The organism is Chitinimonas lacunae (genome assembly GCF_042650885.1).
GTDB classification, from domain to species: domain Bacteria; phylum Pseudomonadota; class Gammaproteobacteria; order Burkholderiales; family Chitinimonadaceae; genus Chitinimonas_A; species Chitinimonas_A lacunae.
On sequence record NZ_JBHSBU010000001.1, the window covers coordinates 574,148 to 626,165 of the forward strand.

At 60.0% G+C, this 52,018-nt stretch carries 69 protein-coding genes and 1 other RNA gene (1 of these 70 only partly in view); 32 read left to right on the forward strand and 38 right to left on the reverse strand.

From position 1 onward, the window contains the following. Positions 1–276 precede the first annotated feature (276 nt). Positions 277–600: a hypothetical protein gene (locus tag ACFOW7_RS02445; protein ID WP_378160640.1), complete on the reverse strand. Its 324-nt coding sequence runs from the start codon at positions 598–600 to the stop codon at positions 277–279. Between the two features lie 154 nt (positions 601–754). Here ACFOW7_RS02445 and ACFOW7_RS02450 point away from each other — a divergent pair, with 154 nt between their 5' ends. Further along, positions 755–1,114, forward strand: coding sequence for a hypothetical protein (locus ACFOW7_RS02450; protein WP_378160642.1), 360 nt, complete (start codon positions 755–757; stop codon positions 1,112–1,114). 285 nt (positions 1,115–1,399) lie between these two features. Here the strand turns inward: ACFOW7_RS02450 and trxC are convergent, their stop codons facing one another. Both trxC and ACFOW7_RS02460 read right to left on the reverse strand, forming a co-directional pair. Beyond that, positions 1,400–1,840, reverse strand: a complete 441-nt coding sequence (gene trxC / locus ACFOW7_RS02455; RefSeq protein ID WP_378160644.1) for a thioredoxin TrxC — start codon at positions 1,838–1,840, stop codon at positions 1,400–1,402. A 24-nt stretch (positions 1,841–1,864) separates the two neighbouring features. Beyond that, complete coding sequence (locus ACFOW7_RS02460) at positions 1,865–2,728, reverse strand: MBL fold metallo-hydrolase (RefSeq protein WP_378160646.1); 864 nt, start codon at positions 2,726–2,728, stop codon at positions 1,865–1,867. A 349-nt stretch (positions 2,729–3,077) separates the two neighbouring features. Here ACFOW7_RS02460 and ACFOW7_RS02465 point away from each other — a divergent pair, with 349 nt between their 5' ends. After that, on the forward strand, positions 3,078–4,802 hold the full coding sequence (locus ACFOW7_RS02465) for a SulP family inorganic anion transporter (protein WP_378160648.1): 1,725 nt from the start codon (positions 3,078–3,080) through the stop codon (positions 4,800–4,802). 685 nt (positions 4,803–5,487) lie between these two features. Here ACFOW7_RS02465 and efp read toward each other — a convergent pair. The 4 genes from efp to ACFOW7_RS02485 are packed head-to-tail and all read right to left on the reverse strand — an operon-like array spanning position 5,488 to position 8,828. Beyond that, positions 5,488–6,051, reverse strand: a complete 564-nt coding sequence (efp, locus tag ACFOW7_RS02470; RefSeq protein ID WP_378160650.1) for an elongation factor P — start codon at positions 6,049–6,051, stop codon at positions 5,488–5,490. 48 nt (positions 6,052–6,099) lie between these two features. Next, entirely contained in the window at positions 6,100–7,230 is a 1,131-nt protein-coding gene (earP, locus tag ACFOW7_RS02475) for an elongation factor P maturation arginine rhamnosyltransferase EarP (protein ID WP_378160652.1), read from the reverse strand. A gap of 52 nt (positions 7,231–7,282) precedes the next feature. After that, positions 7,283–7,657 carry a hypothetical protein gene (locus ACFOW7_RS02480; protein ID WP_378160654.1) on the reverse strand — a complete coding sequence of 125 codons (375 nt, stop codon included), beginning with the start codon at positions 7,655–7,657 and terminating at the stop codon, positions 7,283–7,285. Next, a complete protein-coding gene (locus ACFOW7_RS02485) occupies positions 7,650–8,828 on the reverse strand; it encodes a vWA domain-containing protein (RefSeq protein ID WP_378160656.1) in 1,179 nt (392 codons plus the stop codon). Before ACFOW7_RS02485 ends, ACFOW7_RS02480 begins: the two co-directional genes overlap by 8 nt. Before the next feature lie 178 nt (positions 8,829–9,006). On the opposite strand from ACFOW7_RS02485, the gene ACFOW7_RS02490 reads away from it, so the two are divergent. The 4 genes from ACFOW7_RS02490 to ACFOW7_RS02505 all read left to right on the forward strand — a co-directional run bounded on the left by ACFOW7_RS02490 (position 9,007) and on the right by ACFOW7_RS02505 (position 14,153). Next, the gene (locus tag ACFOW7_RS02490) at positions 9,007–10,434 is read left to right on the forward strand and encodes a coniferyl aldehyde dehydrogenase (RefSeq protein WP_378160658.1); all 1,428 of its coding nucleotides are present in this window, start codon (positions 9,007–9,009) and stop codon (positions 10,432–10,434) included. Between the two features lie 16 nt (positions 10,435–10,450). Continuing rightward, positions 10,451–11,005 carry a hypothetical protein gene (locus ACFOW7_RS02495; RefSeq protein WP_378160660.1) on the forward strand — a complete coding sequence of 185 codons (555 nt, stop codon included), beginning with the start codon at positions 10,451–10,453 and terminating at the stop codon, positions 11,003–11,005. After that, positions 10,998–12,614, forward strand: a complete 1,617-nt coding sequence (locus tag ACFOW7_RS02500; RefSeq protein WP_378160662.1) for a GMC family oxidoreductase — start codon at positions 10,998–11,000, stop codon at positions 12,612–12,614. The genes ACFOW7_RS02495 and ACFOW7_RS02500 overlap by 8 nt, the downstream gene beginning before the upstream one ends. Positions 12,615–12,920: 306 nt before the next feature. Next, a complete protein-coding gene (locus ACFOW7_RS02505) occupies positions 12,921–14,153 on the forward strand; it encodes a hypothetical protein (protein ID WP_378160664.1) in 1,233 nt (410 codons plus the stop codon). Positions 14,154–14,255: 102 nt separating this feature from the next. On the opposite strand, the gene ACFOW7_RS02510 is transcribed toward ACFOW7_RS02505, so the two are convergent. The 4 genes from ACFOW7_RS02510 to ACFOW7_RS02525 all read right to left on the reverse strand — a co-directional run bounded on the left by ACFOW7_RS02510 (position 14,256) and on the right by ACFOW7_RS02525 (position 17,569). After that, entirely contained in the window at positions 14,256–14,897 is a 642-nt protein-coding gene (locus tag ACFOW7_RS02510; protein ID WP_378160666.1) for a TetR/AcrR family transcriptional regulator, read from the reverse strand. Between the two features lie 140 nt (positions 14,898–15,037). Continuing rightward, an RNA gene (ffs, locus tag ACFOW7_RS02515) (signal recognition particle sRNA small type) lies at positions 15,038–15,136 on the reverse strand. Between the two features lie 39 nt (positions 15,137–15,175). Continuing rightward, positions 15,176–16,480, reverse strand: a complete 1,305-nt coding sequence (locus tag ACFOW7_RS02520; protein WP_378160668.1) for a sensor domain-containing phosphodiesterase — start codon at positions 16,478–16,480, stop codon at positions 15,176–15,178. A 75-nt stretch (positions 16,481–16,555) separates the two neighbouring features. Further along, positions 16,556–17,569 carry an asparaginase domain-containing protein gene (locus ACFOW7_RS02525; RefSeq protein WP_378160670.1) on the reverse strand — a complete coding sequence of 338 codons (1,014 nt, stop codon included), beginning with the start codon at positions 17,567–17,569 and terminating at the stop codon, positions 16,556–16,558. Between the two features lie 93 nt (positions 17,570–17,662). On the opposite strand from ACFOW7_RS02525, the gene smpB reads away from it, so the two are divergent. From smpB to ACFOW7_RS02545, 4 genes are all read left to right on the forward strand, one after another. After that, complete coding sequence (gene smpB, locus ACFOW7_RS02530) at positions 17,663–18,112, forward strand: SsrA-binding protein SmpB (protein WP_378160673.1); 450 nt, start codon at positions 17,663–17,665, stop codon at positions 18,110–18,112. Positions 18,113–18,208: 96 nt separating this feature from the next. Continuing rightward, positions 18,209–18,574, forward strand: a complete 366-nt coding sequence (locus ACFOW7_RS02535) for a hypothetical protein (RefSeq protein WP_378160675.1) — start codon at positions 18,209–18,211, stop codon at positions 18,572–18,574. 32 nt (positions 18,575–18,606) lie between these two features. Continuing rightward, complete coding sequence (gene guaA / locus ACFOW7_RS02540) at positions 18,607–20,187, forward strand: glutamine-hydrolyzing GMP synthase (protein ID WP_378160677.1); 1,581 nt, start codon at positions 18,607–18,609, stop codon at positions 20,185–20,187. Between the two features lie 306 nt (positions 20,188–20,493). Beyond that, the gene (locus ACFOW7_RS02545; RefSeq protein WP_378160679.1) at positions 20,494–21,696 is read left to right on the forward strand and encodes a tyrosine-type recombinase/integrase; all 1,203 of its coding nucleotides are present in this window, start codon (positions 20,494–20,496) and stop codon (positions 21,694–21,696) included. Here ACFOW7_RS02545 and ACFOW7_RS02550 read toward each other — a convergent pair. From ACFOW7_RS02550 to ACFOW7_RS02645, 20 genes are all read right to left on the reverse strand, one after another. Further along, positions 21,677–21,907: a helix-turn-helix transcriptional regulator gene (locus ACFOW7_RS02550; protein ID WP_378160681.1), complete on the reverse strand. Its 231-nt coding sequence runs from the start codon at positions 21,905–21,907 to the stop codon at positions 21,677–21,679. The genes ACFOW7_RS02545 and ACFOW7_RS02550 overlap by 20 nt on opposite strands. Beyond that, entirely contained in the window at positions 21,904–22,158 is a 255-nt protein-coding gene (locus ACFOW7_RS02555; RefSeq protein ID WP_378160683.1) for a hypothetical protein, read from the reverse strand. Before ACFOW7_RS02555 ends, ACFOW7_RS02550 begins: the two co-directional genes overlap by 4 nt. Continuing rightward, positions 22,155–22,313 carry a hypothetical protein gene (locus ACFOW7_RS02560; RefSeq protein WP_378160685.1) on the reverse strand — a complete coding sequence of 53 codons (159 nt, stop codon included), beginning with the start codon at positions 22,311–22,313 and terminating at the stop codon, positions 22,155–22,157. Before ACFOW7_RS02560 ends, ACFOW7_RS02555 begins: the two co-directional genes overlap by 4 nt. Next, a complete protein-coding gene (locus ACFOW7_RS02565; protein WP_378160687.1) occupies positions 22,310–22,729 on the reverse strand; it encodes a helix-turn-helix domain-containing protein in 420 nt (139 codons plus the stop codon). Before ACFOW7_RS02565 ends, ACFOW7_RS02560 begins: the two co-directional genes overlap by 4 nt. Positions 22,730–22,804: 75 nt before the next feature. Further along, positions 22,805–23,089: a hypothetical protein gene (locus ACFOW7_RS02570; protein WP_378160689.1), complete on the reverse strand. Its 285-nt coding sequence runs from the start codon at positions 23,087–23,089 to the stop codon at positions 22,805–22,807. Positions 23,090–23,158: 69 nt separating this feature from the next. Further along, positions 23,159–23,599, reverse strand: coding sequence for a hypothetical protein (locus ACFOW7_RS02575; protein WP_378160691.1), 441 nt, complete (start codon positions 23,597–23,599; stop codon positions 23,159–23,161). 45 nt (positions 23,600–23,644) lie between these two features. Continuing rightward, on the reverse strand, positions 23,645–24,604 hold the full coding sequence (locus ACFOW7_RS02580) for a hypothetical protein (RefSeq protein WP_378160693.1): 960 nt from the start codon (positions 24,602–24,604) through the stop codon (positions 23,645–23,647). A 4-nt stretch (positions 24,605–24,608) separates the two neighbouring features. Further along, positions 24,609–25,424: a RecB family exonuclease gene (locus ACFOW7_RS02585; protein ID WP_378160695.1), complete on the reverse strand. Its 816-nt coding sequence runs from the start codon at positions 25,422–25,424 to the stop codon at positions 24,609–24,611. Further along, on the reverse strand, positions 25,421–25,555 hold the full coding sequence (locus ACFOW7_RS02590; protein ID WP_378160697.1) for a hypothetical protein: 135 nt from the start codon (positions 25,553–25,555) through the stop codon (positions 25,421–25,423). Before ACFOW7_RS02590 ends, ACFOW7_RS02585 begins: the two co-directional genes overlap by 4 nt. A 136-nt stretch (positions 25,556–25,691) precedes the next feature. Then, complete coding sequence (locus tag ACFOW7_RS02595; protein WP_378160699.1) at positions 25,692–25,856, reverse strand: hypothetical protein; 165 nt, start codon at positions 25,854–25,856, stop codon at positions 25,692–25,694. A gap of 217 nt (positions 25,857–26,073) precedes the next feature. Then, positions 26,074–27,207 (reverse strand): helix-turn-helix domain-containing protein, encoded by a 1,134-nt coding sequence (locus ACFOW7_RS02600; protein ID WP_378160701.1) that lies wholly within the window; start codon positions 27,205–27,207, stop codon positions 26,074–26,076. Between the two features lie 20 nt (positions 27,208–27,227). Continuing rightward, positions 27,228–27,905 (reverse strand): hypothetical protein, encoded by a 678-nt coding sequence (locus ACFOW7_RS02605; protein WP_378160703.1) that lies wholly within the window; start codon positions 27,903–27,905, stop codon positions 27,228–27,230. 298 nt (positions 27,906–28,203) lie between these two features. Then, the gene (locus ACFOW7_RS02610) at positions 28,204–28,413 is read right to left on the reverse strand and encodes a hypothetical protein (protein WP_378160705.1); all 210 of its coding nucleotides are present in this window, start codon (positions 28,411–28,413) and stop codon (positions 28,204–28,206) included. Next, complete coding sequence (locus tag ACFOW7_RS02615; RefSeq protein WP_378160707.1) at positions 28,394–28,666, reverse strand: hypothetical protein; 273 nt, start codon at positions 28,664–28,666, stop codon at positions 28,394–28,396. Before ACFOW7_RS02615 ends, ACFOW7_RS02610 begins: the two co-directional genes overlap by 20 nt. Before the next feature lie 2 nt (positions 28,667–28,668). Further along, a complete protein-coding gene (locus tag ACFOW7_RS02620; RefSeq protein WP_378160709.1) occupies positions 28,669–29,007 on the reverse strand; it encodes a hypothetical protein in 339 nt (112 codons plus the stop codon). Between the two features lie 307 nt (positions 29,008–29,314). After that, entirely contained in the window at positions 29,315–29,626 is a 312-nt protein-coding gene (locus ACFOW7_RS02625) for a hypothetical protein (RefSeq protein WP_378160711.1), read from the reverse strand. A gap of 140 nt (positions 29,627–29,766) precedes the next feature. Further along, positions 29,767–30,039: a hypothetical protein gene (locus ACFOW7_RS02630; protein WP_378160713.1), complete on the reverse strand. Its 273-nt coding sequence runs from the start codon at positions 30,037–30,039 to the stop codon at positions 29,767–29,769. A gap of 108 nt (positions 30,040–30,147) precedes the next feature. Further along, on the reverse strand, positions 30,148–30,819 hold the full coding sequence (locus ACFOW7_RS02635) for a helix-turn-helix transcriptional regulator (RefSeq protein ID WP_378160715.1): 672 nt from the start codon (positions 30,817–30,819) through the stop codon (positions 30,148–30,150). A gap of 67 nt (positions 30,820–30,886) precedes the next feature. Then, complete coding sequence (locus ACFOW7_RS02640; RefSeq protein WP_378160716.1) at positions 30,887–31,069, reverse strand: hypothetical protein; 183 nt, start codon at positions 31,067–31,069, stop codon at positions 30,887–30,889. A gap of 11 nt (positions 31,070–31,080) precedes the next feature. After that, entirely contained in the window at positions 31,081–31,752 is a 672-nt protein-coding gene (locus ACFOW7_RS02645; protein ID WP_378160718.1) for a hypothetical protein, read from the reverse strand. Between the two features lie 606 nt (positions 31,753–32,358). Here ACFOW7_RS02645 and ACFOW7_RS02650 point away from each other — a divergent pair. Together ACFOW7_RS02650 and ACFOW7_RS02655 are read left to right on the forward strand one after the other, a co-directional pair. Next, a complete protein-coding gene (locus ACFOW7_RS02650) occupies positions 32,359–32,628 on the forward strand; it encodes a CopG family ribbon-helix-helix protein (RefSeq protein ID WP_378160720.1) in 270 nt (89 codons plus the stop codon). Then, entirely contained in the window at positions 32,628–32,906 is a 279-nt protein-coding gene (locus ACFOW7_RS02655; protein ID WP_378160722.1) for a type II toxin-antitoxin system RelE/ParE family toxin, read from the forward strand. The genes ACFOW7_RS02650 and ACFOW7_RS02655 overlap by 1 nt, the downstream gene beginning before the upstream one ends. A 48-nt stretch (positions 32,907–32,954) precedes the next feature. Here the strand turns inward: ACFOW7_RS02655 and ACFOW7_RS02660 are convergent, their stop codons facing one another. The 7 genes from ACFOW7_RS02660 to ACFOW7_RS02690 form a co-directional block, all read right to left on the reverse strand. Next, entirely contained in the window at positions 32,955–33,584 is a 630-nt protein-coding gene (locus ACFOW7_RS02660; RefSeq protein WP_378160724.1) for a hypothetical protein, read from the reverse strand. Further along, on the reverse strand, positions 33,581–34,015 hold the full coding sequence (locus tag ACFOW7_RS02665; protein ID WP_378160726.1) for a hypothetical protein: 435 nt from the start codon (positions 34,013–34,015) through the stop codon (positions 33,581–33,583). Before ACFOW7_RS02665 ends, ACFOW7_RS02660 begins: the two co-directional genes overlap by 4 nt. Further along, a complete protein-coding gene (locus ACFOW7_RS02670; protein WP_378160728.1) occupies positions 34,012–35,073 on the reverse strand; it encodes a hypothetical protein in 1,062 nt (353 codons plus the stop codon). Before ACFOW7_RS02670 ends, ACFOW7_RS02665 begins: the two co-directional genes overlap by 4 nt. 220 nt (positions 35,074–35,293) lie before the next feature. Next, the gene (locus ACFOW7_RS02675; RefSeq protein ID WP_378160730.1) at positions 35,294–35,716 is read right to left on the reverse strand and encodes a type II toxin-antitoxin system VapC family toxin; all 423 of its coding nucleotides are present in this window, start codon (positions 35,714–35,716) and stop codon (positions 35,294–35,296) included. Further along, complete coding sequence (locus ACFOW7_RS02680) at positions 35,716–36,066, reverse strand: hypothetical protein (protein ID WP_378160732.1); 351 nt, start codon at positions 36,064–36,066, stop codon at positions 35,716–35,718. The genes ACFOW7_RS02675 and ACFOW7_RS02680 overlap by 1 nt, the downstream gene beginning before the upstream one ends. Before the next feature lie 235 nt (positions 36,067–36,301). After that, positions 36,302–36,898, reverse strand: a complete 597-nt coding sequence (locus tag ACFOW7_RS02685) for a helix-turn-helix domain-containing protein (protein WP_378160734.1) — start codon at positions 36,896–36,898, stop codon at positions 36,302–36,304. 2 nt (positions 36,899–36,900) lie between these two features. Further along, positions 36,901–37,443, reverse strand: coding sequence for a helix-turn-helix domain-containing protein (locus ACFOW7_RS02690; protein WP_378160736.1), 543 nt, complete (start codon positions 37,441–37,443; stop codon positions 36,901–36,903). A gap of 243 nt (positions 37,444–37,686) precedes the next feature. On the opposite strand from ACFOW7_RS02690, the gene ACFOW7_RS02695 reads away from it, so the two are divergent. The 20 genes from ACFOW7_RS02695 to ACFOW7_RS02790 all read left to right on the forward strand — a co-directional run. Next, positions 37,687–38,154: a phage regulatory CII family protein gene (locus tag ACFOW7_RS02695; RefSeq protein WP_378160738.1), complete on the forward strand. Its 468-nt coding sequence runs from the start codon at positions 37,687–37,689 to the stop codon at positions 38,152–38,154. Then, positions 38,151–39,383: a phosphoadenosine phosphosulfate reductase domain-containing protein gene (locus ACFOW7_RS02700; RefSeq protein WP_378160740.1), complete on the forward strand. Its 1,233-nt coding sequence runs from the start codon at positions 38,151–38,153 to the stop codon at positions 39,381–39,383. The genes ACFOW7_RS02695 and ACFOW7_RS02700 overlap by 4 nt, the downstream gene beginning before the upstream one ends. Positions 39,384–39,385: 2 nt before the next feature. Continuing rightward, complete coding sequence (locus ACFOW7_RS02705) at positions 39,386–39,592, forward strand: hypothetical protein (protein ID WP_378160742.1); 207 nt, start codon at positions 39,386–39,388, stop codon at positions 39,590–39,592. Continuing rightward, on the forward strand, positions 39,589–40,755 hold the full coding sequence (locus tag ACFOW7_RS02710) for a replication protein (RefSeq protein ID WP_378160744.1): 1,167 nt from the start codon (positions 39,589–39,591) through the stop codon (positions 40,753–40,755). Before ACFOW7_RS02705 ends, ACFOW7_RS02710 begins: the two co-directional genes overlap by 4 nt. Beyond that, on the forward strand, positions 40,755–42,185 hold the full coding sequence (gene dnaB / locus ACFOW7_RS02715; protein WP_378160747.1) for a replicative DNA helicase: 1,431 nt from the start codon (positions 40,755–40,757) through the stop codon (positions 42,183–42,185). Before ACFOW7_RS02710 ends, dnaB begins: the two co-directional genes overlap by 1 nt. Next, positions 42,182–42,604: a DUF1064 domain-containing protein gene (locus ACFOW7_RS02720; protein WP_378160750.1), complete on the forward strand. Its 423-nt coding sequence runs from the start codon at positions 42,182–42,184 to the stop codon at positions 42,602–42,604. Before dnaB ends, ACFOW7_RS02720 begins: the two co-directional genes overlap by 4 nt. A 53-nt stretch (positions 42,605–42,657) precedes the next feature. Next, the gene (locus ACFOW7_RS02725; protein WP_378160752.1) at positions 42,658–43,101 is read left to right on the forward strand and encodes a hypothetical protein; all 444 of its coding nucleotides are present in this window, start codon (positions 42,658–42,660) and stop codon (positions 43,099–43,101) included. A 49-nt stretch (positions 43,102–43,150) separates the two neighbouring features. Further along, positions 43,151–43,510 carry a hypothetical protein gene (locus ACFOW7_RS02730; RefSeq protein ID WP_378160754.1) on the forward strand — a complete coding sequence of 120 codons (360 nt, stop codon included), beginning with the start codon at positions 43,151–43,153 and terminating at the stop codon, positions 43,508–43,510. Beyond that, positions 43,455–43,967: a hypothetical protein gene (locus tag ACFOW7_RS02735; RefSeq protein ID WP_378160756.1), complete on the forward strand. Its 513-nt coding sequence runs from the start codon at positions 43,455–43,457 to the stop codon at positions 43,965–43,967. Before ACFOW7_RS02730 ends, ACFOW7_RS02735 begins: the two co-directional genes overlap by 56 nt. 204 nt (positions 43,968–44,171) lie before the next feature. Then, the gene (locus tag ACFOW7_RS02740) at positions 44,172–44,375 is read left to right on the forward strand and encodes a hypothetical protein (RefSeq protein WP_378160758.1); all 204 of its coding nucleotides are present in this window, start codon (positions 44,172–44,174) and stop codon (positions 44,373–44,375) included. After that, on the forward strand, positions 44,363–44,869 hold the full coding sequence (locus ACFOW7_RS02745) for a hypothetical protein (protein WP_378160760.1): 507 nt from the start codon (positions 44,363–44,365) through the stop codon (positions 44,867–44,869). The genes ACFOW7_RS02740 and ACFOW7_RS02745 overlap by 13 nt, the downstream gene beginning before the upstream one ends. A 143-nt stretch (positions 44,870–45,012) precedes the next feature. Further along, positions 45,013–45,357 carry a hypothetical protein gene (locus ACFOW7_RS02750; RefSeq protein WP_378160762.1) on the forward strand — a complete coding sequence of 115 codons (345 nt, stop codon included), beginning with the start codon at positions 45,013–45,015 and terminating at the stop codon, positions 45,355–45,357. Positions 45,358–45,434: 77 nt separating this feature from the next. Continuing rightward, positions 45,435–45,557: a hypothetical protein gene (locus ACFOW7_RS02755; RefSeq protein ID WP_378160764.1), complete on the forward strand. Its 123-nt coding sequence runs from the start codon at positions 45,435–45,437 to the stop codon at positions 45,555–45,557. Between the two features lie 68 nt (positions 45,558–45,625). After that, the gene (locus ACFOW7_RS02760) at positions 45,626–46,126 is read left to right on the forward strand and encodes a hypothetical protein (RefSeq protein ID WP_378160766.1); all 501 of its coding nucleotides are present in this window, start codon (positions 45,626–45,628) and stop codon (positions 46,124–46,126) included. Between the two features lie 255 nt (positions 46,127–46,381). After that, the gene (locus ACFOW7_RS02765; RefSeq protein ID WP_378160768.1) at positions 46,382–46,822 is read left to right on the forward strand and encodes a hypothetical protein; all 441 of its coding nucleotides are present in this window, start codon (positions 46,382–46,384) and stop codon (positions 46,820–46,822) included. Between the two features lie 187 nt (positions 46,823–47,009). Beyond that, the gene (locus ACFOW7_RS02770; protein ID WP_378160770.1) at positions 47,010–47,534 is read left to right on the forward strand and encodes a hypothetical protein; all 525 of its coding nucleotides are present in this window, start codon (positions 47,010–47,012) and stop codon (positions 47,532–47,534) included. Next, positions 47,461–49,362 (forward strand): phage terminase large subunit family protein, encoded by a 1,902-nt coding sequence (locus tag ACFOW7_RS02775; RefSeq protein WP_378160772.1) that lies wholly within the window; start codon positions 47,461–47,463, stop codon positions 49,360–49,362. The genes ACFOW7_RS02770 and ACFOW7_RS02775 overlap by 74 nt, the downstream gene beginning before the upstream one ends. Positions 49,363–49,374: 12 nt before the next feature. After that, complete coding sequence (locus ACFOW7_RS02780; RefSeq protein ID WP_378160775.1) at positions 49,375–49,605, forward strand: hypothetical protein; 231 nt, start codon at positions 49,375–49,377, stop codon at positions 49,603–49,605. Then, positions 49,605–51,056: a phage portal protein gene (locus ACFOW7_RS02785; RefSeq protein ID WP_378160777.1), complete on the forward strand. Its 1,452-nt coding sequence runs from the start codon at positions 49,605–49,607 to the stop codon at positions 51,054–51,056. The genes ACFOW7_RS02780 and ACFOW7_RS02785 overlap by 1 nt, the downstream gene beginning before the upstream one ends. Beyond that, positions 51,053–52,018, forward strand: partial view of a head maturation protease, ClpP-related gene (locus ACFOW7_RS02790; RefSeq protein WP_378160779.1) — the 5' portion only. Its footprint extends 186 nt past the window's final position; only the first 966 of its 1,152 coding nucleotides appear in the window; its start codon is at positions 51,053–51,055; the stop codon falls past the right edge of the window. Before ACFOW7_RS02785 ends, ACFOW7_RS02790 begins: the two co-directional genes overlap by 4 nt.

Consider the following 52,018-nt stretch of genomic DNA (forward strand, 5'->3'; position numbering starts at 1 on the left):
CGCCGGCACTCCCAAGCGACGATAGGGACTTTGTGACGCCACCTTGATCGGACAGGCGCTGACTCCAGCCAGTCCGATCAGGCATGGTCGCAGCATGATGGGGCAATCGATTTCGATTGCCCCGCCATTTTTTGCTGCTGGAGTAGCGGGTTTTGAAACAGGGTCCTGGCGGTCAGGCCGGACAGTGAGGGGGCAGGTATTGGGCTTGGAACGCCGAAATATCCATGAAAAACGGCGCACCGTCTGGACGATGCGCCGTTTTGTATTGCGGGCCGATTACTTGGCCGAGGCTTCCTTGGACTGCTTGACCGCTTCGTTATATTCGTTGATGGCGGTGTTGGCGGCTTCCATGGCGCCGGTCGATACCTTGTTTTGCTCGTCGACGAATTTCTTGATGCACTCGCCGTATTCCTTGAAACGCTTAGTGTAGGTCTTGACCTGGGTTTCCGAGGCCAGACGGCCCGGGTGGTCGACCTTGGTGCAGCTATGCTTGGCCGGGGAGGCGGCTGCCGGGGCTGCATCGGCAGCAGGGGCCGGGGTGTCGGCGGCAAAGGCCGTGGCGCTCAGGGCAAGCAGGCTGACAAGCAGAGTCTTGGTCATGGTCGGAGATATTGGCTGTTGGGAAAAAGACCGGGCATTGTAGTCCGCACCATGCTATTTCAGGAAGCGGGAGCGAGGCTGTCGCAACGGCGCATTTTTTGCACGTCTGTTGGTCGAAGCCGAACGATGTTCATCATTGCCCAGGGGAAACACCATGCCCACCATCCTGCCTCGCGGCGCTTGTGCCGCTCTGCTGGCGGCGCTGTTGGCCGGTTGCGCCACCATGTCGGTCCCGCCTTTGACCGTCGATGAAGCGCTTGCCATGTCCAAAGCCGGCGCCAGTCCCGATGCCATCATTGCCAAAATGCGCGACACCCGCGCCCGTTATGACCTCACCGCCAGCGATATGGTCCGTCTGCATGAGCAAGGCATGCCACCGCCCGTGCTCGACTATATGCAAAGAACCCAGCTCGAACAGGTCCGCAGCGAAGAACGCCAGAACCGCTTTATCTTCAGCTTCGGCTGGTCGCACGGTATGGTCAGATGCCGGCCACATTGGCGGCATTGCTGGTAAATGAATGTTTTGTGAAAAATGTCTGCTAATACAGGGACGGTATTCAGCCAATAAGGATGGAAATAGGAATAGACCTTTGGGTCGATGTGCTGCGCTGTTTCCTTTCTCCCGCAAGGCATCCGCCGCCTGTCGATAAATGCCTTCCGCGTCGGAGACTCCCAGCGAACCAGTAGTCCACCATCAATAAGTCGCTGACCACAGAAAGAGACCAGGCCGCCAACATCGATGATGGGCGGCCTGGTTTTTTATGGGTAGGGCAGACCGGTAAATCAGGTGTTGAACCGATCAGCTATTGGATGCCGTATCGATCCAGCGTCCCAGTTCCGAAGCCGGCAGGGCGCCACTGATCCGGGCCAGTTCCTGGCCGCGTTTGAACAGCGCCAGGGTCGGAATGCTGCGGATGCCGAATTGCTGGCCCAGAAATGATTCAGCTTCGGTATCGACCTTGGCGAACACCACATCGTTACGCTGCTGGGCCACCTGGCTGTAAGTCGGGGCAAAGCTGCGGCACGGTGCGCACCAGGGTGCCCAGAAATCGACCAGCAGCGGTTTGTCGAGCGAACGGGCCAGCGGCATGAAGTTGGCCTGGGTCAGCGAGAGCGGCGCGCCGCTCAGTATCGGTGCCTTGCAGGCGCCGCAGCGCGGGCCGTCATTGACGCGGGCTTCGGGGATGCGGTTGGTGGTATGGCAGTGCGGACAATCGAGTTGCAGGGTGGAAGTGCTCATTGTGGTTTTCCTTTCCGATCCGGTTCAGAGGGCGTTCACCGGTATTTTCAGATAGACCCGGCCATTGGCTTCAGGTTTAGGGAGGGCGCCGGCGCGGATATTGACCTGTACCGCCGGCAGCATCAACTGAGGCATGGCCAGCGTGCGGTCGCGGCTTTCGCGCATCGTGACGAATTCCTGTTCGCTGACGCCGTCATGGACATGAATATTGCCCAGCCGCTGTGCAGAAACGGTGCATTCCCAGCTAGGCTGCCGACCAGGTGGAGGATAGTCATGGCACATAAATAAGCGAGTGGTCTCGGGCAAACTCAGCAGGCGACGGATCGAGCGGTAGAGCGTGGCCGCGTCGCCGCCGGGGAAGTCGCAGCGGGCGGTGCCGACATCGGGCATGAACAGGGTATCGCCGACAAAGATGGCGTCGCCGATCCGGTAGGCCATATCGGCCGGGGTATGGCCCGGTACAAACAGCGCCTGCGCTTGCAGATCGCCAATGCGAAAGGTTTCGTCGGCCTGGAACAGATGATCGAACTGGCGGCCGTCGGCGGGCAGATCGTCGAGGTTATACAGGGCGGCGAAGATCTTCTGTACTTCACGGATCGATTCGCCAATCGCAATCTGCCCGCCCAGGCGCGATTTGAGATGGATGGCGGCCGACAGATGGTCGGCGTGGGCATGGGTTTCCAGAATCCAGTCGAGGCGCAGACCGTGCTCGACGATAAAGCTGCTGAGCTGGTCGGCGTTGTCGGTCCGGGTGCGGCCCGACTTGGGATCGTAATCAAGCACCGTATCGACCACGGCGGCGTGGCCGCCGACCCGGTCGTACACCACATAACTGATGGTGCCGGTGGTCGGATCGTAGAAGCCTTTGACATGCGGGACTTGGGTCATGGTGGCAATCCTGGTTCGACGCTGCGCCATACTTGGCGAATCATAAAGATAGTGTAAGCAGTACGGTTCTGTTGGCGCCGATATCGGCCTCAGTGCCGATTGAGGCGTTCGTATCGTGCCTGCCTCCACGCCAACCAAGGCGGTCAGGCCATGCCGCCATGTCTGGCGCGTAGTGGGTAAACCGGTACAGCGTGGAAAATCCGACTATTTTATGGATAGCCCAAGCCGGCCGTGTACGATTTCGTGCATGCCTGCGTGAGAATTTCGATAAGGCAGACGGACCAGTCGCGGTGACGCCGTGCCGTTGTCCCATTAATCTGCCGGTCCTTGTCCTGTAAGGAAGCCTAACTTGTCCCATCCCCCCGATCGCGAGGGCACGCCTTTGTCTGACGTACAGGCGCTGCGCTGGTGGCGCCATTATCGGTCGGCCGACCTGCCGGCCGATCTGATTGCCAGCATTACCCTGACCGCGCTGTTGATTCCGCAGTCGCTGGCCTATGCCCAGTTGGCGGGCTTGCCGCCTGAGGCCGGGCTTTACGCCAGCATGTTGCCGCCACTGATCTATGCCTTGTTCGGCACCAGCCGCCTATTGGCCGTCGGGCCGGTAGCCCTGGCTTCGCTGATGACGGCGACCTCGCTGGCGGGCGTCGCACCGGGCAGCTATGCCTTGCTGGCGGCATGGCTGGCCTTGTTGTCGGGATTGATCCGGGTGGTGCTGGCACTGCTGCGCTTCGGCTTTATCGCCAATCTGCTGTCCCATTCGGTGATCGGCGGCTTTATCGCCGGTTCCGCGCTGCTGATCGTACTGGGACAGGTACCGGCAATGCTGGGCCTGTCGGCCGGGCAGGCCGGGGGGTGGGACTGGCTGGGTCAACTGGCCCGCACTGAGCCCGCCACGCTGGTGTTGTCACTGGTGGCGCTGCTGGGCCTGCTGGCCGCGCGCCACGGTCTGCCGCGATTGGCCCTGCGCCAGGGCTGGTCGGCGCGTACCGCCACCTTGGTCAATGGCACGGCACCTGTGCTGGTGATCATCGGCGCCGGGCTGGCCGCCTGGGCCTGGGGCGACGGGCGGATTGCCACGGTAGGGGCTGTCCCGGCGGGATTGCCGCCGCTGGGCATCGAGCCGGTATCGTGGCAGACCCTGCTTGGCCTGCTGCCGGCGGCGCTGGCGATCAGTCTGGTCGGATTCGTGGACAGTATGTCGGTGGCGCAGCAACTGGCGCTCAAGCGACGGGAGAAGATCGAGCCTGATCGGGAATTGCTGGCGCTGGGACTGGCCAATGTCGCGGCCGGCTTGAGCGGCGGCTATCCGGTATCGGGCAGTTTCGGCCGTTCGGCCGCCAATGGACTGGCCGGGGCGCGCAGTCAGATTGCCAATATCCTGTCGGCAGGCTGGATGGTGCTGGTGGCGCTGGGTCTGGGCAGCCTGTTCGTCCATCTGCCACGGGCCGTGCTCGCGGCTACCATCGTGGCGGCGGTAGCGAGCATGTTCGACTGGAGCGTGCTGCGGCTGGCCTGGCGCTATGACCGGCGCGATGCGGCCGTGTTTGTGGCCACGGCCGTGGCGGTGCCCCTGCTTGGGGTGCTCGATGCCATCGGGGCGGGCGTGCTGTTGAGTCTGACGCTGTTCTTCTGGCGCACCGGCCGGCCGCATATGGCGGTGGTGGGTCGGGTGCCGGGGACGGAGCACTACCGCAATGTGCGACGCCATCAGGTCGAGACCGTGCCCGGGGCGCTGGCAGTGCGGATCGACGAGAGCCTCTACTTCGGCAATATCCGCAATGTCGAGCATCGACTGGCGGTGCTGCTTGCCGATGCGGGGGAGGTCCATCATCTGGTACTGATCCTGTCGGCGGTCAACGCGATCGACGTGTCGGCACTGCAAGCCTTGGATGAACTGAACCGCAGCCTCGGCGCGCAGGGCGTGGCATTGCATCTGGCGGAAGTGAAGGGGCCGGTGATGGATAAGCTGATCGCCAGCGGCTTTATCGAACGTTTGCAGGGCAGGGTGCATCTGTCGACCCATGCGGCTTTGCAGGTGTGTCGCGGGGTGGTCGAGGACTATGTGATCTGATGCGGCAAATGGATAGGAGCTGGTCGCACAAGGGCGGTCTTCAAGCAATTCACTCGGGTCAGACAGGTAGGGCCGGGTGACCGCTCACCGGATCAACCTGACGCGCGACAAGCTCGAAGATGTGATGGACGGCGATCTGTTCGAGCTGATTTGGTAGTAATGGTTCATTTCTAAATAAAACCGGCTACTGATATGGCGCCGGTTTTGCATATTATTTTACTTTTATGTCAATCGCCCCGGTTGATGCGTCCCTCCGCCTCTCCTGAGGTTCTCCTGCTCCTAATCCTTCCACCCTCCGCAGCCCATAGGCTGGTTTGGCAGATGGCCGGTTAAACCGGGCTCGCTCGCAATATGGGCTGAGCGGATGCTCTGTGTCCGGACACGCTGACGCCGGATTTGCTGGAAAGGCGCTGGCCTGACGCCGAGAGGTAGGGCCAGAAGCGGATCGATCGTCACTGGTCGTTTTTTCCCTATCGCACCGATGAGTGACCGTCGCACAACTCGCGACGAAATTCCGCAATTGCTGCACTGTCTCCTGTTGGGACTTGTCCAGCTGATGATGGAGCGTGTCGTGGGTTGCCTGCGATGGAGAGCGGTTTTGCCATTCGTCTGAAAGAAATGGCTTGGGGAAAACAAAAAGAGCAGCCCGAAGGCTGCTCTTTCTTCACGAACCGGAAACGGCTGATTAAGCGCGCTTCTTGAATTCGTTGGTGCGGGTATCGATTTCGATCTTGTCACCGATTTCGATAAAGGCCGCGACCGGGAGTTCATAGCCGCTGCCGGCCAGACGGGCGGGCTTCATGACCTTGCCCGAGGTGTCGCCGCGCACGGCGGGTTCGGTGTACTCGACTTCGCGCACGATGGTGGTCGGCAGTTCAACCGAGATGGCGCGGCCGTCGTAGAAGGTCACTTCGCACTGGTCTTCCATGCCGTCGACCAGGAAGTTCAGCACGTCGCCCATATTGTCCTTTTCGACTTCGTACTGGTTGTACTCGGTGTCCATGAACACATACATCGGGTCGGCGAAGTAGGAGTAGGTGCAGGTCTTGCGCTCCAGCACCACCACATCGAATTTTTCGTCGGCCTTGTAGACGGATTCGGTACCAGCGCCCGTCAGCAGGTTCTTCAGTTTCATCTTCACGACGGCGGCGTTGCGGCCGGACTTGTTGTACTCGGCCCGTTGCAGCACCAGCGGTTGGCCATCAACCATTACTACGTTGCCGGCACGGAGTTCCTGTGCGATTTTCATGCGTCTGTTTTCCTGCTGAGGAAGGTAAGCGGTTGAAAAAACGCAGCATTATACCCGTGATTCGATAAATAGTACCAGCGCCGTCGCAAGATCTTTGCTTTGCGCTTGCTGAGTGCACCAGTCCGCCGCATGGCGGGCAAGGGTCGGCAGCGCCGCCGCATAGCCATCCCAGCCGGCTGCCGCATCGCCGCCGTTCCAGCCGAGCCAGAACTGGCTTTCCGCCGAATCGGCCGTGTGCTCGTCCCTAAACCCTTGATAACGCGACAGGAAGGCGGCGAGCTTTTGTCGATGGGCGTCGTCGTCCTGCGGGTAAATATGCCAAACCAGCGGTACGCCCGCCCACTGCGCCCGCACGAAGGAATCCTCGCCGCGCACGAAGTTGAGGTCACAGGACCAGAGCAGCCGGTCATAGTCGTCCTGGCTCAAAAAAGGCAGGGCAAACAGCCGTAAGGCGCCGCTTTCCGCCATCGTGCCCACGGGAAACTCCCGTCCCAGCCACTGCTCGACCTGCCGTCTCGGCTTGCCGTCGGCCACCAGCAGCAGACGCGGCGCTTCGCCTGTCCAGCGCGCCAGCAGCCCCGGCAGCGCCGGATTGTCGTAACAGAACAGCGAATGGCACGGCCATGTCAGCGCGGACGGCTCGATGCCAAGTCCAGCCAGCCAGCTTTCCCGCTCCATCCGCTGGAACCGCTCCCGGCGCTCGATCAAGTCGCCCTCGCGCAGCAGCCCGCCGCTTGTCGCCGAGAAGCCCGAGAAGAAGAAATGACGTGTCAGCGGCAGACGCGGATGGCGCGAGCCCAGGCCGTGACAATCGTCGATCCAGCTTTCCGCCGTCAGATATTCGAGATTGATCCAGACCGGCGCGGGCTTCATGGCGGCCATGGCGAGCAGGAAGGGCTCGGGCGGGTCGCAGGCAAACGCTTCGATCACCACTTCCCTCGGCGTCACGTCGGACCAATCCTTGGACCAATGGCGCACTTCGACGCCGCAGAGCGTTTGCTGCGACTGAGTCGGATCGATCCGCCGCTCCAGTACCGCAAAGCTCGCCAGATCGTCGACCCATAACCTGACCGTTGCACCGTGCTCGGCAACCAACTGACGCGACAGGCGCCAGCAGACGCCGATGTCGCCGTAGTTGTCGATCACAGTGCAGAAAATATCAAAAGATTTATTTTTCAATATAAGTGGCTCTGAATATTGCGGACATTTTGCAGATTATTTTATATATGGCTTATTCCAGACTGACCTCCCATCCGGCCGCCTCCAACTGGCGCCGGGCGGCCTCGGCGAGATATTTCCGCCCGTAAGGGCCGAGTTTCACGGCTGCCTCGGTGGCGAGACGACTTTTCAGCATGGCGAGCGGCAGTTCGCGCCATGCCTCGGCGACGGCTCGCAGTGCTTGAAGCTGACACAACGTCGGCCTGGGGGTGGGGCGCAGAAGGAGAAAATGGTCCGGCTCGGCTTCGATCGTGCCCGGGACGAGTTCGTGGGCTTCCTGGTACTGGCAGTGCGGACAACGGACGATCTCGCGGACTTGGCCGGGGAGGTGGCTGTTGGCGTGGAAGCGTCCCAGTGCCAGGCCGCAGCGGGGGCAGTCTTCAGCCACGGAGCAAGGACTTCATCGCCGCCTCGATGCCCGCTGGCGTGAGCGCGAACATCCGTTGGCCCAATTGCTTGCGCACCATATCGAGCGATTCGGTGTATTCCCAGTAGCGTTCCTCGACCGGGTTGAGCCATACCGCCGAGGGATAGCGGTCGAGCAGCCGTTGCAGCCAGAGCGTGCCCGGCTCTTCGTTCATATGCTCGACCGAGCCGCCGGGATAGCTCAACTCGTAAGGGCTCATGGTGGCGTCGCCGACGAAGATCAGCTTGTAGTCGGCGGGGTAGGTATGGATCACATCCCAGGTCGGGGTGCGTTCGCTGTGGCGGCGCTGGTTATGGCGCCAGACCGATTCGTAGACGCAGTTATGGAAATAGAAGTGTTCCAGATGCTTGAACTCGGCCCGGGCTGCACTGAACAGCGCTTCGCAGACCTGGATATGGTCGTCCATCGAGCCGCCGACATCGAGAAACAGCAGCACTTTGACCGCGTTATGGCGCTCGTGGCTAAAGCGCAGATCGAGATAGCCGCCGTTATTGGCGGTGGCCTTGAGGGTGGCGTCGATATCGAGCTGTTCCGCCTCGCCCTGGCGCACGAATTGGCGCAGCCGACGCAAGGCAACCTTGAAGTTGCGGCTGCCCAGTTCCTGGTTGGCGTCGAAATCGCGGAATTGGCGTTGATCCCACACTTTGACGGCACGGCGGTGGCGCGAGCCGTCCTGGCCGATCCGGATGCCTTCGGGATGATAGCCATAGGCACCGAACGGACTGGTGCCGCCGGTGCCTATCCATTTATTGCCGCCCTGATGGCGCGCTTTCTGTTCGGCCAGCCGCTCCTTGAGCGTCTGCATCAGCTTTTCCCAGCCCATGGCCTTGAGCTGGGCCTTTTCCTCTTCGCTGAGCTGCTTCTCGATCAGTTTGGTCAGCCAATCTTCGGGAATATCGGCCTCGATCTTGTCGAGCAGATGGTCGACGCCGTGGAAATAGCGGCCGAACACCTGATCGAAACGGTCGAAATACGATTCGTCCTTGATCAGCAGGGCACGCGCCACAATATAGAAGTCATCGAGGCTGCCGCTGATCAAGCGGCGATCGAGCGCTTCGAGCAGGGTCAGGAATTCCTTGATGGAAACCGGGAGCTTGGCGTCGCGCAGGGCGAAGAAAAAGTCGAGCAGCATGGGGAGAAAGGGTGATGTCGCAGCGACGAGACAGCGTATTCTAGCGTTAGAGCGGATCGGCCGGGCGGCCTGTGGGCTTTTCGTCCGATTTGGCGTGATTGGACAACGCGCCAATCTAGCGCCTGCTCTAGAATGCCTCGACTCACCCAATAGGCCGCACACGGCCAAGGAGGACGACATGCAACCCGGATTCGCCCCGCACGACAATCAAGCGGAAAAGCAGCGGCTGGCTGAGCTGTTCGCCCGCCAGCGCAGTGCCTATGCAGCCGACGTCTACCCATCAGCAGCGGTACGCCGCGATCGCCTGGGCCGGCTGCGGCTGGCACTGGAAAAACACCAGGATGCGCTGTGCCGTGCCATCTCCGAGGACTTCGGCCATCGCTCGCTGCACGAGTCGAAGCTGCTCGAATTCTTTCCCTCCTACGCCGGTATCGACCATAGCCGCCGCCATGTCGGCAAATGGATGAAGCCCGAAAAGCGCGGCGTCTCGATCTGGTTCCTGCCTGCCAGCAATAGCGTGGTGCCGCAGCCCCTGGGCGTGGTCGGCATTATCGTGCCGTGGAATTACCCGCTGCTCCTGGCGGTCGGCCCGTTGACCTCGGCGCTCACTGCCGGCAATCGGGCCATCATCAAGATGTCCGAATATACCCCGCGCACCGGTGAAACGCTGCGACTGGCGCTGGCGGAATTCTTCAGTGAAGACGAAGTGGCCGTGATCAACGGCGGCGTCGAAGTGGCACAAACCTTTGCCACCTATGCCTGGGATCATCTGCTGTTCACCGGTTCGACCTCGGTGGGCCGCCAGGTGATGCGCGCAGCAGCCGACAATCTGACCCCGGTCACGCTCGAACTCGGCGGCAAGTCGCCGGTGGTGGTGCATCGTGACTATCCGATCGCCACTGCCGCCGAGCGGATTTTGCACGGCAAATGCCTGAACGCCGGTCAGACATGCGTGGCACCCGACTATGTGCTGCTGCCGCGCGGCCAGGAAGAGACCTTTATCGAGGCGGCACGACAGGCGGTGCGCCAGTGGTATCCCGATCTGGCCGCCAGCCCCGACTACAGTGCCGTGATCAATCGGCGTCATCTGGAGCGGCTGCAAGGCTATCTCGACGATGCCCTGAGCCACGGTGCCCGGGTGGTGCCGCTTGGCGAGTGCGACCCGGCCTCGGGCAAGCTCGCGCCGACCCTGGTCTTCAATGTCAGCGAGGCCATGCGCCTGATGCAGGATGAGATCTTCGGTCCGATCCTGCCCATCCTGTCCGTCGATTCGGTCGACGAAGCCATCAGCTATATCAATGCCCGGCCAAGGCCGCTGGCGCTGTACTACTTTGATCACGACAACGAGCGGATCGGCAGCGTGCTGACCCGCACCCATTCGGGCGGGGCGGCCATTAACGAGACGGTGATCCATGTCGGTCAGGACGATCTGCCGTTCGGCGGCGTCGGCCCGTCGGGCATGGGGCATTACCATGGCCGCGATGGCTTTGACACGATGTCCAAGCGCAAAGGGGTATTTGCCCAGTCGCGCCTCAACGGCCTGCCTTTGATGCGTCCGCCCTATGGGCCGCGTATCGAGGCGCTGCTTAAATTCATGCTGCGCTGAGCGCGGGAGACTCCTGGTGCTGACACGTCGGCAATTCATCCAGACTGGTATCGCCGGCGCCGCCCTGTTGGGGGCGGCACGGCTCGCTTATGGGCCATTGCGGCCCGATCCGCAATATGAAGTCCCGGCCGAGAGCCGCTTCCGGGTGCTCGACGGTGCCAGCCGCACCGCCTTTGCCGCCATCGGCCGGGTAATGCTGGCCGGTGCCTTGCCGCGCGACGAAGCCGAATTCGAGACTGCGCTGCACGAGGTGGTGCTGGGCTGCGACACCGTGGTGGCCGGTCTGCCCGGAGCCGTGCGCGACGAACTCGAAGAATTGCTGGCCCTGCTCAATCAGCCGCTTGGCCGGCGTTGGATCGCCGGCGTTACCCGCTCCTGGAGCGAGGCGAGCGACGAGGACATTGCCCACTTCCTGTCGCGCTGGCGCTATTCCTCGCTATCGCTGTTGCGCAGCGGCTATCAGGCGCTGCATCAGATCGTGTTCGCTGCCTGGTACGGCAACCCGCGCGCCTGGGTCGGTATCGCCTACGCGGGGCCGCCTGCCTATATGAAGGAATTCTGGAATGCCTAAGGACATCATCGCCGAGGGCCTGGCCTCGGGGAAATGGCGGCTGATCGACGCGGCCACCTTGACCACCGACCAGACCATCGAAGCCGATGTGGTGGTGGTCGGCACCGGGGCCGGCGGCGGCGTGGCGGCGGAAATCCTGGCCCAGGCGGGCCTCAAGGTCGTGATGCTCGAAGAGGGGGGATTGCGTTACGCCTCGAAGCATTTCGATCTGACCGAATCGACCGCCTACCCGACCCTTTATCAGGAGTCGGCCGGCCGGCAGACCAAGGACAAGGGCATCACCATCCTGCAAGGCCGCACGGTAGGCGGCTCGACCGTGGTGAACTGGACGTCGAGCTTTCGCACGCCGCCCACCACGCTGCGTTTCTGGCGTGACCATTTCGGCCTCGAGGAAATGACGGTCGAGGCCATGGCCCCCTGGTTCGGCCGCGCTGAAAAGCGGCTCAATGTCAGCGATTGGAATGTCGAGCCCAATATCAACAATCAGGTGCTGCAACTCGGGGCCGAGCGCATCGGCATCCACTGGTCGCGCATCCGCCGCAACGTCAACGGCTGCCTCAATTTGGGCTACTGCGGGATGGGGTGCCCGAGCAATGCCAAGCAGTCGATGCTGGTGACGACGATCCCGGCTGCGCTGAACCTTGGCGCCTCGCTCTATACCCATGCCCGGGCCGAGCGGGTATTGACCGAAGGCAGCCGCGCCGTGGGCGTCGAATGCCAGGCGCTTGACGCCGATGGTCTGCGTCCGACCGGCAGAAAACTGCTGGTACGCGCCAAGACCGTGGTGCTGGCCGGCGGCGCCATCAATACCCCGGCGCTGATGCTGCGCTCGCGTCTGCCCGATCCTGAAGGGCGGATCGGTCGTCGCACCTTTCTGCACCCGGTCAATATCTCGGGCGCCTTTATGCCTTTCAAGGTCGAAGGCTGGCAAGGCGCGCCGCAGAGCGTCTATTCCGACCATTTTCTCGACACGCTGCCGGTCGATGGCCCGATCGGCTACAAACTCGAAGTCCCGCCGCTGCATCCGGTGCTCACTGCCATCACCATGACCGGTTTCGGTCATAAGCACCGCAGCGTGATGGAGCGGTTTGATCGGCTCCAGGTGGTGCTTGCCCTGTTGCGCGACGGTTTTCATGAGGACAGCCAGGGCGGATCGGTCAGCCTCAAGGCCGATGGCACGCCGCTGCTCGATTACCCGATCACCGGCTATGTCTGGGAAGGACTGCGCCGCGCCTATCTGACCATGGCCGAATTGCAGTTCGCCGCCGGTGCGACCCGGGTGGTGCCGATTCACGAGGATGTGACGGCCGAGGGCTACGCCAGTTGGGCCGAGGCTCGCGAGGGCATCCGCCAGTTGCCGCTCGAAGTGCTGCGGGCCAAGGTGGTGTCGGCCCATGTGATGGGTGGTGCCGCGATGGCGGCCAAGGCCGAGGACGGGGTGGTCGATGGCTACGGCCGCTTCCACCAGCTCGATGGGCTGTATGTGCTCGATGGCTCGGTGTTCCCGACCTCGATCGGTGCCAATCCGCAACTGTCGATCTACGGTCTGGTTACCCGCAATGCCGTCAAGCTGGCAGAGAAACTGACCGGTCGGAAGGAAAGCGCTTAGTGCCGCCTGTAAGGGGGCCAGTTGACCGCTTGTCTTGTTTTGTCCACCGCGCGGTATTCGAAATGGACGCGCTGCGATGACAAGCGCTGTCCCGCCTGCTTGCCCGATTGCTGACGCTGCTGTGTGGCTGTTTGGGGGATGGTTTTGCTGCTGCCGGCGCCATTGAGGATGCGGGAAGCGCAGACAGCGCTCGAATCGCTGAGCCAGGGTAAATGCTTGGCGGGTTTCGGTGCGGCGACCCTGTACTTCCGGCTCCACCGCTTGAACCTGCCCGCTGATCCTGTCCTATCAACCCAGGTGAGCCTGATGCGTGCTCTGTGGTGGTCTGCCTTGCTGTGCTGTGCGAGTCTGTTGGCCGCGCCGGCCGATCCGGTCTGTCTTGGCCGCACCGACTGCACCAGCACAGTGCTGTGGCGCGGCCGTGGCGGGGAGCAACTGATCCATGCCGAATTCAGCGCCCCAAAGCCGCTGCCCTGGTGCGAGGAGACGGAACAGAGCCTGAAAGCGCCGCCAGCTCATCTGCTGCTGCGTGCCGGCCGCAGGGTTTCGGTGATCGAGACCTTCTGCAATACCGGCCATGGTGCCTCGGGGATAGGCGAAGACGGTATCGAAATCGTGGGCGACCGTCTGGTGCTGACCCGCAATGGAGGGGCAGGGGATCGCTGGGCGACGGGGCGGACGATTTCCCTGCCGCAACTGCGCCTGCTGTTGAGTGCCCATACCAGCGCCTGGGCCGGTTCGGAGGGCGAGTGGATGGATGAGATCCACCGCGACCATCGCCGGCTATTGCTGTTCGACCAGCGTACTGTCGCGGCCGACGCGGCCGGTGCGCCCGATGGCGAGGCGAAGACACGACGGGCGCTGACGGTGCCACGGGTCGGCAGGATCGCCGCTTATGACTGGCGCCGCCATGGGCTGGGCAACTGCGCCCTCCATATCGATGGCAGCGCCAGGGGTGACCTGGCAGCGGGGGGATTTCGTATCCACGGTGCCGGCAAAGGCGCCGAATTCCGGCTGCTACAGCTTGGCGATGTCGGTCTGGTGGTGGAAATCCGTGATCCGCACTGGGTCCGGCAGGGGACTGAACCGCTCTATGCCGACCATCTGGAATTGTGGTTCGGCCCCAAGGTGTCGCGTTATGACCGCGAAGCCGGCTACCAGGCGGCCGATCGGGCACTGGTGCAATGGTCGATCAGCCCGTTCGATGGTTCGGTGGCCGTGTTGCGCGGCAAGCCCGTCACGCCGATCAAGGCCGAGGCGGTGGCGTTGGCCGATGGCGTCAGGCGGGTCCGTATCGAACTGCCGGACGAAACCCATTTCACCCTGGTCTACAGCGACAGCGAACGAGGGCGGCGGCAGGATAGGCTGATCGCTACCAGTGAACTGGTGTTCGGCCGCGCCTATAGCCTCGGCCATAGCGAATCGATCGATGTGTATCGACCCCAAGGGGATGGGGAAGCGTGTGTCTTGGTGGGAGACCGATTGAGGTATCGGTTTGAGGCAGGGGTGCCGTTTGAACTGTGGCGGACGGGCGACTGAGTCGCTTATCAGCCGTTTCTGGCTGTGTAGAAAATATTCAGCAAAACAACTGCAAGAGCCGGAGCGGCTCTTGCGCGATTTGTATCAATTTGTGCGGAACGATTAAACGGGCGTGTGAACGGCGTAACCTTGTTCGAGCGCTTCGAACCGTTCGCGGAACGAAGGTTGGATATAAGGCTTGAGCAGCGAGAGGACCTGACGCACGCCGCTGCGGCCGGTGGTTTCGGTGATCGGGGTATGCGGGTGGATGGATTGCTGGAAGGCAAACCAGAATTTGACCAGCATCCAGACATTGGTGGCGAGCGGTTGCAGATCGGTCAGCGGAATATCGACCATGCCGATCGCCACGAATTCGGCAAACTGACGGCCCAGGATCACCGTCATATCGGTACGCACGAAATCGTGGTAGGCCTCCTGCATCTTCGGATTGCGGGCCAGCAGGCCCGGCATGTCGTAGAACAGGAAACGGTACTGCCACATCGCCGCAAAGGCGGTTTCGAGGTAGCGGCCCAGGTCTTCGGCGACGATGGCGCGGTCGGACGGCACCTGCAGGTTATCGCGCATATAGTCGCGATATTGCAGGAAGATCCGGTAGACAATCTCTTCCTTGTTGCGGAAGTGGTAGTACAGATTGCCCGGGCTGATGCCCAGATGGGCCGCGATATGGTTGGTGGTGATCGAACGCTCGCCGTGCTCGTTGAACAGCTTGAGGCTCTCTTGAACGATGCGGTCGTAGGTTTTCATGCGGGGCGATGACGAATGGATAGCAGGCGGACTCTACTACGGCACGCACAAAAGCTCTAGCGATTGTAAGCGCCAAGTAAGAAATATATTGCCACCCTTATACAAAAGCTGGGTGGACGACTGAAAGCGAAGAGAGGGGAGGTGGCGAGCCTGACCCCCGGCACTTGCAGTAAATCGCTATGGCTGCTTCCTTCCGGACCTGACCAGGTTCACGACCCTGCAATGCGGGGAGACCCGCCATAGAGTCCTACCGCCATTGCGATAGAGGCCGAACTATATCACCCCTGACCGGCGCCGTCGAGCAGTTCGCTGTCGGCATACCAAGCTAAATCGCCACATAGCACGAAGGGCTGGTTATTGATGCGGATACCAAGCGACAGGGTGACGCAGAGTTGGCCATCGGTCAGCGCCAGATAAGGGCGGGAAATCTGCAATTCGCCAAAGCGGCGCATCGCCTGCCGAAAGTACTGACGGCGCGACCAGATCGCCCCTTTGGTGTCGGCCAGCGGCGCAAAGCGATCGGCACTCGGATGGTGACCAAGATGGGTTTCGCTCAGGCAATCGTCGACCTGGCAGCCAACGGCATCAAGCAAGAAACAGCGCAGCGACAAGCGCTGGGTCAGGAATTCGGCGGTGGCCTGTTCAAAGGCTCCGCCTTCGACCAGCCGATCGGCGCCATGGAGCAGCGCCTTGGTATAGGGGGCGAGCAACTGCTGATTCTGATTGATCTCGCGATGCATGGTGGTTTCGAAATTGCGCCATAACTGCTCGAAGGTATGGCGCAGCGCTTCCGGCTCGAACAAATTGGGGCTAGGCGTGGCGAAGTAGTAACCCTGCACCAGGTCGCAATCGGCCTCCATGGCCAGAAAGGCCTCCCAGTCGTTTTCTATGCCTTCGGCCAGCACCAGCGAGCCGGCTTCATGGAGCAGGGTAACGAGGCCCGGCAGGATATGGCGGGCCTCCGGATTGTCGGCCGCGTCAGCGATCAAGGTGCGGTCGAGCTTGACGATATCGGGCCGCAGACGCCAGATTCGATCGACATTGGAGTGACCGGCGCCAAAATCGTCGATGGCGATCAGACAACCCATTTCCCGGAAATAATCGACGGCCCGGGCCAACTGGCGGTTGTTCTCGATGGCGGTCTCCAGTACCTCGATCACCACCTGGGTCGGTGCAATGCCGACCTTCTCCAGCATTTCCGGAAAGAAGCGGCCGTATTGGCCGGCATGGGCAAAGGCGTTGGGTTCGGCATTGAGAAACAGCCACTGCATGCCGCTTTGCTGCTGGGTGCTCAGCCGGGAGAAATTCAGGCTATGCAGCAGCCGCGCCAGCCGGTCCAGCGTCACCAATTCCGGCTCCGAGCGGGCCGAGGCGAACACGGTATAAGGGGATAGCTGGCGCCCATTGTCGGACCAGGCCCGCAGCAGCCCTTCGTGCCCTACCACCCGTCGATGGGCAAAACTGAAGATGGGCTGGAAGTGGCTGTGCAGCACCAGATTGTCACGATGCGCCAGATAGGCCGTGTCTTCCTGATAGACCAGGCCAAGCAACGCATCGAGTTGGAACGGCGCGGTCACGGTCATGGGCTGTCGAGCGGAAAACGCGTGATTTTATATTAGGCACGCTGACCACAGCGCAGCAACGCGGCGATGGCCTCCTCAGGCGCTCAGTTCGCCGCGCAGATTGGTGGTCAACAGGTCTTCCGGGTTAAGCAGCCCGGCCGGTTGCGACAGCACGAAATACAGCTTGGTCAGTACCGCCTCAGGTGTCATGTCGAGCCCCGAAATCAAACCGGCCCGTGCCAATGCCGAGCCGGCGGCATATTGGCTCATCTCCACCTTGCCCGAGATGCACTGGGTGCAGTTGACCAGCACACAGCCGCGTGCGGTGGCTTCGGCAAAGGCGGCCATCAGTGCCTGATCGGCGTCGGGCGCGTTGCCGGCGCCATAACTCTCGACCAAGGCCCCGCGCAGCGGGGTGGCCAGTGCAGCGGCCAACATTCTGGTGCTGTGGCCGGGGTAGAGCTTGAGGCCGGCGATGGCGAGTTCAGGGTCGATACGGTGAGCGCGAAATGGCTGCGACGGCGGCGGCAGACACAGCGCGGCATTGAGCTCGGCTTCCCCTTGAAAGCGGCCGAGTATCGGGTAGTTGGGCGAGCCGAACGCTCCCATATCGGCGCCCCAGAGCTTGCGGGCACGGTTGCCGCGCAATAGCTGGCGGTTGAAGGCGATACAGACTTCATGCAGGGTCGATCGGCCTGCCCAATAGAAGGCATCGACCAGGTTCTGCTCGGCATCGTTGGGCTGCTCGGCCAGCGAGACCATGGCTCCGGTGACGATGACGGGCTTGGCAAGGTTTTCCAGCATGAACGACAAGGCCGAGGCCGTATAAGCCAGGGTGTCGGTGCCATGGATCACCACAAAGCCGTCAAAGTCGTGGTAGTGGTTGGCAATGTCCTCGACGATCTGGTTCCAATGCGCGGGTTGCAGATTGGACGAGTCGATCAGCGGGCTGTATTCCTTGAGCAGATAGTCGGGAAAACCGGGAGTGCGGCGGGCGATGGCGGCGAGTTCGGTCGGCAGATAGCCGGCGGCCGGTGCGTGGCCCGCGGCGGTCTTCTGCATGCCTATGGTGCCACCGGCATAGATCACGAACAGACGACGATGGGCCATGACTATCCTTCTTGCGGTAACATGCGAATTTTGCCCGCGACTTTACCAGCGCTCACGCCGGCTAGGCTAGCGCAGGGCGCACCGGGAACCCTTATGACGATCACTGACAATAAAAAAGCCTTCCACGACTATTTCATCGAAGAACGCTACGAGGCCGGACTGGTGCTGGAGGGCTGGGAGGTCAAATCGATCCGAGCCGGCCGGGTCCAGATCAAGGAGTCCTATGTGGTCCTGCGCAACGGTGCCTTCTGGCTGCTGGGCTGCCATATCACTCCCTTGCCGACGGCCTCGACCCATATCCATCCCGACCCCGTCCGTACCCGCAAGTTGCTGTTGCATAAGGCAGAAATCAGCAAGCTGATCGGCAAGGTCGAGCGCGCTGGCTACACCTTGGTGCCGCTCAATATGCATTACCTCAAAGGGCGGATTAAGCTCGAGATCGGCCTGGCCAAGGGCAAGAAGCAGCACGACAAGCGCGAGAGCGAAAAAGAGCGCGAATGGGCACGTGAAAAGCAGCGTCTGCTCAAGAACAAGGTCCGTTGATCGGTCGGGACGACCACCGCTCTGCTGCAAACTGAACGAATCCGGTAAAATCACGCTCCTACGGTCGTCCCCTTGTCACTCTGATAGGTGAGCGTGATGCGTAATACCGCCTTTCCCGCAGTCCTGATCGTTATCGGCAGCTTATGGCTGCTCGCTGCCACCGACCTGCTGCCGACCACCAGTGTGCTGGTGTCGGTTGGTCTGGTTGCCGTGGGTGTGGTGCAGCTGCTGCTCGATGGCGTCAACAAGTCCACGGTAGTCGCCGCTCCGATGTGGATGCTCAGCGGTGGCCTGTTCTACGGCATTGCCCAACGCAGTATCACCCTGAGCGTAGCCGGTGCGATCGCCATGATCGTACTGGGTCTGCTGCTGCTGTTAGCCCGGTTGCCCGCCATTCCCGAACGCCGTCAGTCTGCTGACGGCAAGCCCAGCGACGGGACGACCTCGCCTTGGTCGCAATGACCACCTGCCATTCCCTCCCGAAAGACCCCGCCATGGATAAAATCCTCATTCTCGACTTCGGTTCCCAGGTCAGCCAGTTGATCGCCCGCCGGATTCGAGAAGCTCACGTCTACTGCGAACTCCATCCCTACGACGTATCGCTCGATTTCATCAAAGCGTTTGCGCCCAAGGGCATCGTCCTGTCGGGCGGGCCGAACTCGGTCTACGAGGAGGAAACCTACCTGGCCGATGCCGGCCTGTTCGAGCTGGGGGTGCCGGTGCTGGGCATCTGCTACGGCATGCAGTGGATGGCACAGGCGCTGGGCGGCCGGGTCGAAGCCGGGGCTAAGCGCGAGTTTGGCTACGCCGAGATCAAGGCACGTCACCATTCCAAGCTGTTTGAAGGGCTGAGCGACCGTATCGACGACGCCGGCAACGGCTATCTCGATGTCTGGATGAGCCACGGCGACAAGGTGGCCGAGCTGCCGCCAGGTTTTCATGCCATCGCCGAGACACCGTCCTGTCCCTACGCCGCCATGGCCGACGAGGACCGTGGTTACTATGGGGTGCAGTTCCATCCCGAAGTCACCCATACCAAGCGCGGCACCGAGATGCTGCATCGCTTCGTGCTCTATGTCTGCGGCGCCAAACCGTCGTGGACCATGCCCAACTACATCGAGGAAGCGGTCGCCAAGATTCGTGAACAGGTCGGCGATGAGGAAGTGCTGCTCGGCCTCTCGGGTGGCGTAGACAGCTCGGTCGCTGCCGCCCTGATTCACCGGGCCATCGGTGATCGTCTGACCTGCGTCTTCGTCGATCATGGCCTTTTGCGCCTCAACGAAGGCCAGATGGTGATGGATATGTTCGCCCGTGGCCTGGGCGTCAAAGTGATCCATGTCGATGCCAGCGCCGAGTTTATGCACCATCTCGAAGGCGTCACTGACCCCGAGCAGAAGCGCAAGATCATCGGTCGCGAATTCGTCGAAGTATTCCAGCGCGAAGCCAAGAAGCTCGATAACGCCAAATGGCTGGCCCAGGGCACCATCTACCCCGACGTGATCGAATCGGCCGGTGCCAAGACCAAGAAGGCGCATACGATCAAGAGCCACCACAATGTGGGCGGGCTGCCCGAGACCCTGAACCTCAAGCTGCTCGAACCGCTGCGTGAGCTGTTTAAGGACGAAGTCCGCCAGCTCGGCGTGGCGCTGGGTCTGCCGCACGATATGGTCTATCGCCATCCCTTCCCGGGTCCGGGCCTGGGCGTCCGTATCCTTGGCGAAGTAAAGCGCGATTACGCCGACCTGCTGCGGCGGGCCGATGCGATCTTTATCGAAGAGCTGCGTAATACCCGCGACCCGGCACGCGGCAAGAGCTGGTACGAACTGACCAGTCAGGCGTTTGCCGTATTCCTGCCGGTCAAATCGGTAGGGGTGATGGGCGACGGTCGCACTTACGAGTGGGTGGTGGCGCTGCGTGCCGTCGTCACCAGCGACTTTATGACTGCCCACTGGGCCGAATTGCCTTATGAATTGCTCGGCCGAGTGTCGAATAGGGTGATCAATGAAGTGCGCGGCATCAACCGCGTCGTATACGATGTCTCGGGTAAGCCGCCGGCAACGATCGAGTGGGAATGATCTACCCTCTGGTAATTACAGGTACCGAAAAGCATTAAAACCCTCCGAAGCCCGCGTCAATGCGGGCTTTTTCACGTCCTGATTCGGCAGTTTCTGGTAACCGTTAGCACGCCCAAGCAATAGTTTTTTGGGGTATGGCGATTGGTACGATGGATTTCGATGCCATGAGTAGTGCTCAATACCATACCACCTTTTTCGGGGTGAGCATGGTATCAAAATCGGAAATGCCTTTGATTTTTAAAGGGTTTTTCGGTGAAAAAATGAGCTCTCGAATCATGGTATTTCCAACCCACCAGGACCGAGACCATGCTGACCGATACCAAACTGCGCAACCTGAAACCAAAGGACAAGCTCTACAAGGTTCCTGACCGCGACGGCCTCTACGTCGCTGTTACGGAAACTGGCACCGTCTCGTTTCGCTACAACTACTCCATCAACGGCCGGCAAGAGACCGTCACGTTCGGTCGTTTCGGTGTTGGGGGAATTACTCTGAGCGAAGCTCGGGAACTGCTGGGCGAGGCCAAGAAGATGGTCGCGGCTGGCAAGTCACCGGCGAAGGAGAAGGCGCGACAAAAAGCCCGCGTTCGGGATGCGGAGACGTTCGACGCTTGGGCGGAAAAGTGGCTGCGCGGTTACCAGATGGCCGAGTCCACCCGGGACATGCGGCGCGCGGTCTATGAGCGCGAGGTAAAGCCGAAGTTTGGAAACCGGAAGCTGACCGAGATCAACCACGAAGATTTGCGCGCGCTGACTGATGCCATTGTGGCGCGGGGTGCACCGGCGACAGCATTGCACGCGCGCGAAGTGGTAGCGCAGGTCTACCGCTGGGCTATGGAGCACGGCCAGAAGGCCGAGAATCCGGGCGAGCTGGTGCGCCCGGCTAGTATTGCCCGGCTCGAAGCGCGCGACCGAGCACTGACGCCCGATGAAATCGGGTTGATGTACCAGTACATCGAGCGCATTGGCACCACCCCTTCGATTCGGGCGGCTGCCAAATTGCTGCTGTTGACGATGGTGCGTAAAAGCGAACTGACGAAGGCGAAATGGAGTGAGATTAATTTTGCGGAGGCGCTTTGGACGATTCCAAAGGAGAGGATGAAGCGGCGTAACCCGCATGTGGTGTTTCTGTCCAGGCAGGCGCTGGATATCTTTATCGCCCTTAAGACCTTCGCGGGCGGATCGGACTATGTATTGCCGTCGCGGTACGACTCGGATACGCCGATGAGCAGCGCGACGCTTAATCAGGTGCTGACGCTGACGTACAGGCTGGCACAGAAAGAAGGTAAGCCGCTTGCAAAATTCGGGCCGCATGACTTGCGGCGAACGGCTAGCACGCTACTGCACGAGGCCAACTACAACACCGATTGGATCGAGAAGTGCCTAGCGCACGAGCAGAAGGGCGTCAGAGCCGTCTACAACAAGGCCGAGTACCGCGAGCAGCGCACGGCCATGTTGCAAGACTGGGCTGACATGATTGACGAGTGGACGGTCAGACGGGCTCAGCCATAGGATGGTAGCCCGGGCGCATCGCCTGGGCGCTGCAGTTCTTTCGTGACTCGACCCACGCTTCAATCTCGGCCAAATCCCACGCTACGTTCCGGCTGGTCAGAGCAATACGGCGCGGGAACTCGCCGCGCTGTTCCAGGTTGTAGATGGTGCGATCGGACAGCGGGATCATCGCGAGCAGCTTCTTGCGGTTGATCAAGGTTCTGAAGGTCATTGCGGTTCTCCATTCGAAAAAATGCCCGACGTGATGTCGGGTATAGTTTTTTGGGGGCAGGTCAAGTCGGGCTTCGGGTCCACCTCGAGCTGGGTGAGCCCGTCGTCGAGCGCGGCCAGCTCCTCCGGCGTCCACGGTTCCCGAGCGGCGGCCTGGCCAGCGATGTCCCAGTCCGGGACGGCAGAGATGCGAACCGGTCCGGTCGCTTCCAGATCGACCCAGCAGCCCTGGCTGAGCGGCGCGCGGGTCACGATGGTTGCTCCTCGGCCACATCCAAGCCCAGCGCATCGCTGAGAATCCGGCTCAGCTGCTGCGGCGTCAGCACCTGCTCGGAATCGACCAGCAGTTCGGCGCGCGGCCGGATCTCGTTGTATTCGCCGTAGTCGGCACAGGTCGGGATGATCATGCCGGCGTGACCTCGGGCGCGTCAGGGGTGATGTCGTCGAGCAGTTCGAGCAGCGCCACCGCGCCGTCGTCGTCAATTCGGCCCCAGCGCTGTGCCACCGCCTCGGCGGCAGCACGCTGGAGCGGCGTCGCCTCGGGCGACAGCTTGATCGTGTACGACGACGGCACGGCTACGCGGCGCAGTTCCTCGAGCGCCGCGCCGGACAGTTCGTAATGCTCGGCGATCAGGGCAGGCCAGCTGTCCGGCACGGGCTTCTTGCCGGTTTCGACGTCGCTCAAGAGGTTCGTCGAGACACCCAGCCGTCCGGCCATTTGCGTGCTCACTTCGTCGTGGTCGATGCGCAGCTTCTTGAGAAATTTGCCGATCGGCGAGCTGGCGGTATTACGGGTGCGGGCGGGCTGCGTGGTTTCGGTCATGGTGTGCTCCAAATGGTCGAGAAAAAGCCCCAATTCCTGGGGCTTGGAGAAATCGGTATCCCGTCGGGGTGGGGCTTAAGTTTTGGCTTCTCCGTCGTCTACCCGCAGACGAGCAATTGCCTGCTTTACAGCCGCCGGCAGGGGCATGCCATGCGGTAGGGAGGTTTTCGCGAAGTTTGCGATACGGAGTAGGGCGGCTTGAATGCACACATCCTCGATAAAAGCTTGAGCTGTAGCCGGTGGTAGCGGCTCGATGGCGGTGTAGATTAGTTCGAGCAGCCGTCTTACCTTTTTCCGCTTTATCGCCTCAGCGTTTATGGCGGTTGCTTGAGGATTCGGGGGTATCTCGGGGGAATGCATGGGGTGTTCCTCCGTGGGCAATAAAAACCCCAGCTCACGGCCGGGGCGAGTGTTGGGGGCTGGTGCGGATCAGATCAGGGACGGCTGCGGCTCGATCTCAAGCTGAATGCTTTCCTGCAGGCATTCGGAAAGCGCGGCGGCTTCGGTCCCGGCCGGCTTGAACGACGCTTGAAAGGCAAGCGCGATGCACTGGTCGCCGTTCTTGTCGAGCATCGGTTGAAGGCTGAACTTCTTCAGGGTGACGTCGCGGAACTTCAGCGACCGATCGATGCGCAGCTCCATGTTCAGCATTTCGCCCTTCCAGGTGACCGGCTCCATATTCGGAAAGCGCGGGTTGCCGGCCCCGTTGAAAAGGAAGTCGCGCAAGGTCGGATTGAAGCAAGCCAGGATGCCCGGGTCCACCTGCATATCCAGCTTCATATCGACGGCCAACACCTTGTTGCTATCCGGCCCTTCCTTGCGCAGGTTCAGGCTGTTGAGGGTGGCGTGTGTTTCAAGCTCCAGGCTCATCGTTGCGTCTCGTGATGCGGGCCGCTTGCTGCGGCCCGGTGGGGTTTACTGGTCAGCCAGATCAGGCTGGCGCGGTTTCGCGCTGCGCTTCGCCATCGCATCCGCGATCGCTTTCTCGACGTCGGCGCGCGCCGTGTCGCCGAGTCCGCGCGCCATGTCGCGAGCGATCAGGAAATCGCCGTCGGCGACCAGGGACAGCACTTCGGCGAGAGTCGGCGGCGGGGACGATTGCGTCGCGGTCGGCGGCGCGGCCGACTTGGCCGGGGTCGCCTTGGACGGCGGAGCGGGTTCCGGCGCCGGCTCTTCGACGACGGCGACCGGCTCGACAACCGGCTCCGGTTCGACGGGCCGGACCTGTTCGCGTAGCGCGTCCAGATCCGTCGTATAGGCGCCGCTGCCGTCGGGCCGCGCTTCGATGAAATCTTCGGCCTCCTCCGCCGTCTGTAGCCCCATCCCCAGCTCCGGCGCGTAGGCGCGTTGCCAGAACGCGGCGGCGCGGTAGACGAACATCTGGTCGGGCATCGTCTTCCACTTCGAGCCGTTCTTTCCGCTCCAGCCTTCGGCGAGCACCATCTCCCACGTGACCCAGATACCGTCGAGGCGCTCGTTGGTAGCGCGCTCGATCGCCCAGGCGCGACAACCGTAGTCGGCTTTGCCCGGCTCGCCTTTCCATTCGTAACGCAGCGCGGAGAAGCGGCCGCAGACGTTGATCGTGGCGATCAGAAACTTGCTCGACCAGCCGGGCGTGCCGTGCACGATGTACAGGTTTTGCATGACCATCAGCGGATTCGCGCCCATGCGCTGGGCCATGTCCAGCGCGATCATGCAGTTGGGGATGTTGTCCTGGTACTGCTTCGGCACCAGGTCGGACATGGCAAAGGCTTTGGCGACGCGCTGGATCAATTCGAAGCTCTGCAGGTTGAAGAAGCCCGCGCTGACGGCGGGCATGTTGACTTCGGCCGGCGGCGGCTGGCGCAGCGCGGCGAGCGTGGCGGTTTGGGTCATTGGGTTATCCCTTGAATTTGCAGGCGGGGAAGTTCGGGCAGTACTTCGACGAGCAGAGGATCGAGCGTGGGTTGCCGTAGAACAGGCCGGCATGGACGATCCGGCTGGCGTACTCGAGAAGGCCGGGTGCGTCGTCGGTCCCGAGCAGGGCGGTGCGGCCATCACTGATTTCGCCGACGCCCACGCGCTGCGCGATCGGGGTTTTACCGGTCTGCAGGCCGATGATCTGGGCGGGTGCCGTCAGCGGCTGACCGGTCACGTATTCCGCGATCAGTTCGTAGACGCCGACCTGCGGGCCATGGCCCTTTGTCGAGACGGTGCCGTCTGCACTCACGGCTTGGCCGCCGGTTTTCAGGTCCGCGATGCCAAGCTGTCCATCGGGCAACCGGCGCACACGATCTGTTGTGCCGGTCAGCCGCAGACCAAGGTCAGTAATCACCAGCTCTTCGCAGGCAACTTCGACGCCGACGTAGTCCTGGTGCGGCGCAATCTCCGCGCAGTACCTAGCATGCAGGGCAAGGCCGATCCGCTCGGCGTCCGTCGGCTTCGTATCCGCCCAGTCGATGTCTTCGTCGGGCTTATGGAGCGCGTCCACCAGTGCGCCGGCCGCGTCGTCTGCAGTCAGCGGCGAACCGTCGAGCGCGGCTTGATCGAACAGCGCAGTGCTAGCATGCACGGCGGTTCCGAGCCGTGAGGCGCCGCTCGCCGGCAGACGCATGCCTTTGATGTGCTTGGACTCCCACCGCGCTGGACAGTCCAGCAGTTCCGTCAACGAGCTGGCGCGCACGGTGACGACGGGTAAGCGAAAAGGGGCATTCATTCGAAAAAGCTCCAGACGACTCGCCCCAGACTGAGCGCCGACAGCGCGACGTAGGCGACGACGCACCAGCTCGCGAACGCGGTCACGCGCCACCAGATCGGCCGGCGCGGTCGAACAAAAATCAGACGCATTCGTCGGGCTCCAGCCAGGACACGATGACGACCCCACAGGCCGGGTGCCGGCATTCGAACCGAATGCCACGGCGCGCCAGCTCGCAGCAACACGCACTGAACAGGCGCAGGCTACGGAACGTACAGACATGGGCGGTCACAGCTCGATCTCCCCGACAGCGGGGCGGACGACCTCGACGCCAACCAGCGCGGCGCCACTGCCGGGCAGATCGGCCCACGACGGGCGCATACCACCGGCAAGCATCTCGGCGATCAGCTCGCCCACCAGAACATCGGAATCAGCAGCAGGAACAGCGAACATTGACGGCTCCCAGCAGAGCGCCCGGCGCAGCCTGAGCGCGAAATAGAAAGCCCGGCGGCAGCCGGGCACGAGTGACCGTGCGCATGGGGATGGGCACGGCGTGGAGAAAGAAAAGCCCCGGCAGGGCGCCGGGAAGATTTATCAGCCTGTTGCGGTGAGGGGGCGGGCTGAAACAAAAGAAAGAGGCCCGTTCTTACGGGCCTCTTAAGGACAAGAATTAAGACGACTTTAGTCGGCTCTCCCTTAATTCTTTCAGTGTGTAAACATTTTTATTTTTGATGTTTTCGGGAATTAGGCCAAAGGCTTGGCTCCCGATTATTGCCTGTAGCGTTGAGACGCTTACATTTATTTTTTGAGCAATTTCCAGCAGGGAAAAATCCAGTCGATCCAGTAGGTAACACATGGCCGCTGGCAATAGTTCTGGCTGCTCAAAATTGATGTCGCGGTCCTCTTCCTCTCTTCGGGCTTCACCATTTCTGTTTAGGTGTATAACCCCGGTTTTATATTGTGAATCGGTCAACAAGCCCAATTGCCTGGCACGATAAAGCAAAGCTGCTTTACTTACGCGCCATGTTCGCTTGAATTCCGAAATTGCTTTCCAGTCAAAGCGCGAGCCTTTAGGTGCCGGAAAGTGGTCATACATCATTGTGCGGGGCACTAAAAACGCACCGGCAAAATGATTTGCTTCTCTTTCTGTCTCTGCATCTCCCGTTTTTTTGCCCACATGCAAAACCAAATGACCTATTTCATGGGCAATGTCGAAACGGATACGGCAAGCACTGCCTTTTTCTGCATTAAAAACGATAATAGGGCGCTGAGTTGGAATTGATAATGCATCTACTTGTTGAGACACACCATCAAAAGACAGAACTAACGCACCCGCTCTCTCAGCAACGCGAGGTAAATGGTTAATCGGACCTAAACCCAAGCCCCAGTAACTTCTACAATCTTCGGCCGCTTTTTCTATGGCGTTCGGATCTACGGAAGAAAACTCTGGAAAATTTGGTTTAGGCAAGCGCATGTGCTGGTCAAAGACTTCGACCAAAGAAAGAAGCATTCGCGCTTTGTAGACTGCATATAATTTGGCGCTAGCTTTGCTTGTTTTCAGGCTCCGAAAATGAACCTGCTCCTCTTCAAGCGCTTGGGTAAATGGCTGACGGAAGAACTGAGGTGTGACCCCCAGCTCTTCTGCCAGTCTCATCTCCAGGTCGCTATTGGGTTCGGCGCCACCAATCTCTAACTTATGCACGTACTGCCGTGAGGTATTTATCTTGGCCCCAAGATCATCTAAAGAAAGATCTTGGAATATACGTGCCAAGCGTAGATTGCTTCCGACGAACTTGGCTTCCATGGTTGGGTAATAATCTCCTTTTAAGTGCCGGTGTCCTCTTTGTTGTCCTTGTCTTGATCCTGCACAAGGTCATCAATACTGGCTGGCGATTGGTCAATGGCTTCGGGGATTTCAGACGCAACATCGTGCATCGGAATGACGATTGCCCGGCCGGAGCATTTCCAGCGGCAAACTTCGATATCGGATGCGTTATAACCAACTACGTGCACTGTAGGCTCAAACTGGATATCAGCGTCCAGCACCGCTTGGTCATTTTCTTGGTCTGCGACAATTGTGTATTCGATCAGAAATGCCCACCATTGAGGATGGTGGTCATCAACTGGGAATAAATGACCTTGAGTATAAATTTTGTCGCAGGAGTTTTTCTTGAAGACCCCAGGCTTCTGTGGATTGCTGGCGTCTTTCTCGTTAGAGAATCGGCAATGAGCATTGCCAATTTTGAATCTGAGATCGTTCCCGAAATGGGAAATGGTCAGCCATGCATTACTTCCAAGCTCTAATAGCTGCCGTTGAGCTTCTAGAATAATGGCTTGTTTCTCTCTGCCGAATGCACACGTTTCCCGTGTGTAGGCATTGTCTAATTCCGTACTGGTATCGCGAAGCGCTGTCATTCTCGCCCGGAGGAAAAGATGGGCAATATAGGACAATCGTTGATCGGTAAGTGCCGGGAAGTACTCGCACGGGTGGCGTTCAGACATGGTTCCTCTATTCTCGGTTGAATCAGTTAGCTAACAGCCATCTATGCAAACAGACAAGACTGTCAACCAAGCTGCATTCTACACCTGCATCACCCAATCTATGCAATAACTTGTTTCTGTCAACCGCGCGACTCATTCCAACGGGCTCAGCGAACCGGCTCGAAAAAGCGCCCTGCAGGCGCAGGGCAAAGGGGAGGAAAGCATCGGTGAGCCGCCGACCACGTCGCCGTTAGCGCTTGGCGGGATTGCCACGACATGGCAGCAGCTCACCGATGCCGGCTCAGGGAGCCGGCGCGGGTTACTCGGGCGTGCATTGGCTGGGCCGGATCTTGACCGTTGAGCCGTCGGCTTTGGTGACGATGACCCATTCGCCGGTCGCCCCCTTGTCGATTGCGGTCACGATGCCGCGCCCGTGGGCGTTGGCGGCTTTGAAGCTGACTGGCTTGTGCAGCAGGTCGGCGGCCTTCGGCGGCGGTGGTTTCTGGGGTCTAGTGCGCGGGCGGGCCATCTGTCGCTTCCTCCGCTGTATCTACCAAGTCGCCCGTCGGCTGCCGTTTCTGAGCGCGCAGCGGTAGGCCGTGGATCGTGAAGAATTTCCGGCGCGCGCTGAGCCAGGCTTTGTAGGGCCAGTAGCAGCGCTCACCAAAGGGATAAGCTGCGTCGATCGCGCGAGCGATTTCGTGCGGGTCTGTAGTGCCGGCGGCGATCAGACGGTTGCGGGTCTGGGTCATGATTTCCCAGGCGTCTTGAGCGCGGCTCATCGTCAGCAGCTCCGATAGAAGAAGCGGGGGATCGGCTCGCCTTCGGCCACACGCGCCGCCAGTTCCTGGCGGAACGAGGTCGTCTTGCCGCTCAGCCCGCTGCGGATCAGGTGGGTATCCAGCTCCTCCTCCGGCAGCTCACGAGCATTGCGCGCCCGCTCGATCAGCCAGCCCGACACGCCGGGTCGGTAGTACTGCGCTGTCGCGGCGGCGACCGCTTCGCCGACACTGCGGCCGGTCCACCACTCGCCGTCGTGAACCTCGATAATCTTGATGCCGTCGGCCACAGCGGCCGGCGCCAGTTGCGTCTCGTCCATCGGTTTGCCTCCTTTCGTGAACACGAAAAAGCCCTTCGAGAAAGGCGCTTTCGTGTGCCGCCAATGGCGGCCCGTCCCGAATCTCGCGCCCGGGCTGGCGCTGTCCACGTTCCCGCTGCGTCCTCTGCGTCAAAGGGTTGATCCCTATCCACGTCAGCCACCCCGCTGGCGGCATCGGCGTCGCATCGGCTTTGGGCCGTGGCGTTGTTTCTGTCGAGTTTTTAAAGAGCGATGGATGCAGCCGGCGCGTTGGCACCAGCCGCCCAGGCCGCTGCCGTCTCGGTCGCCACTAGGGCGCAAGAAGGCACCGGGCTGGGCGGCCCGGTTCAGATCAAGCGGCGAGGCGGTCGAATTCGTCGTCGAGTTCGCGCTGGATGAGGCGCTGCTCGGTCTTGCTTGTGGTGGACTTCAGGACTTGCGCGGTGACGTACTCGCGCAGCTCGGCGCGGAAGGCGTTTTCCAGCTCGATGGCAACGCCTACGGTTTCGCCGCTGGAGGCAGCGAAAAGGCGAACGACAATCATTGCGGCCGTGGGACTATTGCAGAGCCAGTGATCAATCTCGGCTGCATCCCTGGACATTGCGTCGAGGCGGGCTTCGACGGTGTCGGTGTCGATTTCTTGGGCGGTGGGGTAGTAGGACATTGCGGTTTCCTCCGTCGGTGTTGTTCGATGAAGGAAATGTACTCTTTTGAGTACGATACGTCAACAAGAAAATACTCTTTTGAGTACTCTTGGGTAAAAGAGAAACCCGCTCTTGGCGGGCTGATTTCTTGATCTTTCGTTCAGTCTCTAGAAGCTACAGCCTCAAGCTGCAGCATTACGGCTTCTGCGAGCGCCAATGCTGCGATGTGCAGTTCTTCAGATTCATAGTCTGGTAGAGGGGTAGCTTGCAGTCCTTCCGCATGTGCTGCTCGCTCTGATTCGTGATGACACAGCAGGCGAAGGATACCGTGTAATCCCCGAGCTGATCTCGATAGCGTATTTCCCTCGTGCCGCTTCAGAACAACATCTGTGCGAAAGGCATTTGCAGCAACTGCGCCAGCAAGCGTATTCATCGGTTCCTCTTCCTAAGTGGGGGACATTTAATTGTGACCCCATCGTAAAGAGGAATTTCCAAATAGTCGAGGGCGCATCGTAAACGATAAGTTTACACTTCAGTTTTTCTATACGGTGATTGCACCGTATCGGGCAGCCATTATTGCGGCTTGAATAGCCGAGCCAGCACCTAGCCGCTCTTTAATATTATTTAGACGAAAATGGACGAGCTTCATATCGAGGTTGACCCGATCCGCTATTTCAGCCGTCGAACACCCGTGAAATGCCCACTGCAGCAAACGCTTGTCGCCCGAGGTTAATTTCGACTCATAGTCGACGTGTGTATCAAATAAATCGACTACGACGCCAGCCAGCATATGCGTAGCCTGCTCAAGATCGCGTATCTGTTCATCCAACTGCTCGGCCGTGCCATCGAATGCTGTATCCCGCGTTAGAGACACCACCATGCGGCGAACACCACCAGGGCGAATAGGTGCAATTACACCGGAATGCAGCCCAGCTGCACTTGCGGCTTCCCAAATGTCACCAGCTTCTGCACGGAAATAAAGTTCCGGCCCCCATGCCTGAGTACGCGGTTTATCTTTCCGAATTGCCGCCAAAAGAGGGTCTCTCTGGGCATTCTCTTCTGTAGCCCATTCTCCAGATTCGTAGTTGTCGATAAACCAAGCCCGTTCCGAGGAGTCGGGGTTTATGTAACCTACCATGTAGGTATTGCAGCCAAACTTTTTGGCAAAAGATTTGACTTTCGTATCGATCTCGCTTTGCAATGAAATGCTCATCACTATTTCTTGAAGATTTTCCCGCAATCCCCGCATAACCCTTCCTCCCCACACAAGTCTTGGATTTTTACACGCCCTTAATAGGCATGTCCGTCGAGTTGCCACCATTGGGGGCTACTGGCGCAGCCGCGGCCATTTGGGGCGGCTTTACAGCGGTGGTCGGTGTTTCGATTTCGGTACTCTGCGTACCACCGGCCACAGCTTCCAGCTCAGACAGAGAGAGTTCAACGATTTCAGTTTGCTTCTGCATGGCGATGCCTTTCAAATTTCAAGAAGGGGCGAAAAGCGCACTATTTCGTGCAGCTTGAGCAAAACCGCAATACCGGCCGGTCGCGCATAAAAGATACGCTGAGCGGGATTATCTGGCATTTCGCTGTCATGAAGTGCAATTACGGGCACAACGCGCCCAGCGGCCGCCCTAATGGGCATTGCGATTTCGTCAGCATGATACCCCTGCACAATAACTGCGTCGGCACCAGGGCTCTCCGGCAGCTCGTGTTTTGCTCGCACCGAAGCCGTGAAATGATGCTGGGACAGGAATTTCGCGACTATCTCGGCGCATGTCCGGCTCTCAGCACAAATTACAACAGTGCAATTGCGACGCGGGTCTAGTTCGCCGGCACCTTCAATCCAGCGAAGGCGGTACACAGGTTCAATTGGTCCATCACCAAATGGCTCAAGCCAGAATTGTCCATCCTTTGTACGGACGATCAATTCATCGTCGCTGGCTGGAATCTCAGGATGCGGCTCGATACACACCGTTAGCGTCATTGAGCGGCGCCCGTCGCGGCCAACCAATATTTTCGCCCTAATCCGGGCTGCGCCCTCTAGGGCATCGTCGAGGATTGATCCAAGAGGAACGCCGAATGCCTCAGCCACCTGTCTGGCTACCGAAATGCTATCTGTCCCAGCTTTTAGAATGCGGTCGGCCATTTGTCTTGATCGGTCGAGGCGCCGCCCAAGATGCGACGCCCAGTGCCGGGGATTCGGCTCCTCGATTGCGATCAATTGCTCTAGGCCGAGCTGGAATGCCGACTTTTTGGTAGGTGCGTCCATGTATGGATAAATGGCTGAGCAGATCAAGATGCCATGCTGGCATTTATGAAAAGCTCCCGTCATCTGGCAGGGCTGACAGGTTTTGATATGAAGCGGTGGGGGATAGAAGGCAGGTGAGCAGATTCGCCGGGAAGTACTGCCGAATAGGCAGCTCAAAAAAGAAACGTCGACCGTGAGTAGTCGGCTTCAATCTTACCGACACTGCCGAGCAGGCAGCTTAGAAATGGTTCACCACCGGGTTAGGTTTGCCCTCAAGGTTCTCTGCCGCACAGGCAGTTCAGAAGGTAGCTGCCGCCGTCGCTGTCACCGTGTTCACTGCCGAGTAGGCAGCCCAGAAACGATTCTGGGTAGCTGAACACCCGGCTCGCCTCCTTCCGTCATTGAGCCCCGATCGCACGTCGGGGTTTTTGTTGAGACGATACCTTGTCCGATTCAAGATGATTCAATATGATTATTTTTGATCGAAACATCGGAGTAGTAACCATGGCTCAGACTGAAACTCGAACCCTTACGGCCCATGTTCCCGTTCCACTGGCGGACAAAGTGGATCAAATCGCTGAGCGTTTGGAGCGTTCGCGCGGTTGGGTCATCAAGCAGGCGTTGTCGGCCTGGGTAGCGCAAGAGGACGAACGGAATCGGCTCACCCGTGAAGCCTTAGCCGCTGTGGATGCGGGCGCCGTGATTGAGCACGCCGCCGTGCAAGCGTGGGCGGAGAGCCTTGGCACCGATGAACCATTACCGGCACCGCGTTGATGAAACTGAAGTGGACCAGCAAAGCACTGGACGATTTATCGCGACTTTACGAATTCTTGGCTTCGGCCAATAAGCCTGCAGCGGTGCGCGTCGTTCAGTCGCTGACCAGGGCGCCAGAGAGCCTGCTACAGCACCCGCGCTTGGGTGAGCAGCTCTTTGAATTTGAGCCGCGCGAGGTGCGCCGGTTGTTGGTGGGACAGTATGAGATACGCTACGAAATTCAAGATACAGCCATCTACGTGCTGCGGCTGTGGCATTGTCGAGAGGAACGGCACTAAGACAAAGCCTCACAAGTTCGAGGCTTTTATTTTGAAACTCTAAAACTACTATACCGTAGGGTTAAAATGTAGCGTAACAACCCTGTGCCTGATAGTGTAAGGCAGTCCGGTGCTTGGTAGAGTATGTGAACTATAAAAGCTGAGATGTTTTTTTAAGGGGCAATCCCAATCTTTGAAATCTTCAAGACTTCTTGATCTTAATTTGGCTCTCCAATTTTGCAGTATTTTTGTAGACTTCATGCCTCTGCAGTAGATGAGCAACCCTCCTACGTCCTGGCTTGGCTCGCCAGTAGAGTAACGATTGCATAACTGCTCAAATCCTTGATTTATCCATTCGGGACCGCGATCGAGTTTTGCCTCGCCAAGCCAAAGATATTGGCGGCAGGGGCTTCTTACTACGAGATCGCAATGCCCACCAATGCTAGGTTCATGTTCTGCATCATATTGTTTTTGACGCAGTCCAAATAGGATGTGGTTACTAAGTTCATCTTCGCTTTTGTCAAAATAAAATTGTTTCCTTTCTTGCATGTCGGTGATAATTTGTTCTAAATCATTATGGAGGCAGCCAAGGAAATCTTCATGGTTTTCTAGAAAGTGCAGGCGGAATGTATTCTTCAGAGCTGGGCGAGTAGCAAAAAGTCCTTCCAGGTAAGCAAGAGAACCTTCTTTAGACATCATTGGCCCTCCATGTGATCTTGGAAGGCAATAGAGTCTTTTCCAACTAATGCTTCGTAGTAGACAAATACTAAATCTTTAAAATTTGCAATGCGACTTCCATTTCTGGGATGGTACAAATATCCTTTTTTATATGCGGTGACAAGCTCTGACTTGTCAATCGTAATGTAATCATCATCTTCTTCATCTAAAAACTCATACTGCTGCACCAAAATGGAAAATTTCCCCATGCTTAAAAAATTCAAAACTGTTAAAAGTTCGGCATCATCATTTGATTGACCAATTGTTCGCAATCTTGAAAAGGTAAGGTGCTGTAAATTTTTAAGAGAAGTTGAGCGAAGATGATTAATTATATTTCGGCAAATGGCGAGCTGTGGTGAGTTGTCACCAAATAACTCGCCTATCTCGGATAAGACATTGTTTTCGGTTGTCATGAGTATGGTAGGTACTGCAAGACTCTTCCTAGTGTGTAAGTGTAGGTTGAGAAGTTCCAACAATCTAGAATTTTAACATAGTCGATAAAACTCTGCTGTTGAGCCAATAATTTCGAGTGACCGTTCAATATGATTGATGGGGAACCATTCTGAAAAATGGGAAGCAGGGCTGTAATCCCATAGATATCAATCGACGGAACAGATCTTTCACCGCCCGAGTGATAGTCATCATTGCGGACATCAAGTTTCTTTGAGCGTCCTCTGTTGGTATTGTCAAATCCCGCATCGTTCTGGTGTTGGAGGTTTTTTATTATTAGAGATCTGTCTTTGTAAATGTGACCGATAGCTTCGTATAAATTAAGTGGCAACTTTAAAAATTCTTTAATTCCACAAGCCTCGGCGTATGCATTTATTCTGGCTTGTGCGAGTACGCATAATTGCTTGATCTGTTTTTCGGGCATATGTTTTGCTCGATCGATTCGAAGTTCTACTAGCCCTGTTTCGGCATGAAGAGTTAAAGAATCAAATACTTGAAAGGTTATTTTTCTTTTTCCAAAAAATTCAGGGATGTCAGCGTAAGAGGCTAATATTTCTTCTTTAAGGTCGGAATTTAAAATTGTTACTTGTTCGTTAATCCATCTTCTTGAGCAGAAAACAACAGTTCTTTTTTTGTGAGACTCATAAATCTTGACGGGGATAAAATTTTCGGTCTGAGCTTTTAGCTCTTCTACCCCAAGGGGGGCTGGGTACGGCAATGTATAAGAATGGTCCGGGCGCAAAATTGACTCTAATTGCCTCGTGAAGTTATTGAGGTCTTCTCGGTCAGCCGACCAAAGCATTACAGCTTTATCGGCATAAAGAAGATTTTCTTTATAAATATTTTGCAATTCGTGAAAATGTGTATCTCCATCAGGTTTCATATCCATGACGTCGAGCAACTGTTCACGAGTCAGATCCCACCCTCTCGATACTGGTAAGCCAGCATCTTTAAGGGCTGATTTAAGATGGCTAAACATATCCCGGTCGGCTATTGCGTCCAGAAGCTTTTCTTGATTCATTCAGGAATTCTCTCGCGAAATTAGTTTTGCTTTACTCACGCGCATATTTGCTTGGCATATTGCGGGTGAGGTATGACCAGTTTGGCGGCGGATAATCGCAAGAGGCAAGAAAGCCCACAACTGACGACCATAACAGGTATGGCACGAAAACAACGAGTTTAGGTGGATATTTAAAGAAGGTGAATTAACAAACAAAAACCCGTCGAAGCGGGTGGGGATGCTATATGAGGTGGCCCTGCCAGGGATCAAATAGCCTTACCCCTGTTCGCTCAAAGTCTGCCGTGTTCCTTGTGACCACAGTCATGTCGTGATGGATCGCCGTCGCTGCGATCAGCGCATCTCGTTCTGAGCGCGGATCGGGAACGTGTAGCCGGGCGCAGCATAGCGCGACAGCTTCATCAATCGGTAGAATGCGACCTTTAAACTGGGGCAGCACCCGTTCGGTGATCCAGATGTTCAGCAGAGCGCCTTGGGCCGGATCGAAGCGCGCCTTTCGCAATGCCCCAATCTCCAATTCCATAACGGTGATCGCAGACAGGTAGAGGTCGTTCGGCGAGACGCTGCTTGACCATGCCATGACGTTACGGTCGCCCTTATCGCGTTTTCGAAGCTCGGAGACAACATTCGTATCAAGAAGGAACATTAGGAAAATTCCGCCGGCTTCAATTGAATGTCGATGCGCGGCGGATTGAAATCGATATCTTCGATGTCAGGCATCGCTAGCAGGTCGACGATGTTGGCTTGGCTGACATGCCCGCGAAGAGGCACCGTAGTCCTTGGACTGGCATCAAGAGAGGCAATGCGAGCAGAAAGCGCATCAATTTCTAGATGCAGTTGGTCGATCACTACTTGGATAGACTGCCTGGCGCGTTCAGTTTCCTTTTCTAGCACTTCCACCACAATAGAAACTTGCGCTTGCGCTTGATCGGTTGGAATACCAGCTTTTTCTAGCCGCTCCAGTAACTCGTGCGTGTCAAATGTAGAGGCCGTCATCACTATCTCCTTCGTACGCATTCCGCTATGCAGAAGGGTACCCTACCGTATAGCTCGTTTCGAGCTATAGTCTATCCCTAGTCTTTGAACGGTTGCGAGTCCTTAGAATGAGCTGCTGTTCGAGCCAATGCAAAAAGCCCGAACTCTTCGGGCTTTTTGCATTGGCGAAGGGCTGTGTGTTCGGCGCGGTGCGACAACGAGCTGAGGGCAGCCCAGTCGTAATCGTCATCGCTACCTACTTCTGTTCGGCCAGATACCGTATGTAGCGGGCAGCCTCAGCTTGGCGTGTTGGCGGAAGAGCAAGCAGGGCAGCAACGATTTGCTGAATATCAATAGCCGGCGGCGCTGCTTCTACTGTGGCTGGTAGATTAAGGGTGGCATGGTTGGCCTCCTTCCCAGAAAGAAGCCAAACAGGATCGCAATGCAGTATCTGCGCAACTTCATCGATTCGCTCGGCCGGCACTCGGGTTCTGCCGCTAATCCAGTAGCTGACCGTGGAGCGCGTTACACCCAGGTGTCGGGCAAGCTCCGCTTGGGTAATTCCTGCATTTTGTAGAGCCTCATCTAAACGTTCACATACGCTTGAAGTGCCGACCCCGTAGTTCTCATCTTGCTCTACCGGGCCAGCTCCGGCCCCCGTGGCAAGCCAAGTGGCATCTACTTTGAGTGCTGCAGCCGCACGGATCAGATTTTCGCCATCGATAGATTTTGTGCGGCCGTTCAGCCAGGCGTTAACACTCGGTGATTTGATGCTGATAGCTCGGGCCAGCTCAGATTGGCTCATTCCTGCATGCTTCAACGCCAAAGAGATGCGATCGGATAGAGCGCGCATTTTTATGCGGCTTTATTTACGGCTTCTTTAATATCGGCGTAAAAACGAGCTGCATCAATGTCGCTTAATTTTCCAATCGTGTTGGGATTAGAGCAGAGCTTGTACAAAGCCAAGTGGAAGGGCGAAAGAGCCTCTAAGCGTTGGTCCGCTTGCGCTTCATATTCCCCAGAGTTTTCTCTTACGACTGGAGCTTCTCGCGCTGCAGGCGACACCGCATAAAGCTCACTTTTCTCTCCCAGCCGTTTTGGACCGCGTCCAGTAGTAAGCCACATCGGCAAAACGTCCAGAAGTGCACAGACCTGCGGCAGGTGTTTACCGCCGATTGTTTCGTTTCGCCCATTGAACCAGTTGTTCACCGTAGAGCGTTGGATGGATAGCTCGGCAGCCAGCCGAGCCTGGGTTAGGCCGGCTTCCTGGGTTGCCTCAAGAATTCTGGTCGCTAGTGTACTCATATGCGTATATTCGCACAGCTTCTGTACCCATGGGGGGATTGTCCTTTTGTACTCTTTAGAGTACATTTGGGTGCAAAGGAGCTGTTTTGACATGGATACTCGTTTCCTCCTGAGCCGCTACGGCGGGTCACAGGCGCAAATCTGTCGTGCCCTCAATTTACCCAAAACTACCGTAAATGGCTGGTTTCGCCGGGGAGGAGTTGTCCCTGACGAGGCGCTTGGGCGTATCGCCAGACTATATCCGGAGCTTCTCCGCGCTTGGTGGCGCGAACAAAGCTCATCCGCTCCGAATGTAGCCGCCGCCCCCCAGAAAAAACACGTTCAGCGGAGCGGCCAATGAACGTCTCTGATGCCGCTTACGCTACCGTTCACGACTATCCCGGTGGCTCCGAATCACTTGGGCCACGCATCGGGATCAGCCCTGCCGTTCTCCGCAACAAAGCCAATCCCAACAACACTACACATCACTTGACGCTCAGCGAGGCCGTGCGCATTGCGGATGTCACGGGGGACTATCGTGTCCTGCATGCCTGGGCGAGCGGTGCTGGCTACATGCTGGTGCGGACTGATCGACTCGCTGGTGCCGCTGATCTGGACGTGCTGGGGGCTGTAACTGCCCTGTTCGCGCGAGCTGGAGAAGTAGGGGCAGCGTTCCATGCTGCAGTCGCCGACGGTCGAGTCGGTGCCGATGAAGTTCGCGCAGTGGAGCGCGAGGTGATGCGGCTTGCGACGGCGGCAGATGCTGGGCTTGCGGCGCTACGAGGTATGGCCGAGCCCGCCCCCACCGAGCGGGGCGAGTCGTGAGCGCCCGCCAACAACTCGACCTCTTTGCCGCCGGCGCTAGCCGTCTGCAGATGACCGACGCTATCGAGCTGACGATTCAGTCGCTCCAAGCCTACGGCCCCGACCATAACCACTGGGGTATCGCCTGGAGCGGTGGGAAGGACAGCATGGCGACACTGACGCTGATCACGTACCTGATCGACACCGGCAAGATCAAGGGGCCGAAGACGCTCAACGTTTTCTACGCCGACACGCGCTTGGAACTCGCCCCGCTCGCGATCGCGGCCGCACAGATCATCGACGAACTGGTCGAGCGCGGCATCCAAGTCGAAGTCGTCCGCGCACCGATGGATAAGCGGTTCCTCGTCTACATCCTTGGTCGAGGCGTCCCGCCGCCGAACAACAACACGCTGCGGTGGTGCACCCGCCAGATCAAGATCGACCCGATGGAGCAGGCGCTACGCGACCGGCTCGACGAACTCGACGGTCAGATCCTGATGATCACCGGCGTGCGCCAGGGCGAGAGTGCGATTCGTGATCGTCGCATCGAAATGTCGTGCGGTAAGGACGGTGCCGAGTGCGGGCAGGGCTGGTATCAGCAAGTACTGCCGAACGCTCAAGGGCTACGCGGTCGGATCGCCACGCTGGCGCCCCTTCTGCACTGGCGGGTTTGCCACGTCTGGCAATGGCTGCGCCACTGGGCGCCGACGCCCGAGTTCGGCGACTGGTCCACGGCGACCGTCGCGGATGCCTACGGCGGCGACGAGGCGGAAGAGATCAACGCCCGGACCGGCTGTACAGGCTGTCCACTTGCCCAGGAAGACAAGGCGCTCGACGCCATCCTTGCGAACCCACTTTGGGCTTACCTCACGCCGCTGAAGGGGCTGCGCCCGCTGTGGCGCGAACTACGGGAGCCGCAGCACCGCCTGCGCAAGGCTGGCGCCGAGCGCTTGAAGGACGGCAGCATCGCTGCGAACCCGCAGCGCATGGGACCGCTGACGTTCGAAGCCCGCCTTATGGGGCTGGACCGCGTCCTCGCCATCCAGGCCGAATGCAACACCGCCGCCCAAGTCCTGCGGCGCCCTCTGATTGACCTCCTCAACCCGGAAGAAGAAGCGCGCATCCGCGAGCTGATCGCCGCCGAGACTTGGCCGCAAGGCTGGGGCGGCGACGAGCCGCTGGCGACCGTGCCGCTCGACATCGTTTACCAGAACGGCGCGGTGCAGCCGCTGCTGTTTGGGGCTGACTGACCATGAACCCGATTCAACGGTATCTGGACTGGCGCCGCGAGCGCCGGATTGCCCGGTTGTCCGACGCCATGCTGGCCGCTTGGCACGCGGGTGATCGATCGGCAGCACGAATGCATCACGACGAAATGATGGCCGAAATCCGGGCACGTAGTGCCGCCCAGATCGGCCGGATGGAAGCCCGCAAACGGGTGCTTGGGAGGACAGTATGACCGCCACGGTAATGCGGCTCGACGATGTGCGTCGGGCCAGACAAGGAAGCGAAGGGCATCGGCGTATGGAAGAGGCTGGCGGCTTCGTGGCCATCCCCAATGCAGTGTTTGATGCCCTGCTGGAAGCGGATCTGCCAGGCCGGTGCCTGAAGATCGCGCTTGCCGTAGTGCGGAAGACTTACGGCTACGGCAAGGCTGAGGGCGACGACTGCACGATTCAGCAGCTTGCTGACCTCGCCGGTATTGATCGATCAGACGCATCACGTGCTTTTCACGCCCTCGTCGACGCCCAGGTCATCACGGCGCGCAAAGGCCGGTATGGCTCGGTGGTAGCAATCAATGACCCGCTCAAGTGGGACTTTTCCCCGTGGCAAAACACCACGGCCACCACCACGAACGTGGCAAAACACCACGCCGAGCCGTGGCAAAACACCACGCACAATAGACAACTCCAACAGACAAAAGAGAGTAAGCAAAAAAACGCGGGCGTGAGTGCAAGCACAGGCGCTGATCCTGTCCCGGCTGTCGGTGCTGTTGAACCGGCGTCAACCCCGGCTGCAAAACCGAAGGCTGTAGACGCATTGGCGGGCTTCGATGCGTTCTGGGCGGTCTATCCGAAGCGCAAGGGTAAAGCGCTGGCGCAGAAGGCTTGGCAGAAGCTGGCCCCTGATGCAGACCTGCAGGCCGCTATCGTGGCGGCTGTTGAGCGCCAGCGGCTGTCCACGGACTGGCAGCGCGACGGCGGCCAGTTCATCCCGCACCCTGCCACCTGGCTGAACGCGGCGGGCTGGCTCGACGAAGAGGCGAGCGTGTTGCCGTCCTGGTCGCCGACGCAAGCCGAGTTCATCGACATCCTGGCTGACGAACTGGGCGCGTTTGTGGTGGCGCCGAGCGAGTGGACGGCTGACCGCGCCAATGCGCTCGATGCCATGGTCGAGAAGATCCGCCAGAAGATCGTCGAGAAACACGGCGCCGAGGCGCTAGAGCAGAACCCCGACCTGCTGTTCCAGCGCATCCGTGCCGCCTTGAACTACACCGCGCGCCGCCTGGACCCGGCCAAATTCGGCGTCAAAACCTTCGACTGGTGGGCGCGGCCGTCAAACCGGGACCGCATCCACACTGGCGACTTCGACCGTGCCGACTTCCAGAGGGAGGCACGCTGATGGGCGCCGCTGCTGATCACCTCGAACACGACGCCGAAATCACGGCGCACGCCGAGCAGGCCATCATCGGCGGCCTGCTGGTCTGTAACGACGCCTACGACGACATCGCCGGCCAGCTCGCACCGTCCCACTTCGCCGATCACGCCAACGGCCTGCTGTACGCCGGCATTGCCCGGCTACTGGACGCCGGCCGCGGTGCCGATGCGATCACGCTCGGCGAACACTTGGAAGCCCGGGGCGAACTCGACCGCGCCGGTGGTCTGGCCTACCTCGCCGCGATCTCGAACAACATCCCTAGCGCAGCCAACCTCCGCCGCTACGCCGATATCGTTATCCAGCGCGCCACAGTACGCGGCGGGCTGCGGGCGGCGGCACACCTCATCGACAACCTGATGGGCGCCGGCAAGCAGGCACCCGCCGAGGCCCTGCTCGACGCGGCAGCCGAACTCGAAGCACTGACACAGCAGGGTGCCAGCGACGACATCATGACGTGTTCGTCCCAGCAACTGCTGGAGCGCGCCCTGCGCCGCCTCGACCGCCGTTACACCGAAGGCGAAGCGGCATCCAACCGGGTGCCGTCGGGCCTCAAGGGCCTGGACGCGAAGCTGGCCGGCGGCGGATTCGGCCGCGGCGAATTGATCGTGATTGCCGGCCGCCCCGGATCGGGCAAGTCGGTGCTGAAGTCGATCATTGCGGACGCCATCTCGATGATCGGCCACCGCAACGGCGGCCACGTCCTGCGCTTTGAGCTGGAGATGAGCGAGGAGCAGGACAGCGACCGCCAGCTTGCCGCGCATTCCGGCGTCGAGCTGAGCAAGCTGCAAGCGGCCGAACTCGACGACACCGACTGGGCACGGCTCACGGTGGCCACGAAGACGATCAACAACTTGCAGCAGACCATTGACTACCGGCCGGGCCTCACGCTCGCCCAGGTGCGCGCCAAGGCCCGCAAGGTCAAGCGCAAGCAGGGGCACCTTGCCGCAATCGTCGTGGACTACCTCCAGCTCATGCGCTCCCCGGGCGCCGAAAACCGCACCCAGGAAATCAGCCAGATCAGCGCGGGCTTGAAGGCGCTCGCGAAGGAGATGGACTGCCCGGTCTTCGCGCTGTCGCAGCTTTCGCGCGGCGTCGAACAGCGCGCCGACAAGCGCCCGCTGATGTCGGATCTGCGCGAATCGGGCGCCATCGAGCAGGACGCCGACACCATCCTCCTGATCTACCGCGACGAGCAGTACAACCCCGACTCGGCCGAGCGGGGCGTCATCGAAATCATCATCGGCAAGCAGCGCCAGGGGCGCGCGAACGAGACCGTTCGAGCGCAATGGGACGGCGCCTGCAGTCGCGTCCGCGACCTCGCCGCTGACTGGCGTCCTGCCGAGCCGCGCGCTCAGAAACCGAAATTCCGTAGCCATGAGGACCACGACCTATGACTTTCCGCCGTACTCCGACGGCAGCGGCCGGCGCCAAGAGAAAGCCGGGCAAGTTCAACACCGTGAGGGATGCGGATGGCTTCGATTCGAGGGCCGAGCGCGAGCACTACCACACGCTGCTCTTGGCCCAGAACGAGACCGCACCCGAGCGCCGTGTCGTGCAAATCGAGCGCCAGGTCAAGTTCGAGTTGATGCCGAGCCAGCGTATCGACGGCCGTGTCGTCGAGCGCGCCTGTACCTACTTGGCCGACTTCCGCGTCACGTTTGCCGATGGCCGGGTCGAGGTGCAGGACGTGAAGGCCATGAAAACGCTGCACTACATCATCAAGCGCAAGCTGATGCTCTGGCGCCATGGCATCCGGGTGGTGGAGATCGATCGGCGCCGCAAGCCGAAGGCCAAGCCAGCCGCAACGAAGTGAACAGGGCAGGCCGGCGGCCCGTGACGCCGGCGAGGAAGAAGGGGAAGAAGACGATGACGAAGCTGGAATTGGCGTACCTGGGGCTGGTCCTGCTGTCTTGCGCCGGCTTGCTGCTGTGCGCGGGCGCCTTGTTCGTGGTGGGCAAGGCGCTGGGTCGGCAAGTGGACGAGGTGAAAGCGCTTCAGGCACGCATCGAGGGCATCGAGGACCGCTCGACCGCGGCGGTGAAGGTGGCGTGCAAAGCCATGCGCCGGCTCGGTCAAGTCGAGTCGGAATTGACCGAGCGCCGGGCCGATGTGGACGAGCTGCGCGAACGGGTGGGCGACGTCGAGCTGAAGGCGGAGGGACAGGGGCAGTGGTTGCGTAGCGTTGAAGAGCGCGTGGGTCGGCTGATTCGACGCCGGCATAAGACGGTGGTGCCGCTGACGAAGGGCGGGAGCGTCGTCGCGCGGTCGTATGGCGGCAGGACGCTGACGTTGCGGGATGCGCAGGGGTGATCAGGGCGGCCAGCCGGCGGGCGGCGCCGGCACTAAGGAGGAAAAGAGCATGCAAAAGCAGAATAAGACGCAGTGGGCTGTTGGGGCTGTAGCGCTGGTATTCGGTCTGTTGGTTGGGCTGCAGGTCGAGGGCGTTGCGCTCGGGTGGCTTGTGGTGACCGCGCCGGCGTGGGGCGGGGTGATCGTAGCCCTGGTCGGCGCGACGGTGCGCGAAGTATCGATGGTCGGTGGCGCCTTGGACGAGCCGACGCGGGTTGATGAAGTGGCGGGCGTGGCCTGGGCGGCTGCGTCGCAGATTAAGAAGAGAGGGAAGAATCGTGCAAGAACCGATGTGGGACAAGCTTTCGGCGGTTATGGTGTTCGCCTACCGCTTCGCGGGGCAGCAACACGCGCGAGCGCCGTCTATTGATCCGACACCAATGGGGAGCGGCAAAGGGCTTGCCGGCTTGGATGGTGCCGGTGAGTCTGCGGCGATTCTTCGCAAAGCGGGGTCGCTCGGGAAGGTGAGGGAGGCGGCGCTCCGGGCGCGCTTCGGCGAGCAGATGACGAAGTGCCCTTGCTGCCCCAACTCGATGCCCATTGACGAGTGGCTGGGCGTGCTCACCCTTTTGACCACCGAGGTCGCCATGGTGGCCGCGCCTAAGTGCCATCCAAGGCTGGCGATGGCACTGGTGATGCGTCATTTCCTGCCCAAGGGCGGCAAAGCCACATTCGAAACCATCGCCAAGAACCACAGCAGCAGCGTCGACCAGGCGCGACGCCACAGTCAGAAGATCGTCGAGGCGCTGAAAAAGGTCGAGGCTGAGGCTCACGACGAGATGTCGACCATGTTGATTTGCGCTGGATTGCTGCCTAATTGTTGTTGAGCTATTTGATTGTTCGCTATTGAATCGCCGAAACATCCGGCGTATAGTCGGCTCTTGAGATACACCGACTTATTGCGTCTACCGCACGCAGTCCCGCAAAAAACCTCGCTTCGGCGGGGTTTTTGCGTTTCTGCGCCATCCCTTTTGCGTCCTGAGCGGGACGCTGCCGCCGACGCCACGGCGGCTTTTATTTCGGGCCCTGCCATGACCGAGACCTATTACTTGCAGCTCAGCTCCAGCGGCCGGCTCTTGCTCGACGACCACCTGCACCATGACGCCGAACTGCTGGCGACCACCGAGGCCACCGCCTGGATCGATGCCCGGACACAACTCAAGGCAGATATCGAGCGTGCGGAAGCGGACGCCCGGGCACGCTGTCCCGGGTTTTGGTGGGGATGGCCGGCTTGATCCTCGGTGCGCTGGTGCCATGCTGGAAGCCCAACAACCAGCAGGAGGAAGTCATCGTGCAACCACAACAAATTCCCACCTGGGTCACTTCTTTGCAGCACACCTTAATAACCAAACTCAAAGGCAGGGTTAGCCAAGGAGATGCGTTTCTCGGCAAGTTCGATATAGATGCGTATAAGTCCGGTTTTCATCCCAATTTAAGTTACTCGGATGGGACCTATAAATTTGCGGTCTCTTTGGTGAGTTCCAAAAGTTCAAAATTTGTTATGCAGTTATCCTTTGAAATCAAGGATTCGTCAGCGCGAGAGGTTTGTTTTTTGGAGGTCGGAAGAGAAAGGGTGACGAGCCAAAAAGCGCAGGCGTTCTGCTCGCAAGACCTTGACGATGTGATAAACCATGTCTGGGGCAGGATGGAATCCAGAAGAGGCGAAATTGCTGCCTGGGTTAACGAGGACGAGAAATCCGCAGGGCCAGTTTTGACTCGCCAGTTTTAGAGCTAGAGCACCAAGAAGCATCAGTTCCAATGCCCGCCCAGTGCGGCGACGAGCTACTGACCCCGCTGCTGCACTTGCACCACCTGCACCACCTGCACCCACACGCCCGCCACGCGCGGGCGCTTCCATTTCAAGGGCACGCCATGCAAACGACGCCGGTAACCATGCTTTCGACCACACAGGCCATCCTGGGCGAAGACTTCCACAAGCAGCGCCAAGCCGCCCATTACAACCTCGAAACCCTGGCGCACCGTTTTCGGGCTGATGTTGCGCTTGGCAAGGCCGGGGCGGCGCTTCAGAAGCTGTATGAACTGGGCGACATCGAGGACTTCCGCGAACTCATCGAGTCCCTGCGGGCATACGAGCAAGAGCTGGTGCGCCGCCCGGTCACCGAACTGGACGGGCAACAGGTCTTCGAGGTGACGCGTTGCGCCAACCACCTGCACCAAGAGCTGGTCGAGCTGATCAACCTCATCGAGCGCGCGTAGTGAGCATCCCGCCCTTTCGCGCGCCGGCCGATCCGAACGCCCCGGCCACGACACCGGACCCGGAGCGGGAGGCGGCCATGAGCCGATACCACGCCCGCTTCCGCGCCGAACTCGAATGGCGCCGGCAGCGGACGTTCGGCTACTGGGTCGGGCAGCCGCTCAAGTGGCTTAGGGCCGTGGCCCTGCCGGCCTGGTCGTAGCGCCCGTCACCCACACCCAGCCCCGCCCATGCGCGGGGCTTCTTCTTTTCCCCCAGGACAACAAGGCCATGACGCTGAAAGAGCAATTCCGATTGATTCTGGCCCTGCTGTGTAGCAACAAGCCGATCTACATGCTGGGCAGTCACGCCATGATCACCTTTGACTGCATTTTCATGGACTCGGTGTTAGGAAGGCACGGGCGCTGGTGTCTGAAATGTCTGGATAAGAGTGACATCCGGCGGCGGTGTCGAATCATCGCGCTTTGCGACTGGGCCGCCTCTGCCCTTCCGGGAGGAGCCATCGTTCTTGCCGCGGGGTACGAAGCATATTTCCGCGATCGGGATGGCTATTGGGAGTTCCAGCAGGCAGCGAGCGTCCGCGGTCTCCAGGTGGTAGACCTGGACTGTTTCGACCGCCAGCGCAACGAATCGCAAGAGCTGGCCGACCTCCTAAAAGACTTAGCCCTGCCGTCACGCGCGGGCCCATTTCCACGAAAGGCAAACCATGACCAGCACCCCGGAGCCTTTGCTGCCGATCCTGACCATGATGCGGGACCTCGACGCCCATAACCGCGTGCACATTGGCCTGTGGGACAGCCTGTACGCGTTCACAGCGTGCCATCTGAGCAAGAGCCGATGGGCCGATATTGCCCTGGAGCGCTTCAAGGGGCGGAAAGCGGACGAGCGTGCCCATGCACCCACCAGTACGGCGTTTGAAGGTGAGGGGCAAGCGCTGATTGGCGGGGTAAGGCGCTGCGAGGCGTTCGACGTACCGCATATAAGCGCACACGGGCGGGCACAGCGGTGATCCTGGCGACTCAGACGGTGTTCAACGGCAGGACATACGGCAACTGCTTCTCGGCCTATCTGGCTTCCACCCTTCAAGCACCAATCGACTGCATTCCCCACTTCATGCACGACGGGCCTACACGAGATGTATGGCTACAGCGCGTCAATACGTGGCTACAGCCGTTCAACCTGGGATACGTCGACCTGGCCAATACGTTCGACCCCAAGAGAAGCGGGCTTAGTGGGCTGCATCACGAGTGGCGTGGCAGGACAGGCGAGAACACCTGGCATTCGATGGTCGCTGTCGACGATGTGGTGGTGCATGACCCCGATCCCCATGGCGTTCAACTGGTGAGCGAGGACCGAGAGGTAGGCGTGCTGATCGTGCTGCAGCCCAGCAGGCCAATTCGATTGCCGAGGTGGTGGACGGTTTGGCGATGGTGGCGGCGACTGGCGATGTGGGTCGGTCGGCGATGACGACGGGTCGGCCTCACGTGTACGCACGTCCACGCGCGCACCTGCACGCACGCACACACACGTGCGCGCGTAAGCGAGGGGACCCTGGGGATTTGAGGCCGTTGCGGGGGCGCGGACCCGCGAGTTTTCGCTAGTCACAGACCCCTATAGGGGGTTCCGCTTCCGGTTTTGGCTTAAAGGGAAAAATATGCCGACGCAACAAGAGCTTGGCGAGCACCTGGATTTATCCGATCGGCAAATTCGGGAGCTGCAACGGCTGAAAGTGTTTCCGAAGGGTTCCGGTTTTGATGAGGCGCGGATTGCTTATATCCGGCGTCTACGTGAACAGGCTGCCGGCCGGATGGGCAATGGCGGGGGTTTGGACCTCACGAATGAACGCGCCCGGCTCGCCGCTGCGCAGGCGGACAAAACCGAACTCGAATTGGCCCAGCTTCGAGGCGAATTGATCCCGCTGGCACAGGCGCAGGACGCTTGGTCGGCAATGGTCGGTGCCTCACGCGCCAAGTTTTTGACGCTGGCCGCTCGCTTGGCGCCGCGCGCCGTGGGGATGACGGAACAGCAAATCGAACGGCTGACACGCGACATGGTTTATGAGGCGCTGGCCGAGTTGGCCGCCTGGAAACCTGAAGGTGCAGACGATGAACCAGATGCAGACGCAGGCCATTCGGCAGGTGATGCCGATATGGGCGCCGCCGCCGACGCTGACGGTTAGCGAATGGGCCAACCTCTATCTCCACCTGTCGCCTGAAGACAGCGCTGAACCGGGTCGGTACAGCACGGATCGGGCGCCATACCAGAAGGGCATCCTTGACGCCTTCAATGAAGAGGTCGAGGAAATCGTAGTCAAAAGCTCGGCGCAGGTCGGGAAGACGTTGGTCATCAAGGCCGTCATCGGCTACTACATGCATCTCGATCCGGCGCCGATGCTGTCTGGCCAGCCGACGGTGGAGATGTCGGAGACGTTCTCCAAGGATCGCTTGGCGCCCATGCTGCGAGATACGCCAGTCTTGCGCGGATTGGTGCGCGATCCCAAAAGCCGGGATAGCGGCAACACCATCTTGCATAAGACATTTCCGGGCGGACATCTGACGATGATCGGCTCGAACGCGCCGGCGGGGTTGGCGTCTCGGCCGATCCGCATCGTCGTTGGCGACGAAATCGACCGTTGGGCCAGATCGGCGGGGACTGAAGGCGATTCGACGCGGCTGGTGCGAAAGCGCACGGTCACCTTCCGTGACCGCAAGCGATTGGGCTGGTTTTCGACACCGACCATCAAGGGCTACAGCCGGATCGATGAGTTCTGGCAGGCGTCCGACCAGCGCCGCTACTACGTGCCCTGCCCGCACTGCCAGCACATGCATGTCCTGTTGTGGGGAAACCGGTCGATCCTCAACGACGACCCCGACACCATGCACATGGCCTGCCCGAAGTGCGGCGGCCTAATCTCGGACGCGGATAAACCGCAGATGCTGGCGCGTGGAGAGTGGCGGAAGGAGAACCCCAAGAGCCGTATCGCTGGCTTCTGGCTCAACGAGCTGTACTCGCCTTGGCGCAAATTCCGCGAGGTGGCCGCCGACTACTATGCGGCCCTGGGCGATCCGACCGCGATGCAGGTCTGGACGAACACCTCCATGGGCGAAGTCTGGGACGGCGGGGGCGAACAGGTCAGTAGCGAATCGCTGGCCAAGCATCGCGAGAACTACGACGGCGATTGCTTGCCGGCCGACGTGCTGTGCATTACGGCTGGTGTTGATACCCATCCTGACCGTCTGGAACTGGAGGGTGTTGGCTGGGGTGTTGGCGAAACATCTTGGGGTATTGAGCCGATAGTTTTCCGAGGCAAGACGGCGGAAGAGGCCGTCTGGAAGGAGCTGGACGAATTCCTGCTCAAGGCCCGTTACCAGACCGAAGACGGCCGCAGCCTGCGCATCTTGGCGACCTGCATCGATTCGGGCGGCAGCTCCACCCAGCAGGTCTATGAGTTCTGCACACCTCGCGCCGCGCGAAACATCTGGGCCATCAAAGGCATCGAGGGGCCGCGGCCGGTCTGGCCGCGAAAGCTCAGCAAGTCGAAGAAATACGTCGGCCATGTGGTCAGAATGATAGGCGTGGACACGGCGAAATCGACGGTCTACGCCCGCTGGGAGATCGAGGAAGGGCGCCCCGGCTACTGCCACTTTTCGTCGGCCTACGACGAGGAATGGTTCAAGCAGGCCACCTCCGAAACGCTGGTGACCAAGGTTGATGAGCGGGGTCGCGAAACGCGCACCTGGAACAAACCCAAGGGCGTCCGCAACGAAGGTCTAGATTGCCGGGCCTACGCCTATGCCGCGCTTGAGGGTCTGAAAATCGAACGCCGCTTGCGGCTGACACGACGCAAGGCCGCCGCCGAGCCGGTCGAAACACCTCCGCCCGACGATCCGCCTCCATCGGCACCACCACCAGAACCCACCAAAGCCCCGCCGCCGAGCGGGGCTTCTTCTTTGCAGCGCCGCCGGCGCACGGCCGCCGCATCAGGCCGCCTGCGACGTAGATCGTAGATAGGAATCCCAATGGCTTACACGAAAGACGATCTGAAGAAGATCGAGGACGCCATATTGCAATTTGCTGCCGGGAAACGGGTTTCTGAAATCCAGTTTTCTGACCGGAAGTTGAAATTTGAGGCCACCTCTGTCGAGGCGCTTAACAGCTTGCGCGACCAAATCCGCGCCGACGTGGTGCGCACCAATCGCGGCCGATCGCGGTTCCTGCGGATACGGAATGCCGGGAAGGGAATGCGCTGATGGCCCGGCACAAAACCAAGACCGCGTGCCGTATGCGCGCGAGTTACGAGGGAGCCGGCCAGGGTTTGCGCGCTAAGTCGTGGCAGCCCGGCGCTGCTGGCCCCACCCAGGTCGTCACCGCCGGCCTGCAGACCCTGCGCGATCGCTCGCGTGCCGCTGCCCGAGACGATGCCTACGCCTTCTCCGCCGTGGACAAGCTCGTGAGCAACGAGATTGGGACCGGCATTACTCCCCAGTCCCGTCACCCGGATGTGGCTGTGCGTCAGGAAATCGACGAGTTGTGGCAGCAGTGGACCGAAGAAAGCGACGCGGATGGGCTGTCTGACTTCTACGGCCAGCAATCGCTGATTTCTCGCACCGTGCATATGGCTGGCGAGGTGTTTGTCCGTCTGCGGCCGCGCCGGCTCGATGACGGGCTGTGCGTCCCGCTGCAGATCCAATTGCTTGAGCCCGAGATGGTGCCGCACAGCCTTAACCGGCCGCTCCCGAATGGGAACCGCATCCGCGCGGGCATCGAGTTCAACGGGATCGGACGACGGGTGGCGTACTGGATGTATCCGCGCCACCCCGGTGAAACCGGCTTCGACTTCAAATCCAATGAGCCGGTCCGCGTGCCGGCTGAGCAGGTACTGCAGATTCAAGACCCGCAGCGGCCTGGGCAGCTTCGCGGCGTCCCGACGCTCGCGCCGGTGCTGTTGCGGCTCAAGTCACTGGATGCCTACGACGATGCGGTGCTGTTTCGGCAAGAGGTCGCCAATCTCTTTGCCGGCTTTATTCGCGAGCCGGCGCCCGAAGACCAGATGCAACTCGACGGCGCCGAGGGTGAAGAGGTGGCCGACGACGGGACGCCGCTAATTTCTCTTGAGCCCGGCACGATGCAGAAGCTGCTGCCCGGCGAGGAGGTGGAATTCTCGGACCCGCCCGACGCGGGGAACAGCTACGGCGACTTCATGCGCCAGCAACTGCAAGCCGTCGCGGCTGGCGTCGGCATTCCCTACGAAATCTTGACGGGCGACCTGCGCGGCGTGAATGACCGGCTGATCCGTGTCGCGCTCAACGACTTCCGTAGGCGCTTGGAGCAACGGCAGTGGACCGTCTACATCCCGACCTGTCGTCGCATTCGAGCTGCCTGGATGGATGCGGCCGTGCTGTCTGGTGCGCTGATCCTGTCCGATTACGCCAAACGCCGCCGAGCTTACCTCGACACCGTCTGGGTGCCGCAGGGCTGGCCCTATATCCAGCCGGTGCAGGACATCCAAGCCCAGGCGCTGGAAATCCACGAAGGGCTGGCGAGCCGTAGCGGTGTCGTGCTGCGGCGCGGAGATAGCGCCGAACGGATCGATGCCGAGAACGCAGCGGACGTGGCACGCGCCAAGAAACTCGGCCTGCAGTACGGCAGCAGTCCCGCCGCTCCCCCGAAATCTGAAGACCCCGAAAAGGAATTACCGTGAAGAAGATCCGACCGCGTGTTTACGCGATGGCCGGCGGCACCGGTGCGCTCGCCGGTAGCGCGCCTTTGGCCACCGACAAGCCGACTCAGCGCTGGTACAACATGGCCGCCCAGAACGATGCCAGCGTCCGAGTCGATATCTACGACGAAATCGGAGGCTGGGGTATCCGTGCCGCTGATTTTTCCCGTGACCTGAAAGCGCTGGACGATGGCAAAAAGAAGGTGAACGTCCACATCAATTCGCCTGGCGGCGACGTGTTCGACGGGATCGCTATCAACAACTTGCTGGCGCAGATGGGCGACCGCTGCACGGTCTACGTCGACGGCTGGGCTGCCAGCTCAGCCAGCATCATCGCTGTCGGCGCCCACAAAGTCGTGATGGCCGATAACGCCCTGATGATGATCCACAACCCGTGGACCTTCGCCATGGGCGACGCCGCCGAGTTGCGCGCAACGGCTGATGCGCTCGACGTTTGCCGGACCGCACTGGTGGCGAGTTATCGCCGCAAAGCGACCGCCGTTGCCGACGCGGAGCTGATCCGCCTGCTGGATGCCGAGACGTGGTTGACGCCGACCGAGGCGGTCGCTTTGGGGCTTGCAGACGAAGTCAGCGGCGCCAGCACCGCGAAGGCATGTGTGGTGCCGCGCCTGATGGCGAGCTATCGCAATGCGCCGAAATGGGCGAGCGAAACGCCGGAACCCGCTCCGGCGCCCGCGCCCGATCCGACCCCGGTGCCGGCACCGGAACCCACCCTCACACCGCCGCCGACCGAGACGCCCGCCGCGCTTGCAGCTCGAATCACCGCAGCTTGCCGGCGCGCTGGCGTCGCTGATCTGACCGAGATAGTGCTAGCCCGCACGGGCTTGCGGCCGGCCGATGTCGCCGCCGAGGAACGGCGCATCTCTTCGATCCACGATCTATGCGTCGCTGCTCGATACCCGGGCGACACGCTGGCGCATGTG

What these genes read in the sequence shown, in the direction of transcription:
- ACFOW7_RS02445 (WP_378160640.1), bottom strand. Translation starts at nt 600, where the DNA reads ATGACCAAGACTCTGCTTGTCAGCCTGCTTGCCCTGAGCGCCACGGCC.
- ACFOW7_RS02450 (WP_378160642.1), top strand. Translation starts at nt 755, where the DNA reads ATGCCCACCATCCTGCCTCGCGGCGCTTGTGCCGCTCTGCTGGCGGCG.
- trxC (WP_378160644.1), bottom strand. Translation starts at nt 1,840, where the DNA reads ATGAGCACTTCCACCCTGCAACTCGATTGTCCGCACTGCCATACCACC.
- ACFOW7_RS02460 (WP_378160646.1), bottom strand. Translation starts at nt 2,728, where the DNA reads ATGACCCAAGTCCCGCATGTCAAAGGCTTCTACGATCCGACCACCGGC.
- efp (WP_378160650.1), bottom strand. Translation starts at nt 6,051, where the DNA reads ATGAAAATCGCACAGGAACTCCGTGCCGGCAACGTAGTAATGGTTGAT.
- ACFOW7_RS02485 (WP_378160656.1), bottom strand. Translation starts at nt 8,828, where the DNA reads ATGCTGCTCGACTTTTTCTTCGCCCTGCGCGACGCCAAGCTCCCGGTT.
- ACFOW7_RS02490 (WP_378160658.1), top strand. Translation starts at nt 9,007, where the DNA reads ATGCAACCCGGATTCGCCCCGCACGACAATCAAGCGGAAAAGCAGCGG.
- ACFOW7_RS02500 (WP_378160662.1), top strand. Translation starts at nt 10,998, where the DNA reads ATGCCTAAGGACATCATCGCCGAGGGCCTGGCCTCGGGGAAATGGCGG.
- ACFOW7_RS02505 (WP_378160664.1), top strand. Translation starts at nt 12,921, where the DNA reads ATGCGTGCTCTGTGGTGGTCTGCCTTGCTGTGCTGTGCGAGTCTGTTG.
- ACFOW7_RS02510 (WP_378160666.1), bottom strand. Translation starts at nt 14,897, where the DNA reads ATGAAAACCTACGACCGCATCGTTCAAGAGAGCCTCAAGCTGTTCAAC.
- ACFOW7_RS02520 (WP_378160668.1), bottom strand. Translation starts at nt 16,480, where the DNA reads ATGACCGTGACCGCGCCGTTCCAACTCGATGCGTTGCTTGGCCTGGTC.
- ACFOW7_RS02525 (WP_378160670.1), bottom strand. Translation starts at nt 17,569, where the DNA reads ATGGCCCATCGTCGTCTGTTCGTGATCTATGCCGGTGGCACCATAGGC.
- smpB (WP_378160673.1), top strand. Translation starts at nt 17,663, where the DNA reads ATGACGATCACTGACAATAAAAAAGCCTTCCACGACTATTTCATCGAA.
- ACFOW7_RS02535 (WP_378160675.1), top strand. Translation starts at nt 18,209, where the DNA reads ATGCGTAATACCGCCTTTCCCGCAGTCCTGATCGTTATCGGCAGCTTA.
- guaA (WP_378160677.1), top strand. Translation starts at nt 18,607, where the DNA reads ATGGATAAAATCCTCATTCTCGACTTCGGTTCCCAGGTCAGCCAGTTG.
- ACFOW7_RS02545 (WP_378160679.1), top strand. Translation starts at nt 20,494, where the DNA reads ATGCTGACCGATACCAAACTGCGCAACCTGAAACCAAAGGACAAGCTC.
- ACFOW7_RS02550 (WP_378160681.1), bottom strand. Translation starts at nt 21,907, where the DNA reads ATGACCTTCAGAACCTTGATCAACCGCAAGAAGCTGCTCGCGATGATC.
- ACFOW7_RS02560 (WP_378160685.1), bottom strand. Translation starts at nt 22,313, where the DNA reads ATGATCATCCCGACCTGTGCCGACTACGGCGAATACAACGAGATCCGG.
- ACFOW7_RS02565 (WP_378160687.1), bottom strand. Translation starts at nt 22,729, where the DNA reads ATGACCGAAACCACGCAGCCCGCCCGCACCCGTAATACCGCCAGCTCG.
- ACFOW7_RS02570 (WP_378160689.1), bottom strand. Translation starts at nt 23,089, where the DNA reads ATGCATTCCCCCGAGATACCCCCGAATCCTCAAGCAACCGCCATAAAC.
- ACFOW7_RS02575 (WP_378160691.1), bottom strand. Translation starts at nt 23,599, where the DNA reads ATGAGCCTGGAGCTTGAAACACACGCCACCCTCAACAGCCTGAACCTG.
- ACFOW7_RS02580 (WP_378160693.1), bottom strand. Translation starts at nt 24,604, where the DNA reads ATGACCCAAACCGCCACGCTCGCCGCGCTGCGCCAGCCGCCGCCGGCC.
- ACFOW7_RS02585 (WP_378160695.1), bottom strand. Translation starts at nt 25,424, where the DNA reads ATGAATGCCCCTTTTCGCTTACCCGTCGTCACCGTGCGCGCCAGCTCG.
- ACFOW7_RS02590 (WP_378160697.1), bottom strand. Translation starts at nt 25,555, where the DNA reads ATGCGTCTGATTTTTGTTCGACCGCGCCGGCCGATCTGGTGGCGCGTG.
- ACFOW7_RS02595 (WP_378160699.1), bottom strand. Translation starts at nt 25,856, where the DNA reads ATGTTCGCTGTTCCTGCTGCTGATTCCGATGTTCTGGTGGGCGAGCTG.
- ACFOW7_RS02600 (WP_378160701.1), bottom strand. Translation starts at nt 27,207, where the DNA reads ATGGAAGCCAAGTTCGTCGGAAGCAATCTACGCTTGGCACGTATATTC.
- ACFOW7_RS02605 (WP_378160703.1), bottom strand. Translation starts at nt 27,905, where the DNA reads ATGTCTGAACGCCACCCGTGCGAGTACTTCCCGGCACTTACCGATCAA.
- ACFOW7_RS02610 (WP_378160705.1), bottom strand. Translation starts at nt 28,413, where the DNA reads ATGGCCCGCCCGCGCACTAGACCCCAGAAACCACCGCCGCCGAAGGCC.
- ACFOW7_RS02615 (WP_378160707.1), bottom strand. Translation starts at nt 28,666, where the DNA reads ATGAGCCGCGCTCAAGACGCCTGGGAAATCATGACCCAGACCCGCAAC.
- ACFOW7_RS02625 (WP_378160711.1), bottom strand. Translation starts at nt 29,626, where the DNA reads ATGTCCTACTACCCCACCGCCCAAGAAATCGACACCGACACCGTCGAA.
- ACFOW7_RS02630 (WP_378160713.1), bottom strand. Translation starts at nt 30,039, where the DNA reads ATGAATACGCTTGCTGGCGCAGTTGCTGCAAATGCCTTTCGCACAGAT.
- ACFOW7_RS02635 (WP_378160715.1), bottom strand. Translation starts at nt 30,819, where the DNA reads ATGAGCATTTCATTGCAAAGCGAGATCGATACGAAAGTCAAATCTTTT.
- ACFOW7_RS02640 (WP_378160716.1), bottom strand. Translation starts at nt 31,069, where the DNA reads ATGCAGAAGCAAACTGAAATCGTTGAACTCTCTCTGTCTGAGCTGGAA.
- ACFOW7_RS02645 (WP_378160718.1), bottom strand. Translation starts at nt 31,752, where the DNA reads ATGGCCGACCGCATTCTAAAAGCTGGGACAGATAGCATTTCGGTAGCC.
- ACFOW7_RS02650 (WP_378160720.1), top strand. Translation starts at nt 32,359, where the DNA reads ATGGCTCAGACTGAAACTCGAACCCTTACGGCCCATGTTCCCGTTCCA.
- ACFOW7_RS02655 (WP_378160722.1), top strand. Translation starts at nt 32,628, where the DNA reads ATGAAACTGAAGTGGACCAGCAAAGCACTGGACGATTTATCGCGACTT.
- ACFOW7_RS02660 (WP_378160724.1), bottom strand. Translation starts at nt 33,584, where the DNA reads ATGATGTCTAAAGAAGGTTCTCTTGCTTACCTGGAAGGACTTTTTGCT.
- ACFOW7_RS02665 (WP_378160726.1), bottom strand. Translation starts at nt 34,015, where the DNA reads ATGACAACCGAAAACAATGTCTTATCCGAGATAGGCGAGTTATTTGGT.
- ACFOW7_RS02670 (WP_378160728.1), bottom strand. Translation starts at nt 35,073, where the DNA reads ATGAATCAAGAAAAGCTTCTGGACGCAATAGCCGACCGGGATATGTTT.
- ACFOW7_RS02675 (WP_378160730.1), bottom strand. Translation starts at nt 35,716, where the DNA reads ATGTTCCTTCTTGATACGAATGTTGTCTCCGAGCTTCGAAAACGCGAT.
- ACFOW7_RS02680 (WP_378160732.1), bottom strand. Translation starts at nt 36,066, where the DNA reads ATGACGGCCTCTACATTTGACACGCACGAGTTACTGGAGCGGCTAGAA.
- ACFOW7_RS02685 (WP_378160734.1), bottom strand. Translation starts at nt 36,898, where the DNA reads ATGCGCGCTCTATCCGATCGCATCTCTTTGGCGTTGAAGCATGCAGGA.
- ACFOW7_RS02690 (WP_378160736.1), bottom strand. Translation starts at nt 37,443, where the DNA reads ATGTCAAAACAGCTCCTTTGCACCCAAATGTACTCTAAAGAGTACAAA.
- ACFOW7_RS02695 (WP_378160738.1), top strand. Translation starts at nt 37,687, where the DNA reads ATGAACGTCTCTGATGCCGCTTACGCTACCGTTCACGACTATCCCGGT.
- ACFOW7_RS02705 (WP_378160742.1), top strand. Translation starts at nt 39,386, where the DNA reads ATGAACCCGATTCAACGGTATCTGGACTGGCGCCGCGAGCGCCGGATT.
- ACFOW7_RS02710 (WP_378160744.1), top strand. Translation starts at nt 39,589, where the DNA reads ATGACCGCCACGGTAATGCGGCTCGACGATGTGCGTCGGGCCAGACAA.
- dnaB (WP_378160747.1), top strand. Translation starts at nt 40,755, where the DNA reads ATGGGCGCCGCTGCTGATCACCTCGAACACGACGCCGAAATCACGGCG.
- ACFOW7_RS02720 (WP_378160750.1), top strand. Translation starts at nt 42,182, where the DNA reads ATGACTTTCCGCCGTACTCCGACGGCAGCGGCCGGCGCCAAGAGAAAG.
- ACFOW7_RS02725 (WP_378160752.1), top strand. Translation starts at nt 42,658, where the DNA reads ATGACGAAGCTGGAATTGGCGTACCTGGGGCTGGTCCTGCTGTCTTGC.
- ACFOW7_RS02730 (WP_378160754.1), top strand. Translation starts at nt 43,151, where the DNA reads ATGCAAAAGCAGAATAAGACGCAGTGGGCTGTTGGGGCTGTAGCGCTG.
- ACFOW7_RS02735 (WP_378160756.1), top strand. Translation starts at nt 43,455, where the DNA reads ATGGTGTTCGCCTACCGCTTCGCGGGGCAGCAACACGCGCGAGCGCCG.
- ACFOW7_RS02740 (WP_378160758.1), top strand. Translation starts at nt 44,172, where the DNA reads ATGACCGAGACCTATTACTTGCAGCTCAGCTCCAGCGGCCGGCTCTTG.
- ACFOW7_RS02745 (WP_378160760.1), top strand. Translation starts at nt 44,363, where the DNA reads ATGGCCGGCTTGATCCTCGGTGCGCTGGTGCCATGCTGGAAGCCCAAC.
- ACFOW7_RS02750 (WP_378160762.1), top strand. Translation starts at nt 45,013, where the DNA reads ATGCAAACGACGCCGGTAACCATGCTTTCGACCACACAGGCCATCCTG.
- ACFOW7_RS02755 (WP_378160764.1), top strand. Translation starts at nt 45,435, where the DNA reads ATGAGCCGATACCACGCCCGCTTCCGCGCCGAACTCGAATGGCGCCGG.
- ACFOW7_RS02760 (WP_378160766.1), top strand. Translation starts at nt 45,626, where the DNA reads ATGACGCTGAAAGAGCAATTCCGATTGATTCTGGCCCTGCTGTGTAGC.
- ACFOW7_RS02770 (WP_378160770.1), top strand. Translation starts at nt 47,010, where the DNA reads ATGCCGACGCAACAAGAGCTTGGCGAGCACCTGGATTTATCCGATCGG.
- ACFOW7_RS02775 (WP_378160772.1), top strand. Translation starts at nt 47,461, where the DNA reads ATGAACCAGATGCAGACGCAGGCCATTCGGCAGGTGATGCCGATATGG.
- ACFOW7_RS02780 (WP_378160775.1), top strand. Translation starts at nt 49,375, where the DNA reads ATGGCTTACACGAAAGACGATCTGAAGAAGATCGAGGACGCCATATTG.
- ACFOW7_RS02785 (WP_378160777.1), top strand. Translation starts at nt 49,605, where the DNA reads ATGGCCCGGCACAAAACCAAGACCGCGTGCCGTATGCGCGCGAGTTAC.